The following is a 46556-nucleotide window of genomic DNA, read 5'->3' on the forward strand; positions in this document are numbered from 1 at the left end:
CAATGATGCGCTTTCGCGTCTTTGTAGAGTTGTTGTCATACTTTTATGATTGCTTGGTGTTATTTTTCAAACTCAAGTCAGGTAGATATACTACCCACTTTTATAGCTTAAAGCCTGTATTGAGATTTGTAAATTATTTAAATATAATTTTTGCTTATAGAGCATATTTAATTTTCTTTTGTTTTAGCTTTGATTGGGGACACTTAACAAAGCACTGCATGGCTTTGGTTCAACCTGCGCACTTGAGCATAAATCACATTGAGCTAGAAGTCTGTAGTTTTTTTTGACACATCAGCCAGGAGGCCATTTCATTTGTCTCCCGCCTAGGATATGTAAGTGCAAATGATATACAGTTTGACCGCCATCTGGTCCAGTGTTAATGACTACGCGATAGCCATTTTCTAAACCTGCTTGTTGTGCTACGCGTTTTGCTGTTAGCAGAAGATGTCCCATAAGTGCGTGGTCTTTGGACTCAGCATCGGCTAATTTTGCAATCGGTTCTTTGGGAATCACGAGGATGTGTACAGGGGCTTGGGGGTTGACATCTTTAAAAGCAAGTACCAGTTCGTCTTCGTAAACAATATCGGCAGGGATTTCGCGCCGAATAATTTTGCTGAAAATAGTCTCTGTGATTTCACTCATGCTGATTTATATGTGATTCTGCTAGAGATTCTAAAGGGTTATTGTTCGGGAATAAAGATGTTAGCGCGGGTTTGGAGTGCATCAATTGTCGGTATTGATGCTTTAAAAGTGGGTGTAGAAATCGATGTATCTGGTGGTTTACCAGGAATTGTGGTTGTCGGACTTCCTGATGCAGCAGTACAAGAATCGCGGGAAAGGGTGAAAACAGCACTCAAGAATGCTGGATATGCTTTCCCGATGCGCAAAATTGTGATTAATTTAACGCCTGCTGATGTGCGGAAAGAAGGTCCAAGCTTTGATTTACCAATTAGTGTTGGTATATTAGCGGCATCTGAGCAAATCAGCGCTCAACTTTTAGGAGACTATCTTTTTTTGGGTGAAGTCTCGCTTGATGGTTCGCTGCGTTCAATTGCAGGAGTTTTACCGATCGCAGCTGCTGCCCAGAAACTTGGTATTGTCGGTTTAGTAGTACCTGTTGATAATGCCGAAGAAGCTGCACTTATTCAAGATGTATCAGTTTACGGTTTTAAGCATTTGTCTGAGGTGGCTGATTTTCTCAATAACCCGCAGCGCTATCAGCCAGTCAAGAGTGATATACAACACTTAGGAAAGACCCGCTCATACAGTGGAGACTTGAAAGATGTAAAAGGTCAAGCACACGCACGCAGGGCGCTAGAAATTGCCGCTGCGGGAGGACATAACTTAATTTTCGTAGGACCACCAGGAAGTGGCAAAACAATGCTTGCGCGTCGCCTACCAGGAATTCTACCACCGTTGAGTTTTGCTGAAGCTTTGGAAGCAACGCAGATTTACTCGGTTGCTGGGTTGTTGAAAAATCGCGGTTCTTTAGTGCGCGATCGCCCGTTTCGCAGTCCTCATCATTCGGCTTCTGGTCCGTCGCTGGTTGGTGGAGGTAGTTTTCCGCGTCCTGGAGAAATTTCCCTGGCACACCACGGTGTATTATTTTTGGACGAACTGACAGAATTTAAACGCGATGTTTTAGAATTCTTACGCCAGCCACTAGAAGATGGCTATGTTACCGTATCGCGTACGCGGCAATCTGTTGTTTTTCCAGCGCAGTTTACCTTGGTTGCAAGTACGAATCCTTGTCCTTGCGGTTATTATGGAGATTCAATTCAACCGTGTACTTGTTCGCCACGCCAAAGAGAGCAATACTGGGCAAAACTATCGGGTCCATTGATGGATCGAATTGATTTACAAGTTGCGGTGAATCGTCTGAAGCCAGAAGAAATTACGCAACAGCCCAACGGAGAACCATCAAGTAGTGTGCGACACCGAGTCGAAGCCGCACGCGATCGCGCACTCAAGCGCTTCAATGATGCAAAAATTCGCTGTAATGCGGCTATGCAAAGTAGTGACTTAAGGACTTGGTGTCAATTAGATACTGCTGCAACGACTTTACTTGAAGGCGCAATTAGAAAATTAGGCTTATCTGCACGAGCAAGCGATCGCATCCTCAAAGTAGCGCGGACGGTTGCTGATTTAGCTGGCGATGAAGATTTGCAAGTTCATCATGTTGCTGAAGCGATTCAGTATCGTACCATCGACAGAATGCAGTAAATTTTTATTAAAAGTAATACTTGTTTTCATTTTAACAAAATTGCTATTTTAATTTAAATATTATTTATATTGTTTGATAAAACTAAACTTACTTAAATATCCCGCTCAAGCATTCATTACAACAGATAATTAATGCATTTCGGCTATCCATCTTGCGGGGGTAGTTATTGCACTGCATTGTTTTGTAGAATTTCCAAGGTTTCTCTCATTGCATAAAGCTCACACTTGAGATTGCAATCAAACATTTTATTGTGAGGCTCTAAATAGGAAAAAATCAAATGCAACCTTGGCTGATTATACTTTTACTAATTTCGGTCGCTTTTATTGTTTTTTCTACCACAAAGCTCAAGCTTCATCCATTTCTGGCTTTAATTTTTGCTGCTTTAGGTTTCGGCATTCTAGCAGGAATGCCATTAGATGAAGTTGTTGAATCAGTCTCTGATGGGTTTGGGAGAACACTGGGTTCAATCGGGATTGTGATTGTTGCTGGTATCATTCTGGGAACTTTCTTAGAAAAATCAGGTGGGGCGTTTACCTTAGCAGATAGCGTACTGAAGCTAACAAAAAGAAAGAATGTACCGCTAGCAATGGCAATTATTGGTTACATTGTGGCAATTCCAGTATTTTGTGATTCGGGATTTGTGATTTTATCACCGTTAAATAAGGCATTGACCAAAAAAGCAGGAATGTCTTTAGCCGTGAGTGCGATCGCCCTAAGTCTAGGATTGTATGCAACACACACGATGGTACCACCAACCCCAGGACCAATCGCCGCTGCTGGATTACTCGAAGCTGATTTAGGACTAGTCATTGTTTGGGGATTAGCCGTTTCGATACCTGCTTTATTAATCGGTTGGCTATTTGCCTTAAGATTTGGTAGCCGTACGTATATTGATCCAGAACCAGAATTTAGCGAAGCAGAAATTAATCAAATTATGCAGGAAGGTCCTTCGGCAATCCAGGCTTTCTTACCAATTGCGATTCCAATTGTGCTGATCTTAGCTAAATCGATAGCCGATTACCCAACGAACCCGTTAGGTGAAGGGTTCTTACAAACTTTTGTGAGTTTTGTTGGCACCCCTTTAATTGCTTTACTTATTGGCGTCCTCATTTCCTGGAGTTTGCCCAAAAAGTTTAATTGAGAACTGCTTTCGGATCGCGGTTGGGTAGGAAAAGCATTACTCGACTCCGCAGCAATTATCTTGATTACAGGTGCTGGTGGTGCGTTTGGGAGAGTTTTGCAAAATTCTGGGATTGCTGAAGTGATTGGTAAGAACTTAGCCGGAGGAAATTTAGGCATCTTTTTACCGTTTATCATTTCCTCTGGAATTAAAACTGCGCAAGGTTCTTCGACAGTTGCGATTGTGACAACAGCAACATTGCTAGCACCGTTAGTCGGAGTTCTCAATCTCGATGCACCGATTGATCGAGCACTAACTGTAGTTGCGATCGGGGCTGGGGCGATGGTTGTATCGCACGCTAATGACAGCTATTTTTGGGTGGTTTCGCAGTTTTCTCGGATGACGACTGAACAAGCATTCAAGCTGCAAACTTTGGGGACTTTGACTGAAGGCGTTGCCGCAGGAATTATTGTTTGGATTATTAGTCTTGTAACTTAATCCTAGAGTTTCATAGCAGAGGTCAGGATTAAAAGTAAGTTGGGGTGGAAGTTCTGAGCCTTTATTCTAACTGGCTTTTATAGCCCTAGTTAATAGAGTTAGGACATTATCGAAGCTTGTATTGACTTCTCTAAGGGGAGTTTAACCCTGATCCCTGACCTCTGACCCCTACTATCGCTAGCCATAGCGCAGTTGTTGGGGCTTTGGACTCATCAAGTTTATTGAGCTAGCCTTAAATTAGTCACTGCACATCGACGATCCATCCTCGCGGTGACGACGCATAGAAGTGGGTGCAATTCCTGCGGCTTTACGGTATTTGGCAACTGTTCTACGAGCGATGGAAAGATGATAGCGAAGCTTTAAAAGTTGGACAAGTTGTTCGTCAGTGTAAGGCTGATCGGCAGATTCTTCCGCGACAGCTTGTAGGAGGAGTTGTTGAATTTGTTGGGGTGTACGTCCGCCTACAGACACTGGAACGCACAACGATGCTAAGGGAATTGTGCGATCGCGCGTTCCACACACGCGCAAATACCTACCACGTACAATTCTACTGACGGTGGCGTTACTCAATCCCACCGATTGCGCGACAATTTGTTGCGGTGTGGGAATTAAATCTAACGCATCTTGGCTATGTAAAAAAGCTTTTTGGCGTTCGACTAGAAACTGTCCGACTTTGAGCAAATTTTCTTGCCATTGATCGAGCGCTGTGAGTAAACTTTGCGCTTTTTGTAGCAGATTTTCTAAACGTTGTTTGTTTTGTGCTTTTGCTTGCGGTTGCTGTAACAAATGAATTGCTTCTTGATTAAGACAAAATCGCTGACGCGGTTGCGCGATTAAAGAAACTTGCCAAGTTTGATGGACTGTCAGTTCTGCTTGTAAATCAGGTGTGATAATGGGTGTATTGCTGTAACCAAAGTTTCTTGCAGGGCGCGGTTCTAAAGTTTGAATTTGCGCGATCGCCACTTGCAAATCTTTGTAAGTTATTTTAGTAGACAGTTGCAATGAACTGTTCAGTTGTTGCCGTAGTCTTTCACAATTCTCAATCGCCGTCGAAGAATTACCAACACAATCGGCTAATTCTTCTAAGTAGTCGCAAATCAAGATTTTAGCAAGATCCTCTGTACAATCTTGAAGTTGTAATAGCAAACATTCGCGTAACGAACGCGCGCCAATTCCTGGTGGATCGAGACTTTGCAGGATTGGTACGCATCTTTCTAGTTCTTGAGGACTCCAAGAAGTCCCTTTTGTCCAAGTTTCGGGAGTTTGTTCTAAGTATCCTGCACTCGATAACCACTGGGTAAGATAAATTAGTGCTTCGCGTTGCTGAGTTGAAATTGACAACGCGGCGATCTGTCCGTATAAATGCTCTTGTATTGTTGAACTTGCGGCTTGGACATCGTACCACTGTGGTAAAACGTCGCTAATAAGCGAGTCGCGTTCTTCTGTCGGTGTTTCCAGTAAAAACGGGTTTTCCTTTGCTTCCGCTTGCAGATGTTTAATCACTTGGTTGCGATCGCAAGACAGCAAGCGCACGAGTTGCCGTAATGTAGGATAAAGAACAGTATCCGTTTGCAAGCGCGTTGTCAGTGACTGGGTAGAACCAATAACCATACGCTATAAATTCCACTGCTGGCGTTTCTGAATAAACGTTTGCTGATCCAAACCTAACGCTTTATGTGGTTCTTGCGGATCGAGGAGTAACGCGCGACGAATCAAATCTTGTTCGAGTTGCGCTACAGCTTGCGCTAAGTTGAGTTGAGGTTGCTCGTTTTGCGTAAAAATAAGATGTTCGGGTAAAATGGGTCGTCCGCCGGAAAGAACAGCGGCGCGTTCGAGAATGTTTTGTAACTCGCGGACGTTTCCTGGAAACGGATAACTTTGGAGTTTTTTCATTGCTGTTTCGGCAATCGCTAAACTCGGATACCCTTGCTTCAAGGCAATTCGACTTAAAAAATGTTGCGTGAGAAGATTGATATCTTCTATGCGATCGCGCAACGCAGGTAATTCTACTCGTACAACATTCAAGCGATAATACAAATCTTCACGAAATTGGTTACTACGTACCATTTCTTCTAAGTTACGATTCGTTGCTGCTAAAATGCGCACATCTACTGTACGTGTTTGGTTACTTCCTAAGCGTTCAAATGAGCGATCTTGTAAAACACGCAATAATTTACTTTGAATCACTGGCGTTAGTTCGCCAATTTCATCTAAAAATAGAGTTCCGCCATTCGCTTGCTCAAAACGACCGATGCGCAGGTGATCTGCACCCGTAAACGCGCCTTTTTCGTGTCCAAACAATTCGGCTTCTAATAAATGTTCTGGAAGCGCTGCGCAATTAACTTTGACTAATGGTCCTTTACTACGCGAACTCGTCGTGTGAAGCATCGACGCGACCAATTCTTTACCTGTACCCGATTCGCCTAAAAGGATTACCGTAGAATCACCTTGAGCGATTCGACCAATGAGTTTAAAGACATTTTGCATCAACGGCGATCGCCCTAGCATTTCGTCGGCGTTTTGACTGAGCGTTTCAGCACTGATGCGGTAAACTGATGCTTGATGATGCGAAAGTGCTTTTTTGGTAAGCTCGACTAAAGTATCTAAATCAAATGGTTTGGTTAAATAATCGTAGGCACCTAACTGCATAGCTTCAATCGCAGTCCGGCTTGTACCATACGCAGTCATTACAATTACAGGTAGCTCAAAGAGTATTTTGCCTAAGTTTTTTAATACGGTCATTCCCTGCGTGCGTGGCATTTTTAAGTCGAGAAACACTAAGTCAAGGCGATCGCCTAGCGCAATACTATCTTTAATAATTTTTAATCCTTGGCTACCGTCTTTTGCTTCAATAATGGTGTGACCTTCATCTTGCAGTATTTGTGCCATCGCCTGACGCAACGGTTTTTCATCATCAATAATGAAAATTTTTGCCATATTGTGAATTAGTAACAAGTGCTACTTGGTCTAATGGTAAATACACACTAAACTTTGTCCAGCCAGGGCGCGACTGTAAATCGATATATCCTCCGTGATGCGTCACAATTTCATGGCTGATTGCTAGTCCTAATCCAGTTCCATCAGCTTTAGTCGAGTAAAACGGGTCAAAAATTCGTTCTTGTTGTTCTGGCAGAATTCCGACACCGCGATCTTCTACCCATACAATTAAATATTTATCTTGTTGTTCTACTCCCACTTTGACTTCTCCAGACAGAAAACTCGCTTGAATCGCATTGAGAATTAAATTTAAGACAACTTGTTCAATGCCGCGACGTTGTAGTGAAATTTCTGGTAGTGGTTCGGGTGCGGGGAAATACGTTAAATCAATATTTTGTTGTTCCGCTTGGGGGCGCAGTAAGGAAACAGATTCAATCGCGATCGCTTCTAAGGAAACATTGACAAATTCTTCTTCTTGTTGGGTTTTATCGAAGTAAAGTAACCTTTTGACTAATGTTTCCAAGCGATCTACTTGCTCTAGTAAACTAGGAATTGGTAAATTGATAATATCTTGCTTGTGTAGCTGCCGCTTAACATATTGTAAATTGAGGCGCATACTGGCTAAAGGATTACGCACTTCATGCGCGACACCCGCAACAAGCTGTCCTAACGAAGCTAAGCGATCCATCCGTCGCAATCGCTGTTCTAACTCTTTACGACGCTGTTGCATTGTATTAATTGATGCTCCTACTTGTCCCATTTCAGCAGGAAGTGGCGGAATGAGATTGGCTTTACCTTGTTCAATTGCTTTAATACCTTGTTGTAATTGCAGTACCCCAGTGCGTAATTGTACTGTGATATAAACAGTCCACCCGACAACGCACAAGACCATCACGATCACCAGTGTCGTGAGGAGTTGCGATCGCGCATCCGTCGATCGTGGAATCCGCTTCATCGTCCACACTGCGCCATCAAACGGCAAAGGATCGGCACGTAGGACAACAATATCGAGTTGCGGATAAAGTACCATTTCCTGTGGTAAGTGCTGCCGACTTGCACTTGCAACTAATTCCAAAATTTTGCCTTTTTCCGCAGGGGGAATATCGCGTTTAGGAACAGGTCCGCCGTGCGTAGGATATGCATAACCTAAGAGTTGATTCTCACTATAGATGTAAAAACCGCCTTCGACTCGCGGAAAGTCACTCAACGCTGCATATGATAACTTCCAAAGATAGTTATCCCACTTCTTGCCGACAAGGATAGGGCTGCGACTGGGATTTCCTTCCCAAAAGTGTTGCATCAAGCGCGCATTCGCACGCGCTAACTCGCCTTGCGTTCGGGCTGCGATCGCACTTTCCCGACTATGAAATAACTCTGCTAATAGCCACAACGCCGCTCCACCCAAGCATAAAAATAGCGCGATGAGAATTGTTAATTGTTGCTGAAGTGTCCAACGTTGCGGGACAATATTCTTTGTCATTTACGTTGTGATGTATAGCACTTGGTTGGAATGACTACTACGCATATTTTCCTTAATTACTAATATGACTTATTATCTCTAAGCAAGATGATACAAACTTTGTGAAATAAGTAGGTTAATGGTGCAAGTTCAGCTATTAGTTTCCTCTACGCTAAAGAGAATTGTGGTTGCTTTTTTGTCCTACTTTGCCTAAATCATCTACCATCGGATGCGGTAGGTTAGGCTAACAGTTCTACCTCTAGCAGGTAGATTGAGCGTTTCATCAGTAAAGCCGTCGAGTTGTGAATTTACGGTTTGATACTGCTCGTTTAAGAGATTCTGAATGTCCAAAGTTAACTCACCCTGCCCCATATTGAGCGTGCTGGAAAAATTCACAACAGTGTAGCCGTCAATCGATAATGGGTCAGATCCAGCTTGAAATCCGGCGTGACGATTGTTAACCTGTGATAGCTGCAAGCGGTTGCGCCAGTTTGGCAGCGTTTGATTTTCGATATACGCACTCAACGTTACAGGAAAAATCTCGTAGCTACTCAGCGCCAAATAGTTTCCATCTTGGTCCGCGTCATTTTCGCCGAAACTGTAGCTCAGAGTGCCTCCAAGTTGCCAGTTGGTAGATGGCTGCCAGTCGATTGCGGCTTCAATGCCATAGTTGCGCTGTGGCGCGCGCACAAGCTCAACACCACCACTGGGTAACGTCGTGTAAGCGGCTCCTAGATTGGACTCGTTGTAGAATGCAGACAGCGACGCTTGGACTTGTTGCCAATTGCCTTGAAGCCCGATTTGATAATAATTCACTTTCTGCGGCTGAAACAGTGTCAATTCAGGATCGATGCTAAAGTCTCTGGGCGAATAGCTGAGAATACTAAAGCCATAATCAGCAATAAAGAAATCTTGAGAAAACTGGGTATAAAGCTGGAGCGTTGGTGTTAGTTTGTAAACAAGGCTCACATTGAACAATAGATCGTTAAATTGAAGGACACTGCCAGCGATCGCCGTACCGTTGTAACGGTTGAAGTCACTGTCGTATAACGGAATGTAGTCGTCGATTTGCAGCTGAAGCCAGTTGTGCCGAATTCCACCACTTAGCTGTATGCGATCGTTGATCTGCCAATCTACTGAGGCAAACACGCCGAGGCTTTCTAACTCGTATGGCGGTACATAAGTCGCTTCACTTGTCTTTTGGGCAACCTGTCCGTTACTGAGGTCGTAAATTTGTTCATTAAAAAACTCCAGCTGAAGCGCATTTTTGGCTTGATGCTCGTAGTCGGCTCCCCAGCGTAAACGGACGCGATTCAACAGCGGCGTTTCTACTTGCAGTTGTCCCCCAATCAACTCGCTGCCCGATCCCGTGCGGATAATGCCATCAAAAAAGCCGTTGCGATCATCTAACAAGCTGCGTTCAACATAGCGCGATTGACTGTAGTAGCTAGAAAGCGACACAACACTGCCTGCAACATTATCATTTGTATAGCCGACGCTGAGGTCGGTAGACGCTGTTCCAGGAGGATCGGTATTTCTTATCGTGACGCGGCGGCGAATTCCCTGCGCCTGCTGTCGTTCAGGCGTTTGTAAAAGATCTTCATCGGGGACAACATTGACACGATCAAACTGTTGGACAGTGCGGAATGTGAACTGCAAGCGCTCAGTTTTACTGAGATAAATATTGGCGCTGCCAAACGCATCGAGTTGCGTTGAGTCGTCGCTACCAAAGCTACCGTTGGGCAGCAAATTCCCTTGTGCATCAAAAATGCTGTTGTTGAAGCGAGTAGAGATATCAAAGCGGTAGTTCAGATTTTTTGCTGTGCCTGCAAAGTATTGTCGCAATGAATAGTCAAATCCCTCTGCTTCCAAAACAGTACGACCACTGATCGGTGCAGTCACGCCGATTTCGGTAATCGCGGTGAAATTGTTCTGTGACTGAGCTTGGGTAGTAGGGGCTGCTTGATTTGCTTGAGCCATATGCATTGCGACTGGAAGTGCCGTTGCTGTTACCAGTGCAGCCACAGGAGTTGCTATCAATAGCATGACAGCGATTTATGATTCAAGGTTTTTCAACCATCACATACAAATCAGTCAAGAGCGTCGCTAACAAATCTGTTACTTGTTTTAGTGCTTGCTCGTCAGAAACAGGCTTAAGCGTACAAGGATCTAAAGGTCTAATTTGCTGCCAGCGTTTGGCAATTGTTGCAACAGATTGTGGTGCTTCCCATAGTGGTAGCAAACAAGCCGCGATGTTACCGTCTACAGTAATTGTCTTTGCGCCTAAAATCGACAGGCATTGATTGATCGCTATGGGACGATTGTGCTGAGCAGATTCCCGAATCGCATCGCGAACCGCAGGCGTTTTTAATTGAGGATGCAGGTGAACGCGATCGCTACTGTGGAGCGCTGGCAAATTTTTATGAAAAGGCATCGGTGCAGCCAAACCCGTCTCTACATGAGTACACCAAAAGTCAAGCAGACGATGAATCGGATGAATTAGCTCAAAAAGCTCAAGCTGTTGCCGGTAGGAAAGCATCGGCAAGCTTAAGCCGATAAACGCGGGCATTTGCTCGATTGAACCAAAAAGCGGTGTGAGATCCCATTGCTGCCAATTCACCATTTCAATTAAGCTGAGTCCTGCGGCTGCAAGCATATCGAATAGATTCGGAATGGTATAGCCTTTGTCTCCTTGCAGCAAATAGTTCATCCGAATCACTTGATTCGTCACTTCACCATCGGTACCAGGGGTCCAAGTTTTTGCTTTGAGATCAACCCAGCTTGGCATCGCGTTCATTGTTTCTCGTACCAATGCTTCTTCGGTTTCACCTACATTTTCGTGAAACAATCCCATCAGTTCAAACATCTTTTGCGCGCGGTAAAAATGCTGTCGTTGAATTATGCTGTGCAGATTGGCACGAATAATGCCATCAGGCTTTAACACTACTTTCATCGTTTGCAGCCCTTCAACCGGATCGGGTAGTAAATACAGCACTTCATCACAGTTGATGTAGTCAAACTCTACTCCCAAGCGCGGTAGTTCTTCCGCCGACAGCACCTGAAACTCAAGTTGCACCCCGTTCAAGTGTGACACTCGCTTTTGTGCCATAGCGATGGAAGCAGGTGAGACATCAACGCCAATTACGCGTGCGCCTGGATTGGCGATCGCGAGAACGAGCGAAGTTAAACCACTACCGCAACCAACGTCAAGAATCACTTTATCCTGCGGATTCACGACGCGACGATGTTGTAAATAGTAGGGCGTAGCGATCGTCTGCTGATAAAGCTTACTCGGATCTGGCTGAATCGGCTGATCAATTGGAGTTGCTGGATAGGGAGCCGTTTCGTATTGGTGAAAAATAGCGTTGAGGCGATCAATTGAAAGACTCATAGGAATAAAAAGTCGATAGATGTGTTATCAAATTATTGAGCAGAGGAAAAAGGTTATTCGGCTTTTTATACGGATTCAGGAACTAAAACCAATTAGTCGAACTAGATATGTAACAGAGGTCAGAGTTAAACTTCTCTCAGAGAAATCACTATGAGCTTTGATCATGTCCTAACTCTATTGACTATGGCTATAAAAAGAATCTTCAAGGAGTGTGAAAACAAAACCGCTGAGTGCGGAGTTGATCAGTCTCACACACTCAGCACCGTTTAATTAGTACTGCCTGGTCAAATTTTAGTGGCTTTCACGAATAGTGCTATCTCATCGATGCTCTGTGTGAAAGCGACAAAACGAGAAGGAAAGACTTATGCTGCTAGTTCCAAGTTATAAGGTTGGAGGCAGTGGCGGTGGTTCAACACCTTTGGGTGGCGGTGGTTCAACACCTTTGGGTGGCGGTGGTTCAACACCTTTGGGTGGCGGTGGTTCAACACCTTTGGGTGGCGGTGGTTCAACACCTTTGGGTGGCGGTGGTTCAACACCTTTGGGTGGTATAGTTGGTTGTCCCTTAACGCCTTTAGCTCCTTTTTGCTGAGCATAGAGCACTTCCGAGTTTGCCAAACCAAGTTCCGGCGTGGAGGTACGCACTGTTGCCGCAGCAGTTTCAGCAAGGAGAGGTGCAAGCGCAAGCGCGAAGAGCGCACCTGCTCCCCAACGGAGAATCAAAGTATGAGTAAATCGACTCATGATGGGAGTCCTTCATTTGTCGTAAAGTACAAATCCCTTTAGAACAAGCAAACTATCAGTTATGTAGTTTGGCTCTTTCTAGGGTTATGTGCGCAATTTAATTGCGATACGCAATCTCTATGTGCAAAAAAGATGCCAAAAATGTTGACCATTTTGCATAACTATAGCAGGAGTCAGGGAAATCATGATGCGCTTTGATAATGTTCTAACTCTACTGACTAAGACTATAAAAGCAGTCCCTTGTAACTAAACTAGGTTAAAACATGAACAAGTTTTTGAGCGCCAATACGAGAAGCTACAGCCATGACTGTAGCTCATATGCATATAACTTGTTTAAAGTCAATAGCTTTAATCGTTTAGGGCTAGCTAGCACGATGATGCAGCCAAGTTATAAGTTGTGCTATTTGTTTTTTTAATTGGTTTATTTCAGTTTGCATCTTTGTAACTTTTTCAGTTAATAGTTGTACTTCATTCAGATTTGCATCTTCTAGAGGAACCTGGATCGCAGTAGGATTAATAATACCTTCTGTGCGGGGTAGTTTTGCCTTTTGCATGGCTGACTTAATTGCAGCAACTAATTCTCTTTGTTCAAACGGTTTTGAAATAAATTCAAAATACTCAAACGGCTCCTGAATTTTTTCTAAGACTTCTTCCTTGCGTCCAGACATCAAGACTAAAGGAATTTTTTGCCAATTATTATTTTGTTGAATTTGCTGAAAGACTTCCCATCCACTAAGCTTAGGCAGAAGAAAATCTAGCATAATTAAACTTAGTGATTCTTGCGATATTAGTTTTAGACCTTCTACACCATCTTTTGCTTCTAAAACGACAAAATTACCAGGCGGTAACATTTCCTTAACGCGTGCTCGAATTACGCGACTATCGTCAATAACGAGAATTTTATTACTTCTCACAGCGATGGCTCCCTCAAATAAGATAAAAATAATAAATAGTAAATTTTTAAGTAGTTTTCGTTACTAAGTGTTTAGAAAAAAATAGGAAAGAAAGCAGTTTTAGCTTAGTAGTAGGGAAAAAGTGACGCAATTTTATGACCTATTCCCATAACCTGCCGAGTGCGCATAACATTGGCAGTATTTTAAATATCGCCGAAGTTGCCAGTGTGGCATTTTTACCTATAGTTTGTAACAATAACGCTATAGGATAAACTTAACGCTGCTGCTGATCTCAGTCCAAGAGAAATTTTACTGATACTAAACTCAGGCAATTTTAAGTATGCTAATGATTTAAGTAAATCTACGGTAGTTGCGCTTGAGCTTCATTAAGAGCGTACAACTGGGATTACTAAAAAATCAGCCGTGCTGCGTAAGTCATGAATTGTTTACTGTGACTATTAGGCTGATTCAGATCTCTATTGAGTAGATAGCCTATAGTTTATAGAGAAGATTACTTAAGTATTAACAGGTTTTTATCTGCTGCTGCTGCAATTTTACTAAGTGTTTATGAATAAATCGCCTGCTTCCGAACTCAAGTTAGAACCAGTACCTGCATGGTTGCGTCGTCCGATTGGAAAAGCTAGCGAACTATCTACAGTTCAAAGAATTATTAAGCAGCGTCAAATTCATACTATCTGTGAAGAAGGTCGCTGTCCTAACCGTGGTGAGTGTTACGCGCAAAAAACAGCATCATTTTTACTAATGGGGCCTACTTGCACTAGGTCTTGTGCATTTTGTCAAGTTGATAAAGGTCACGCACCCATGCCATTAGATCCTGACGAACCGCGCAAGGTAGCAGAAGCTGTGCAGTTATTGGGGTTACGCTATGTGGTTTTGACTTCGGTAGCGCGGGACGATCTACCGGATCAAGGTGCGAGTTGGTTTGTGAAAACGATGGAAGCGATCCGCGAAGATAACCCAGAGATACAAATTGAGGTTCTCACAGCAGATTTTTGGGGTGGTACTTCTAAAGAAACAGGACAACGCGATCGCATCGCGACAGTCGTCCAAGCAAAACCAGCGTGTTATAACCACAATATTGAAACAGTACGCCGCTTACAAGGATCTGTACGCCGTGGGGCTAAATACGATCGCTCGCTACACGTTCTCCAAATTGTCAAAGAACTGAATGCAAGTATTCCAACAAAATCTGGGTTAATGCTAGGACACGGCGAAAGCGAAGCTGAAATTGTGGAAACAATGGCAGACTTGCGGGCAGTAGGGTGCGATCGCATTACGATTGGTCAATATATGCGCCCTTCGCTTGCACACCTTCCAGTGCAAAAATACTGGACACCCGAAGAATTTGAACATTTAGGCGCGATCGCCCGCGATATCGGCTTTGCGCACGTTCGTTCGGGTCCATTGGTGCGGAGTTCTTATCATGCTGGAGAGGGCTAGGAAAGTCGATTAGAGGTCAGGGTTTGGAGGTCAAAGGTCAGTAGCTGACACTAACTGACTTTAGCCGCTCGCTTGTTGCTCCTTTGAAAATATTTCTAGAGAAATGTACTCAAAGAAACCAATGTTTGGTATTTCTTAATAAGTTACAACATTAGGAGTTGGTTCTGATGACTTCTCAAGCTACAAAAGATGCCACGATTAAAACAGGTAATCCTCCCTATCCTTATCGGACGATCATTTCGCTCATCTTGCTAGCAGGTAACTTCTTAGTCGCTGCGATTTATTTCCGCATTATTAATCCTTAAGTTAAAGCATATGTGCGTTAGGCATGATTTGAGTGTTAGGGAGCTATGTCTGTCATAAGGTGCTGATGATAGCTGCATAGCGTCTTGTTGGGTGTTGGAGGTAAGGTAGCCACCAAGCCACTAACACTTAACTCCTAAGCTCAAATCGTCCTTAGATTGTTCCTTTAAACAGTCCTTTAGGACGAATCAGAAGTACTAAAATCATAATGAATAGCGCTACACCTTGTTTGTATTGCGAACCAAGAAAAGGTGTACTCACTTCCTGTGATATCCCAATAATTAAAGCAGCAGCGATCGCGCCGTAAGGATTGCCAATTCCGCCAAGAATGACTGAAGCAAACATTGGCAAAATCAGAAACCAACCCATATTAGGACGGACTGCGGTAACTAAGCCATACATACTACCGCCTAAAGCAGTTAAACTCCCTGCGATCGTCCAAGTCCAAATGATTACTTGGTCAACATTAATCCCAGAAACGCGAGCAAGATCGATATCGTCTGCAACCGCACGCATTGCTTTACCAACTTTTGTATTCTGTAATAGATAGTGCAAACTCAGAATTGCTAGTACGGCTAAAGCGAGAACAATGATTTGATTTTGGGGGATTTTTAGCCCGAAAATGTTTCTCGCTGGAGAAATGGGCAGATTGTAAGCTTGATTGCTACCACCCCAAACAAAAACAATCGCATAGCGGATGAAAAGCGCAAGTCCAATCGAAAGGATAATCAATGTTGTAGAAGTCGCGCGGTTGGCACGCATTCGCGACCACAGTAATTTTTCTGATAGTAGCATCGCAACTACTGTACCAAGCGCCCCAAGAACCATCGATAGCCAGATATTAATATTTCCTACAGTATTAGCAACGAGCGTCAGATAAGCGCCTAACGTCATAAAGTCGCCATGCGCAAAGTTTGCTAGACGCAATATTCCATATGTTAGTGTTAACCCCACCGCAGCTAAAGCAATGATGCTACCGACTGCAATTCCATTAACGATGAGTTGAGCTTGTTGTACGTCCATCTAAGTTAATCTGCGTGTTGAGATGTGTGAATTGCACTCAAAAGGCAACAATTATCTATGGTTGTACCATGACGCTTCAGACAAGAGAAAACTACTGGTGTAAAACTAGCATTCAGCGAGTAGTAACTTGATGAAAATTAATTATCTTTGCGGTTTCTCGTTTCGTTGTTACTGACTGCTGCTATTCTCTCAGACCGCAAATGAGGTCTAGCAGCGCGTGTTTTATATCACAACTGTCGTGTAGAAAACAGATTAACAATAAAGAATGCTTTTTACTGAACTCACTCAAGTGAATAGCGACATTACTATCTATTGGCGATCGCGCTCGTCTAGTCATTATCGAAAAATGACTGTGCGTCAGTTAAAAAAATATTTAGATGATTAACTTAGACAAATTTAGGGAATACATAATGATGACGGGTTGGCTTTGCTGAGAGTTGAGTTTAATCTATTTTGTCTCAATGCTGATGCATCCTCAATTATTAAGCATTTAACGGTCTGGATTTTCATGCAGCAGTCTAGTACACCAGAAGAGATCCGAGTGGATGCAACCCATCCAGAACAAAAGGTTGCTAATACAGAAGTGCTGCAATTCCAGCAAGTCATTGCTGATTTGTGGCTAGAACGTAGCTTGAATGAGTTGCAAAATCAAATTAATCAGTGCTTAGCCCGTGCGTACCATACTCAACAATCTTTACAAGAGTTAGAAGCCGAAGTCTTTCAAGCGCTGATCCAGCAGTTAAGCGTTTCACTCAAAACCGACAAAGTTGCGATCGCATTTTTGCAAGGTTGGTCACCACTTGCTATGAGCGATCCAACGCTAGATTGCGTGTTGCGACCTGAACTAAATTACGAAGTTCGCTATAGCGCATTATCTACAAGCGCCGCGTCAACAGAAAAATCCCCAGCTTGGCAACTGCAACAAATCATATCGCATCAAGAATTACAGGCGCTGCAAAACCAGAACCCAAAAGCGGCGTGGGCGTTACAAGACGATTGCAAAGTTGTTGGCTGGTTAATTATCGCCACTTGTGCATTACCAAAAAGTGCAACTGGAGAAAGATTAAAATTCCAACTGCAACCGCAGTTCATCGAGCGATCGCTTAACGTTACGATGCACGCAATCACCCAACTTCAGCACCTACAAGCACTTACGCTCAAATGTCAGCAGTTAGAAGTGCAAAATTGCGATCTATTGCGTACCAATAAGTTAAAAAGTGAATTTCTAGCGAATACGAGTCATGAAATTCGGACTCCTTTAAGTTCTATCCTGGGCTTTACACATTTGTTAAAAGCGCAAGGCTACAATCCAGAAAACCACAGACATCAAGAATATCTCAATATTATTCTCACCAGTGGGCAACACCTATTAGCACTGCTTAACGATATCTTAGATTTATCGAAAATTGAGGCAAATCAGCTCGAAATTAACAAAGAAACCGTTAATATTCCTGAAGTTTGCCGAAGTGCGATTAGTTTAGTCAAAGAAAAAGCCAGCGATAAACACTTGCAACTTCAACTTGATATTGATGCTAATGCGACTGCCTTAGTCGCCGATTCGCTGCGCTTGAAGCAGATGCTGTTCAACTTGCTTTCCAATGCGCTCAAGTTTACCAATAAAGGTGCAGTCGGCTTACAAGTCAAACAAAAAGGCGTATTTGTCCACTTTACAGTATGGGATACGGGTACAGGAATTGCTAAAGAAAAGCAGCCACAATTATTTCAGCCGTATGTGCAAATTTCTAACGTTGTTGCAGGGCGTCAAGAGGGAACAGGTCTAGGGTTAGCGTTAACACAAAAACTTGCCCAACTCCACGGAGGTTGGGTAGAAGTACAATCCAAAGTCAATCGCGGTTCGCAATTTACGATTGTTCTTCCACTAACAACAGCAGCGACAAGTAAAACTAAGGTACTATCACAACGCTCTAGTGTAACTACAGATATCCGCCTCAGCCTCAATTCGCAAGCCGCTGCGCCCAAAACTGTAATGGTGATGTTGGTAGAAGATAATTTTCACAATGCGAAGTTGATGACGACATACTTACGCAAATTAGGCTATCAAGTCACTTGGGTAAATAGCGCGGCGCAGATGTGGGAGGAATTACCAAAAGCCAAACCAGCAGTGATTTTAATGGATGTTCACCTTCCTGATGTTGATGGACTTACCTTAGTACAACAACTACAAGCCAACGCTGAGTATCGTCATATACCTGTTATCGTGCAAACTGCGATGGCAATGAAAGGCGATCGCGAAACTTGTCTAGCAGCTGGTGCGATCGACTATATTTCTAAACCAATTGATTTACAAGCGTTGGCAAATATGGTGTCGAAGTACAGTGATTTAGATCACTGAAATACCAAGAAGAAAGCAGAACGCTGGTGTGGGGGGCTTCTCAATTTGAACTAAATCCATGCCACGTTATTTTAATAGTCTTCGTACTCGCCTTAATTGTCTTGTCCTCCTGGCTGTTTTACCAGGGTTAGGACTGATGCTTTATGCTTATATGAAAGAATTGCAAGCGCGCAAAGCTTATATCCGCGAACAAGCAGTGTTGCTTACACAAGTTGTCAGCGCGCACCATCAACAATTGATAGCGGAAACACGGCAATTGCTAGCTGTTTTGGCGCAGCTACCTCAAATTCAGGATAGTTATCCTACACCTTGCAACGCACTCTTGAAAAATTTACAACAGCAATACCTGCGATTTGCCACGTTGGGAGTCGTTCAGCGTAATGGTAATGTCGTGTGTAGTTCATCACCTAACCAAAGCGTTAACCTTGCGGATTGCGTGTGGATCGCCAACGCGCTTCAAAAGCGCGAATTAACGGTGAGTGATTACCAGATGGGGCGGATGAACGGTAAGCCAGTTATCGTATTCGCCTATCCGCTATTCAATGCTCAAAATCAAGCAAATTCAGTTGTGTTTGCGTCGCTCGATTTAACATGGCTCAATCAACTCCTTGCACAAATCAATTTACCTCCCAATACTTCGCTACTTGTTGTTGATGCTAAAGGTGTTGTTCTCGCGCACCATCCCCACTCACAATGGGTAGGAAAAAGACCCGATTTACCGATCGTGCAGAAAATATTAGCACAGGGCAACGGTGTAGCAGAGGTTAATGATGTCGATGGGATTTCGCGTTTATATGCTTTCACTTTACTGAGTAGCAGCTTACCGCAAGCAAATGTGTACATGGGAATTGGACTTTCGGAAGAAGCATCTTTTGCAGTTGCTGAGCGTAATTTGCAACGCAATTTATTTGGTTTAGCGATGATTGCGATGGGTGCGATCGCGGTTTTGTGGATTGGTAGTGATTTATTTATTTGGCACTGGGTGCGACGGTTTATGCAGGGGATTAACCGCTTAGCGGCGGAAGATTTCACCGCGCGGATCGGCTTAAAAGATTCGCCGCAAGAAATGCAGCAACTTGTTGATAACTTTGACCGCATGGCTGCATCCTTGGCAAGTCAAATTGCACGGTGCAATGCTACTGAAATCGAGTTAAAGAAAGCAAACGAACGCTTTCAACTGGCGACAGCCGCAGTCAATGCGATTATCTACGACTGGGATATTCGTGCCAGGACAATTACTCGCACGCAAGGGCTATTCGATGTGCTTGGCTATACGACAACCGAAGCCGATCCTAGTGATGATTGGTGGCTTGAACGCATTCACCCTGATGAGCAAAAGTACGTGCGTAACTACATCGTCACAATGCTGAAAAGTTCTACTTCAAACAATTTCGCGTTGGAATATCGCATTCGCAATCGCGACGATCGCTACGTCTATATTTGGGATAAAGGCTTGATTATTCGCGATGCTGATGGCGGTGCAGTGCGGGTTGTTGGTAGTGTTTTAGATATTAGCGAACGCAAGCAAGCTGAAGCCGCAGTAAATCAGATGAATGCGACTTTAGAGCAACAAGTACAAGAACGCACCGCCCAACTCGCCGCGACAAACCAAGAACTCGAATCATTTTGCTATTCTGTTTCGCACGACTTACGCGCACCTTTACGATATATTGCAGGCTTCGCCGAGGCGCTTGCAGAACAACTCAAACGCAATAACGCGATTGTCGATCCTAAGGTTCATCGTTACATCGAAGTTATTCAAAGTAGTAGCGATCGCATGACGATGCTGATTGATGGATTATTGACGCTTTCGCGTGTTGGGAGAAAACAATTAATTTATCAACCTGTGGATCTTTATCCTTTGGTGGAAAGCGCCATTTCGCTAGCGACGAGTCAAGCTGAAGCTATTGACAGCCGTAAGATCAAGTTTCAAATTGGTAGCTTACCTAAAGTTATGGGCGATCCAACGTTATTACAACAAGTTTTTACAAATTTGATTGATAATGCTGTTAAATTCAGCCAACATTCACATTCTACAATTATCCAAATTAATTCTCTACCAGATCGTACTTTATTTATTAAAGACAATGGAATCGGATTTCAAATGGACTATGCAGACCAATTATTCGGTGCTTTTCAACGTCTTCATTCACAAAGAGAGTTTAAGGGAACAGGTATTGGTTTAGCAATTGTCCAACGCATTATTCATCGACACAAAGGTACAATTTGGGTTGAGAGTAAACCTAATCAAGGAACGACTTTTTATTTCAAACTTGGGCAAGTGGTTGAGGATTAAAATTACTGTGAAAAGTGAACTATCTTGCATTTTTCTTGTAATTGAACCTTTAAAACTAGCTTTGGAAGGTTTTTGGAGGACGGCGAACAAGCACTACAATATTTATTAGGCAAGGAAGGTAGTCCGCCTCATTTCCCCTTACCAGACCTTGTATTGTTAGACCTAAAATTACCTAAAATTAATGGAGTTCAAGTTTTACAGGCGATTTGATCGCGTCCTCGGACTCGCGATCTCATGGTAGTTATTTTGGCTTCTTCTCCAGATGACAAAGATTTAAATGCTTGTTACGCTCTAGGAGTTATTCAATGTGTCACTAAACCTCTTGATTTTCAAAGATTTATCACGATAGTTCGCCGAGTCGGTTTTTACTGGGTGTTACTCAAAAAGCCGCCCTTGCTACCACCTGAATCTTAAAGCCATGATAAATATTTTAAATTGCGCTCAATCTCAGCCTGTGCAAAAGCAAAATAGTGACTTGATTTTAAAGCTGCTGATTGTAGAGGATGTGTTAGCAGATGTAGAGTTAATGGTACTCGCTCTAGAAACGGCAGAAATCAAATTTACTTACAATGCAGTTGATAACTTAAAGAATTGCGAACAACTGCTACATTCAAAATCTTATGATGCGGTGCTAGCAGATTATCGTTTACCACAATTTACTGCTTATCAAGTATTAGAGTTATTGCAACAATCAGCACAAGAAATTCCGTTAATTTTGGTGACTGGTAGTTTGGGAGAAGAAGCAGCCGTTGATTGTATCAAGGCAGGAATGACAGATTATGTCTTGAAAGAACGATTGTTTCGCTTACCGATAGTTTTAAGGCGATCGCTTGAAGAATTTGCTTTACGTCGTCAACAAAAAGCCGCCATTGTTCGCATTCAAAAACAAGCACAACAGCAAGCAATTATCAACCGTATTGTGCAAGCAATGCGCGAAACTTTGATACTCGATGATGTCCTCAAATCTAGTGTTGATGCGCTACACGAAGCTTTAAAACCTAGCCGATGCTTCATTTCACAGCCGGATACTCAAAAAGAAATGTGGGTAAATCATGTCAGTACGGCAACAATAAATCGCGAAGATTGTATTGGTGTTAAATGTTTCGTTTACCCGTACTACAAAGAAGCATTTCAGCAAGGAAAAATTATCATTATTAATCGTAACGATCCTAGTGTACCGCTGGCATTACACGAATTATTCAATCAATGGAATTTAAATTCTGTTTTAATTGCACCTTTAGTGTATCAACAAACACTTCTCGGTGGAATTATTTTACAACAGTGCGATCGCGATCGCATTTGGAATGAAGACGAAATTTCTCTACTCCAAGCAATCAGCGGACAATGTGCGATCGCAATTCATCAAGCGGGTATATTTCATCAACTACAGCAACAAACGCAACGGGAAAAAACACTCAATCAAATTTCGCGATCATTAAATTCTAGCCTCGATCCTAAATATATATTACAAGAAATCGTGCGCCTTACAGGCGAATGTTTCGCTGTTGATCATGTCATGATTTATGCTTTAGAACACGACCAAATTAAAATTATGCGCGAATGGCATTCTTCCGAAGAAATTGCTTCTTCGATTGGTTGCACAACGCCTTTATCCGAGTGGATGACAAGTTTCGAATTCTCGCCGTATCAAGTTTTTTATGCGCCGCACTTGGAAAAAATATGTCTGCCATCAAAAGCAGTAGAAATCGTCAAAACTGTTCCGCATCTAACAGTATTAAGCGTACCTATTTTTATTAGAGATAAGTTTTTTGGTGGCTTGGTGTTACATACAATTACGCGCGTTCAAGTATTTAGCGATGAGGAGATTAATTTAGTTCAAAGAATTGCAGATAAAGCAGCGATCGCCTTGTATAATGCCCAAAGCTATGAACTTCTCGAAGAGTTGGTAAAAAAACGAACTCAAGAGCTAGAAGCAGAAAAATTACTTTCTGATGCTGCCAATCGAGCCAAAAGTGAATTTTTAAGCAATATGAGTCATGAGTTACGCACGCCACTTACAGGAATTTTAGGTTTTTCTAATATTTTAATTGAAGAAATTTTTGGCGAGTTAAATGCTAAACAGAAACAATATATTCAAGGTATCCAAACTTGTGGTAAGCATCTACTCGAACTAATTAATGACCTTCTCGATTTAACCAAGATTGAAGCAGGTAAAGAAGAATTAATTTTAGAAGATATACAAGTTATAACAGTTTGTCAAGAATGTTTAGCTTTATTTGATAAAAACCAATCATCAAAACTACAACTCAAGTTTGCGATCGCATCAGATGTCACAACTTGCGTAGCCGATCACCGACGCCTCAAACAAATTTTAGTAAACTTATTATCCAATGCTTTTAAATTCACAGAAATAGGTTCAGTGACGCTCAAAATTGAACAGACGGAAGCAACAATTTTGTTTTCTGTGATTGATACAGGAATTGGAATTTCTGCGGCGGATCAAGCAATTTTGTTTCAGCCGTTTCAACAGCTAGATAGCGGGCTTGATCGTAAATATGAAGGTACAGGTTTAGGTTTAGCACTCTCACGTAAGTTAGCACGGCTGCATGGTGGAGATATTATTGTGAAGTCGCAGCTTGGAAGCGGTAGTTGCTTTACCTTAATTTTGCCACGCTCCCTATAGACAAACAAATTAAGGTGAAATCGCCGCCTAGGGAGCAATGGAGATCATGACTACAACAAATCACCGTGGTTCGAGTATTTCTAGAGCGCTCTTGAGATCGCATCAACGCATACCAAAGCCGCTGCGCTATTTAGGGCTGCTCGAAGCCTACTTGATTGTCTGGGCGATACTCGATCAAGTCGCATTGCTGTTTGCCACCGCACCTGAAACTTTTGTGTGGTATCCACCTGTAGGGCTAGACGTAACGCTACTTTTCGTATTTGGGTTGCGCTATGTTCCTGCATTATTTCTCAATACATTCGTACACGAATATCTCATCACTAACTCTGATTTAGGCTTAACTTCACTGCTCATTTTTGGCTTGATCTCGACGGTTGGTTACGGTGGAGTGTCTGCATTATTGCTACGCAAAATTAAAATCAATCCGCGCTTACGCACATTACGTGATGTGATGTGGTTTGTTGTCGTGATGACACTATTCACGCCTTTACTCGTCGCCGCCTTACAAACATTCATCATTGTTTTACAAGGAATGATTCCTTTATCAACTTGGTTAGTATATACATTACACTCGTGGGCGGGAGCCGCAACGGGAATTGCGATGCTTGCACCTTTTTTGTTAGTTTTGCTCCGCCAACTACCTTGGGTTTGGGCTTACAAAGAGCAAGAAGTACCAGTATCCGAGCCACCATTAATTCCTTTAGTAGCAAAACAACGCCCAGAACTTATTTTAGAAATTACCGCTTTATGCGTTGCCATTTGGGCAGCGTATGGAGCGCAGCGTGGAGAAAGTTTAAATTACAGCTATTTTGTTTTTTTACCATTGATTTGGATTGCAATTCAGCATGGTTTTGAAAGAGCAACAGCAGCAGTATTGTTTATCAATATTGGCGTGGCAATTTTTGTGCAAGCAAAGCTGGGGGGTTCTAATGTCTTTGCATTGCAGTTTGGCATGATGGCAATTTCACTAACCGGTATTTTATTAGGTGGCTTTGCAACACAAAGGAAGCAAGCAGAAACAGAACTCAATTATTTGGCGCAACGATTGAAAATTTTGCACGAACTTGATCGCGCAATTTTGATGACGCGATCGCTCAGTGAAATTGCCGCAGCAGTCGTCACACAAGTTGCTCAAATGATACCTTGCACGTGGATTAGTCTTGTGATTTTTGACTTGGAAAAAAGCGAGTTTATCCTTTTAGCTATCCATACTGGGCGAGAAACTCAAGCGCCAGGAATCCGCTTACCGCTGACAGCTTTTGGAGACATTGAACCGTTACAGCGCGGTGAGGTGATTGTCATTCAAGAAACTCGCACGACACAAATGCCTGCCGGTGCAGAACTTTTGCTCGGAAATCAGGTACGCGCGTATATTAATATTCCTTTGATTGCGCAAGGAGAATTAATCGGTTCGCTCAATATTGCCAAAGACACTTTAGGCGCTTTTCCTCGTCAATTGAGAACAGTCGCCGAACAAGTTGCGCGTACAGTCGCGATTGCTATCCAACAAGCCCGACTTTTCGAGCAAATTGAACGCCAAGCACTGCACGAGCGATCGCTCAATCAAATCAGTCGTATCCTCAATTCAAGCCTCGATCCGCAAGCGGTTTTGTGTCAAATTGTGCAACTAACAGGAGAATGTTTTGCAGTCGATCGCGTTGTAATTTTCGCTTTTAATAACAGACAAATTCAAGTACTCAATGAGTGGCGATCGCACGCAGAAGTTGTCTCTATGCAAGATTTTACCGCACCAATTGCCGATTGGCCTGACTTACTCGACCCTGATTCCGATTTTTTTTGCCATCATTTTTTTCATGCGCCAGATTATGCTCAAGTTCCCATGACGCCAACACGTCTACGGCAAATCGAATATGCGCAAACGCTTTCTGTACTAAGTGTGCCAATTTTTGTCCGCGATCAGTTATTTGGGGGTTTATCGCTACAGACAACGACAACGTACCGTACTTTTACCGCCGAAGAAATTAGCTTATTACAGCGAATTTCTGAACAAGCAGCGATCGCACTTTACAATGCCCGTAGCTATGAATCTTTAGAAGAAATTGTGCAGCAGCGTACCCAAGAACTAGAACAGGAAAAACAACTATCAGAAGCCGCTAACCGCGCTAAGACTGAATTTTTAAGTAACATAAGTCACGAATTGCGTACACCGCTGACAGGAATTCTCGGTTTTTCTAGCATTTTGCTCGAACAAGTTTTTGGGACATTAAATGCTAAACAAACACAGTATCTAGAATTAATTTTATCGGCGGGCAAGCATTTACTCGATCTTATTAATGATTTATTAGATTTAACTAAAATTGAAGCCGCAAAAGAAGAATTATTAATTGAACCAGTTGTCGTGGTAGAAATAGCAAATGCTTGTATATCGCTGTTGCAAGAACGTGCTCAAGTAAAAGGATTACACCTCGAATTACAAATTGCACCAAATGTTACTGAATGTATGGCAGATAAGCGTCGGTTAAAGCAAATTTTAGTCAATCTTTTAGCAAATGCAATCAAATTTACTGAATCAGGTTCAGTCACTTTAGACATTACACAAACATCAACCAAAATTCAATTTTCTGTGATTGATACAGGTATTGGAATTTCTCAAAAAGATTTAGCCAAATTATTTCAACCTTTTCAGCAGTTAGATAGTGGCTTAGATCGTAAGTATGAAGGTACAGGCTTAGGTTTAGCTTTATCACGTAAACTTGCACAACTTCATGGCGGCGATCTTACCGTAGAGTCAGAATTAGGGCGCGGTAGTCGCTTTACACTGCATTTACCCTTGAGAGTGGGTAATTGGTAATTGTTGTGTCTAGCCACGTGTCACTCTTGATTGCAGTTATCTCATAAAACTTATATTACTCTTATCTTTTCTAGCCACTAGTCATTAGCTACTCTCTCTACAATAGATCTAAGAATACATTAAGAGTGATGAACACAAATGTTGGAGAAACTAGCGCAACTACAAGCGTTATTTAGAGATATGGAACAGGCTTTGATTGCCTATTCTGGGGGAGTTGATAGTACACTAGTGGCAAAGATTGCTTTTGATGTTTTAGGCGATCGCGCTTTGGCAATGACAGCAGTGTCGCCATCGCTACTACCCGAAGAATTAGAAGATGCCAAAATTCAAGCCGCCCAAATTGGGATTGCGCATCAAGTGATTCAAACGCATGAGATGGATAATCCTAACTACACTGCTAACCCAGTAAACCGTTGCTATTTCTGCAAAAGCGAATTACACGACACGCTCAAACCCTTAGCACAGCAAATGGGTTATCCCTATATCGTTGATGGTGTGAATGCGGATGACTTGCGCGATTATCGCCCAGGAATTCAAGCTGCAAAAGAACGTGGGGTGCGATCGCCATTAGCTGAAGTTGGCGTGACGAAAGCTGAAGTTCGCCAAATGTCACAACAGTTAGGCTTACCCTGGTGGGATAAACCCGCGCAGCCTTGTCTCAGTTCGCGTTTTCCTTACGGTGAAGAAATTACGGTGGCTAAGTTGCAGCGCGTTGGAAGGGCGGAGATATATTTGCGCAAATTAGGTTTCCAAAATCTCCGCGTGCGTTCTGAGGGCGATACCGCACGTATTGAGTTACCACTAGAGCAAATTAAGGAATTTGTCTTAACAACCGATTTACAGACGCTTGTTGCGGCGTTTCAGGAGTTTGGCTTTGTGTATGTCACAGTAGATTTAGAGGGCTATCGTAGCGGTAAGCTAAATCAAGTTTTGCCGCAAGTGATGAGTTCTGTATAAGTTTGAATTACTCAAAACACAGAGGAATTGTGGGTTTTCAACTAGAAAATGTTGTTCCTTGGGGACGCTCTTTATCAGAATATATCAAGATGTTTGATTTGACTTCTGATGATTTTGAATTAAGCATTCTTGATTGTGCTGGCGGTCCTGCAAGTTTTAATGCAGAAATGACAAAAAGGGGTTACAGTGTCGTTTCTTGTGACCCAATTTATCAGTTTACTGATGCAGAAATTGCCCAACGTATCCAAGACACTTATCCCATAATTCTTAAGGGTGTTCAGGAAACTCGCGATCATTTGGTGTGGCGAGATATCGCATCGCCCGAACAATTAGGAAAAATTAGAATGGCGGCGATGCATGAGTTTCTTGATGACTTTCCTTCAGGAGTTGCCACAGGGCGATATATCACTGCTGAATTGCCAAATCTACCTTTTGATTTGGGTGAATTTGATTTAGCTTTATGCGCGCATTTACTATTTACTTATTCTGAGCAACTTTCATTAGATTTTCATTTCCAATCAGTTTTAGAACTGTGCCGAGTGGCGAAAGAAGTTCGTATTTTTCCCCTACTTGTGAACTTTTCAAATGATATATCTCCTTGGTTAGAACCGGTGATGAATCATCTCCAAAATCGAGGTTATACAACAGAAATCAAGCAAGTTGCCTACGAGTTTCAAAAAGGTGGAAATCAGTTATTACGCATTTATAGTGAGTAAAAAATATGTCAATGTCATGGCAAGAAATACGTAAGAAAACTTATTAATTATCAGCGATCGCCTATTATTAGTTGAAGCGCTCGTGCTGATATTTTTTACATTGCCAGAAAAACTAAAGGCATTGCCGTAGCAAGGCAAGATGTCGCTGAATTACTATTACTTATGCAAGTTTGTAGCGTTGACCGAAGTATTTTAGAAACCGCTATATTTTTCCTAATAGCAGATTTTGAGGATGCAATTCAGATCGCGCGTCCGCTATCAGAGAATCTAGATACGATTGTTAATCGCGATATTCAAGACTTTGTTGCTAGTATTTTACCAATTTTGTCAGCAGGAACACTCCTAGCGCGCTTGTCTTCGCTACAGTAACGAGTGGAGCATATGAGAGATTTTGTTGCATGAGTCAAATTGTCTGGATTGCGCGACATGGAAACCGCATTGACTTTGTTAACCCCGAATGGTTCAATACCGCCGAAAGACGCTTCGATCCGCCGCTTTCGGATGATGGAGTGGTACAAGCTTATCAACTAGGACAACGTTTGAAAGCGGAAAACATCGCGCATATTTTTGCTTCTCCGTTTTTGCGCACAGTGCAAACAGCAAACCAAATCGCTGAAGCTTTAGATTTACCAATCAAACTAGAGGCGGGCTTGAGTGAGTGGTTAAATCCGGCTTGGTTTCCAGAAATGCCTGAAAAACTGTCAATTGAGGCATTAACTAAACTTTATCAGCGAATTGATTCTAGCTATACTTCGCGCCTTGTCCCGCAATATCCTGAAACACACGCCGAAATGTTAATCCGTGCAGGTAAAACGGCAACGCTGCTAGCCGATGAGTTCTTCTCAGAAGATATTTTATTAGTAGGACATGGTGCATCCGTCTTGGGTGGTGCTGTGGGTCTTGTTGGTGCAAGTGCGAAAGATCAAGTAAAAGCATCTTTGTGCTGCTTAGTCAAAGTTGCGCGTCAAGAAGCAGACTGGTTACTTGAATTAACAGGAGATACGTCTCACTTGAGTGCAGTTGAAGAAGTTATTCGGTTTAACTAGGGGTCTAGTGACTAGTGAAGTCAGGCATCTTGCCTGCACGACGGTAAGGGGTAAGATAAATTTTTTTGGGCTACTCTAGAATCCCTTGCGGTTTATTAGGAGTCAGTGGAGGGTATTTATGACGTTGCTATTAGCAGGTGATATTGGTGGAACTAAAACGATTTTGCGCTTGGTGAGTCAGCCAGAAATAGGCGAAATTCAAACGCTATATGAAGAACGCTACAGTAGCCGCAATTATCCAGATTTAGTACCAATTGTCCGGCAGTTTCTCGCCACCGCAGCCGAGAAAACAGGTAAACACACAACGCCACAAAAAGCGTGTTTTGCGATCGCAGGTCCGGTTGTCAATAATACGGTAAAACTGACAAATCTGGCGTGGTTTCTTGATTCGCAACGTTTAGAACAAGAATTAAAAATCGCACCTATTTCACTCATTAATGATTTTGCCGCAGTTAGCTACGGCGTTTTGGGGTTAAAGGAAGAAGATTTATATACGCTGCAAGCGGGTAAACCGCAACCATTAGCCCCAGTTGCAGTTATCGGCGCGGGAACTGGATTAGGACAAGGATTTTTGATTAAAAAAGGACAAGAGTTTGATGTGTTTGCGTCAGAAGGCGGACACGCCGATTTTGCACCGCGTTCTGAGTTAGAATTTTTGCTGCTAAAGTATCTGCTTGATAAACACGATATTCAAAGAGTTTCAGTTGAAAGGGTTGTTTCAGGTTTAGGAATTATTGCAATTTATCAGTTTTTGCGCGATCGCTCGTATGCAACGGAATCGCCTGAAATTGCGCAAATCGTAAGGACTTGGGAAAAACAAGCAGGAAGTGAAAGAAGCGTTGATCCCGCAGCAGCGATTTCAACGGCTGCACTAGAAGGGCGCGATCGCCTCAGCGAACAAACGTTACGAATGTTTGTCGAGGCCTATGGCGCAGAAGCAGGGAATCTTGCTTTGAAGCTTTTACCGTACAATGGACTTTATATTGCAGGTGGAATTGCGCCTAAAATTTTACCACTCATTCAAGAAGGTAATTTTCTTCGTGCTTTTTCTAGTAAAGGGCGAATGCGCTCGATTTTAGAAGATGTACCAGTCAATATTGTTCTAAATCCGCAAGTAGGATTAATTGGTGCGGCTTTGTATGCAGCTAAACTGTAAACAAAGTTACTGAAAAATTAAGTTTAATCGCTGCTGGGCTGCTTGTAGTGCCTCAGCAGGTGAACTTTTACGTAATAACACGGCTTCTAAAGCTCGACCAATGTTTTCTGATACGCGGCTGTAACCTGGAAAAATCGGACGCGATCGCCCATATTGTGCTTGATCTAAAAATACTTGCACCGCTGGTAGTTCTTTAGCAAACGCTTTGTATTGAGCGTTTTCTCGCGCTTTGACGTTGACGGGTAAGTAACCTGTACCGATCGCCCATTGCGTTTGAAATTGTTCGCTTAAGACAAACTCGGTAAATTTTAGTGCAGCTTGTTCGCGTTGTGGTGTAGATTTGAATACGAATAAGTTTTCACCACCAATTCCGGTAGCACGGCGCTTGTCTGCTGGAATCGGAAACACGCCAAAATCAACGCCAGTACTTTTTAGTTGTCCTAAAGTCCAAGGTCCTGTAAGTTGCATGGCGACTTTACCCGCCAGAAAATCATCAATTTCAAAACCACGTTCGGGTAACGACAACACGGCGGAACCATCTGCAATGAGATTTTGCCAGAATTGTAACGCAGCGATCGCGCCAGAATTGTTAGCTAAATCAACGGCTGCGGCTTGTTGCGTATCTGTGACTAACTCGCCACCCGCACTCCACATAAACGGTAGCCACAAAAATACGGCAAATTCGCCTTTACCTAATGGTAAAAATATCCCGTGTTGATCAATGCGCTTGTCACCATCGGTATCGCGTGTTAACTGACGCGCAACTCGGCGCAATTCTTCCCAAGTTTCGGGTACTTTTGTAATTCCCGCAGCTTGAAATAAACTTGGACGATAAAATACTCCTGAATTATTTGTACCAAAAGGAACTGACCAAATGTGTCCTTGATACTCCATCGATTCAAATAACGCTGGATCAAGTTGATTTTTGACAGGTAATGCTGTTAACCAGTTTTCGAGGGGGCAAATTGCATCAAGTTCTACAAGTTGACCGGTTAGTGTTGCGTTGAACCATAATAAATCTGGTGGTGCATTGCCGACAACTGCTGCCAAAATTTTGGGTAGTTGCTGTTCGGCTTGTCCTATGTAAAGTGATTCTACTTGAATGTCTTGATGCTCTTGATTAAATTGATCGACTAATTTTTGTAATACATCTCGATTCGATGGCGGATTGACACCATGCCAGAATGTTATTTTAGTTACGTTGGATTGTTGATTGTTTGGTAGCGTTTGACATCCTGATATTGATATTGCTGACACAATAAGTATAATTACTACTATCTGATGTACCTTTTTAAATACGTTTTTGGCTGGTTGCATCATTTTGTTGAGGGTTAAAAGTTAACAGGGTAACTGTAGAGAGATTTAATTGTTTTTGAAACAAACCAAAAAGGTTTCAAAAGAATTTGAAATATAAAAATATACTATTGTTTAAAGTTAAAATTGCTTCATGTTGAAAAGGTTTCGGTCTTTTGTTCTTCTTTTTTTATTCGGAATTATTATATCTACTGGGTGTATTGCAAGGCAAGATAATAGTGATATTGTGACTGTAACACTTAGTGGATGGAGTAATTTGCAGGAAAAACAACTTCTACAACAAGTGTTAAATGAGTTTGAAGCGACGCATCCAAAAATTAAGGTTAAATACGATGCGATCGCTGACCAGTATATGGATGTATTGAAAACTCGTTTAATTGGCGATACCGCAGCAGATGTTTTTTATCTTGATGCTTTTGAAGCACCAGGAATGATTGAACCTGGGGTTTTAGAACCACTAGATGATTATGTCACGCCGGAATTTGATATCGCAGATTTTCAACCTTCACTGCTTGCGGCTTTTCAAGAAAATGGCAAAACTTATGGTTTTCCTAAAGACTTTTCCACGCTTGTTTTGTTTTACAATAAACAAGCCTTTGCTGAAGCTGATTTGCCGCAACCACCGCAAACTTGGGAACAATTAAGAGAATACGCTAAAAAACTTACTGTTGACCGCAATAATGATGGCAGAATTGACCGTTACGGGTTGGGAATTATTCCAGAACTTGCGCGACTGTACTTTGTCATTAAAGCTTTTGGTGGTGAGTTAATTAATACACTAGAACAAGCTACGTTTGCTTCACCAGAAAGTCTGCGAGGTTTACAATTAATCATCGACCAATATCGTCAAGAGCGATCGTCGGCTCAACCTTCTGATGCTGGAACAACGTCAGGTGGGGAAATCTTTGGTCAAGGTAAAGCGGCAATGGTGATTGAAGGACCGTGGTTAATTCCTTATTTAGATGATACGTTTCCAGCGCTTGAATATGCAACAGCCGAAGTCCCAACGATTGCCGGAAAAAAAGGCACAATGGCGTATACTGTTGCTTATGTAATGAATAAGAAATCACAGCATAAACCGGAAGCATGGCAGTTGATTTCTTACTTAACCGGAAAAGAAGGAATGACACTATGGACGCGCACAGGAGTTGCGTTACCAACGCGTAAATCTGTCACACAAAAGCTTGGTTACGATCAAAAACCTCTGTACGCACCGTTTATCGCAGGTGCAGAATATGCTACGGTATGGCAGGCTGGTAAAAATTTACCAACGATTATGAATAATTTTAATAATCAATTTATTAGTGCAATGTTAGGCGAACAACCACTCAAAATTGCCATGCAAAAAGCTCAAGCTACAGCCAATCGAGAAATTGAATTAATGCAGTAATTTAATGAAAATATTTAATCACAGTTATTAATGAAAAAATGAATTCAAACCACAATTCTTCATGACTATAATTTATGACTAACTCTATTTCCATTACCTATTACTAATTACCCGCATCCATAACAGTAATTATATTTCAATTCACTAATCTAAAATCTAAAATTTCCAATAGGTATTTTTAGCAATTGCTCAACGATAAGCTAGGATCTATATCTATCCTCGTGTGCGTTGATCGCTTATGAATCGTTCTCATCAATTAGCAGAAGATAAATTGCCTGTCGCTAGGGAGGAACATTCCCACAGCCACGATACTTCTAACGTGGGCGATCGTTTTGGGGATTCGTCAACGCATCCTCACGTCCACAGTGAGGAGTCACTTAGAAGCATTGTCAATCGCTTATCGCGTATTGAAGGGCATATTCGCGGTGTGAAAACTATGGTACAGGAAAGCCGCCCGTGTCCAGAGGTGCTTGTCCAAATTGCTGCGGTACGCGGTGCCTTAGATCGAGTTGCCCGCATGATTTTAGACGCGCATCTGACTGAGTGTATCACAAGAGCCGCTCAAGAAGGAAACATCGAAGTAGAAATGGCAGAGTTAAAAGCGGCTTTAGATCGATTTTTACCTTAAAAATAACTGCGAAAGCAGCTGTCAGTTAGCAAGGAGTAATGTTACAGTTTCTGGAAATCAGGCGTGACTTCTAGAAACCATTATGTTAGAACGATGGAAAAATCAAGTCCCCTTAGCTGTGAGTGTAGGATTATGCGCTGTGCTGGTTGGGGTAGCAGTGTTAGCCGCAAAGTCTAACGATTGGTTGCAGTCACCACAAGACAACTCACTGCACGCGATCGATTATCCAAAATCGTCGGTTCTGCCATTAATACCGCTATCGCCCACAGCACGAATGGTACAACTCAGTGCGATCGCCCAGTTACCCCCCTCGCAAGATCGCGATCGCGCGCGCTATGTGTTAGCAAATGACTATCTGCATCAGCAAGCCGAACAAGCGCTACAACTTCTCGAGGGTTTAGACCAAAGTTACCCTGTACTAGCCGCACCAATTCTCTCCAAACGCGCCCAGGCTTACGAAATTTTGGGTGATACCACGAACGCACAAGCAACGTATCAAGAATTACTGAAACGATATCCTTCGCATCCGGTTGCCGTTGAAGCATTGTATGCATTAGGAAAAACAACACCGCAGTATTGGCTGCGGGCGATCGCGCAGTTTCCTTCGCATCCTCGCACGCTAGAAATCGCCCGTTTGTTACTACAACAAAATCCGAATCAACCACAGTTAATGCTACTGCTTGCAAGACATGGTTATGAACAGCCAGGCGTTGTTGCAGTATTAAATCGACTTGTTAGTGACTATTCAGAACAATTACAGCCGCAAGATTGGCAAGCGATCGCGATCGCCTACTGGGAAAACCAAGTTTACTCTAAAGCTGCGACAGCTTATCGACAAGCACCACGTACAGCGTTAAATGTCTATCGCATTGGTCGAAGTCTGCAATTGAGTAACAAACGACCTGAAGCGGTCGCTGCTTATCAACAACTTATCCGCGAGTTTCCAACTGCATCTGAAAGCGGTACAGCGTTGCTAAACTTGGCACAAATTACCCAAAATGATTACCAAAAACTATCATACCTCGATCAGGTTGTCAAGCAATTTCCTCAACGCGCCGGCGAAGCCTTAGCGCAAAAAGCAGCAATTCTCGACAACTTGGGGAATAAAACATCTGCTGCGCAAACGCGACAATTGCTATTAGACAAGTACGGTGATTCTGATGCTGCGGTTGAGTACCGCTGGAGAATGGCACTTCAAAAGGCTGCAAATCAAGACTACCGAGCCGCATGGCAATGGGCACATCCGATTCCTACAAGTAACCCGAACAATATTTTGGCTCCTCGCGCTGGATTTTGGGTTGGTAAATGGGCGCAGCAATTAGAACGACAACAAGAAGCGAAAGCGGCATTTGAATATGTCTTAATTCAATTTCCGCAATCATATTATGCTTGGCGATCGGCAACGATGCTAGGGTTAGATGTTGGTAACTTTAACACTGTCCGCCAACTCAATTTTGAGATTACCCCCCCACAACGCGCAGTTTTACCCGCAGGCTCAGATACATTAAAAGAACTCTATCAATTAGGGCAAGATACTGATGCTTGGGCACTGTGGCGCGCAGAATTTCAAAATTATCATCAACCGACTGTAGCCGAACAGTTTACTGATGGATTGCTAAGAACTGCTATAGGACAGCATTTGAAAGGAATTAACTTAGTTTCAACTATAGAAGATCGCGAATCTCCTCAAGATCAAACTGAGTATCAAGCACTGCGCCAAGAGTTAACGTATTGGCAAGCGCGTTATCCGTTTCCCTTCTTTGAGGAAATTACAACTTGGTCGCAAAAGCGTCAACTCAATCCTTTTTTGGTGACAGCACTCATTCGCCAAGAGTCACGCTTTGAACCAAAAATTCGTTCGGTTGCAGGTGCTGTGGGGTTAATGCAAGTGATGCCGAGTACAGGAGAATGGATTGCGCAGAAGATTGACTTGAAGGAGTACAACAAAGAGAACCCTCAAGATAATATGCGCTTGGGTACGTGGTACTTGGATCACACGCACGAACAGTACGATAATAATTCGATGCTGGCGATCGCCAGTTACAACGCAGGTCCAGGAAATGTCTCTAGATGGTTGAGAACTCTAAACACCAGAGATCCTGATGAATTTGTCGAAGCAATTCCTTTTGAAGAAACTAGAGGTTATGTCAGACAGGTATTCGGTAACTACTGGAATTACCTACGACTGTACAACCCAGAAGTGGCTCAGCTAGTCGCAAGATACACAACGCGTCAAACGGCTTTTTTACCGCAGCCACCACAGTAAATTGTACTTATCTATACAATTATTTGCATTCGTCAGCATTGCCTTGAAGCAAAGTAGATACTGAGTAAAGTTTCTGTCTGAAGTTTTACAATACATTAAATAATTTTACTTAGCCACTACGTCGATTTTTGTAGGTAGCAATTTTTACGGTGCTAACCCTGGTTATTGTGTCATCGTTCCCCAAGGCAAAACGAGTCAAACATTTAGTATCTTTACTTACAGGCAATCAACGACTTCCAGGGGCAATATTTTTGCAAGTTACGGCAATACCTTTTTGGAAGCCGAGTTGACAGTAACACCGTAATTGAGGAGTCAGAGGTTAGACTTTTTAGGGCATAATATTGCAGGCTTTTAGCTGCGAACTCTTGTCTACCAGATAAAATAGATTGCAGATCTTGCAATAAAGCTAACTCATGACGCCGCCCTCAGATTTAGATAGTGCAACTATGCCCGCTTCAACGACTGACTTGGAACAAGAAACCAAGACTGAAGGCAACCAGGATTGGGAAAATAACTACTTAAATGAGTTACCTGGCGAAGTAGAAATGTCGCTGTTCGATCACTTGGAAGAGTTGCGACAGCGAATTTTTTATTCCTTAATTGCGGTATTGATAAGTGTTGTTGGCTGTTTTATCGCAGTTAAACCGATTGTTCAGTTACTCGAAGTTCCTGCTCAAGGAGTCAAGTTTCTACAGCTAGCGCCAGGAGAGTACTTTTTTGTTTCGCTCAAAGTCGCAGGCTATAGTGGTCTGCTCTTAGCTAGCCCGTTTATCCTTTACCAAATTATTCAGTTTGTCTTACCAGGGCTAACACGCCGCGAACGCCGCTTAGTCGCACCAATTGTTTTAGGTTCAACTGTATTATTTGCGGCTGGATTGGTGTTTGCTTATCTTGCCTTGATTCCAGCTGCGTTAAAGTTTTTCATTAATTATGGTGCTGATGTCGTCGAACAACTGTGGTCGATTGATCGCTACTTTGAGTTTGTGCTACTGCTGTTGTTTAGCACAGGTTTAGCTTTTCAGATTCCCGTCATTCAACTGCTGCTTGGGGCTTTGGGAATTGTTTCTTCTAAGCAAATGCTGGCGGGTTGGCGCTATGTCATTCTTGGTGGAGTTGTCTTGGGTGCAGTCTTAACACCTTCAACTGATCCTTTGACACAAAGCCTTTTGGCGGGTGCTGTATTAGGACTTTACTTTGGTGGAATTGCTGCGGTTAAATTGATAGGTAAATGACAAAAATTACGTACAGCAATTTTCAGAAAGTAGAAATTCGCGTCGGTAAGGTCGTCAAAGTTGAAGATTTTCCCAAAGCAAGAAAACCGGCATATAAACTGTGGATTGATTTTGGCGCGTTAGGAATTAAAAAATCGAGTGCGCAAATTACGAAGTATCGCCACGAAGAGTTGACAGGTAGGCAAATTCTCGCTGTTACCAACTTTCCCCCGCGCCAAGTTGCGGATTTTATGTCTGAGGTACTTGTCTTAGGTGTCGTACTCGACAATAAAGAAGTCGTACTTGTTAAACCTGATCGCGATGTCCCTCTTGGCAAAAGAATTCTATAACTCTTTGCTCACTTCTTCTAGATCAGCCATTCCGAAGCACGTTCGCCGAAGTCTAAATCGAGTGGAATACTTACGGCTTTACCGAGTCGGGGACGTTCGCGGGTTTGGGCAATAAATTGCTGTACTTGCTGCGTTCCACCCAAGGCGTGAAGATAATTGGCGATCGCATCTAAATGCTCTTGGTATTCGGTTTCGGTAAGCGGAAAAGACGCTTGCTCTAAGTACTTCCACATCACCTGAAGAAAAACTTTGCCTTGGACGCGCCGTAGCTGAACATCGTAAGATCGCCCCCACTTATTTAACAATATCTGACGTAACTCCTTTCCTGTCATTTCGTTGCAATTGCCTTTTACATTTCGTTATAAAGTAAAGCTGCGTAACTCAGGTATGATAACAATATAAAGAAATGTAATGGTCCTCTGAAAAAGGCTGGAAACACTCTTAAAAGAGGGATTTGAAAGTTGTTGCGAGTCGTGGTAGACCGACTCCAACAGAGGATAAGTGAGGTTCTGGGAGCAAATCTCAGCGTTGTTAACAAAGATACAAGCAAAGAGCAGAAATTATGGCTCAAATGTCTAAATCCATGGACGTACCCGATATGGGGCGTCGTCAATTCATGAACTTGCTCACCTTTGGTACGATTACCGGAACTGCTCTGGGAGCATTGTATCCGGTAGTGAAATTCTTTATTCCGCCGAGTAGTGGTGGTGCTGGTGGTGGCGTAAAAGCCAAAGACGCATTGGGCAATGATATCAGCGTCAGTAACTTTTTAGAAACGCACAATCCAGGCGATCGCGTCCTCGCGCAAGGACTCAAAGGCGATCCGACTTATATTATCGTCGAAAGCAAAGAAGCCATTGGCGATTATGGTCTAAACGCGGTATGCACCCACCTCGGTTGTGTTGTGCCTTGGAATGCCGCTGAAAACAAGTTTAAGTGTCCGTGTCATGGTTCGCAGTACGACGAAACGGGCAAAGTTGTCCGAGGTCCCGCACCACTGTCGTTAGCCCTCGTACACGTCAGCACAGAAGACGATAAAATTTCCATCACTCCCTGGACGGAAACTGATTTCCGGACTGGGGAACCACCTTGGTGGACTTAAGATAATCAAGTGGCTAGCCCTTAGTCTTTTGCCCTTACATTTGACCTTCGTCACAAATAAGTGTTTGGTTACTGATGAAAAAAGCTTTGTTATCAACAAAAGCGATTGTTAATACGGTAATTATAGCGATCGCTACTGTTAGTTTCTTTCTCGCGAGCGACTTGGTGTTACCCCAGGCTGCTGCTGCTTATCCTTTTTGGGCGCAACAAACTTATCCGGAAACTCCTCGCGAACCTACAGGGAGAATTGTGTGCGCTAACTGTCACCTCGCTGCTAAACCCACCGAACTCGAAATTCCGCAATCGGTGCTTCCCGACACGGTATTTGAAGCAGTTATAAAAATTCCTTATGATACCAATGTACAGCAGGTACTCAGCGATGGTTCCTTAGGTGGATTAAATGTAGGTGCTGTATTAATGTTGCCGGAAGGCTTTAAGATTGCCCCTCCTGAACGACTGTCAGAGGAGATGAAAGAAAAAGTCGGCGATCTTTACTTCCAGCCCTATAGTGAAGATAAAGAAAACATCGTACTTGTTGGACCTTTACCAGGCGAACAGTATCAAGAAATCGTTTTTCCTGTACTGTCCCCCGATCCGAGAACAGACAAAAATATCCACTTTGGTAAATATCCGGTTCATGTAGGTGGTAATCGCGGACGAGGTCAGGTTTACCCTACGGGTGAGAAAAGCAATAACTCGGTTTATAATGCCTCTACCGCCGGTACAATTACCAAAATTGACCAAACTACCGATGAAAACGGGACAACTCAGTACCAAGTCACCATCAATACTAATGCAGGTGAAACGGTTGTTGAGACAATTCCCCTAGGACCAAAACTAATTGTCTCAGAAGGGCAAACAGTTGCTGCTGGTGATGCTTTGACCGATAACCCCAACGTTGGTGGATTTGGTCAAGACGACGGTGAAATCGTGCTTCAAAGTTCGGCTAGAATTCAATGGTTGATGGCGTTCTTAGCCGCAATTATGTTGTGTCAAGTTCTGTTAGTACTCAAGAAGAAGCAAGTCGAGAAAGTACAAGCAGCGGAAATGAATTTCTAAACTCAAATCCTTTGAATTCTTTGGGACAGGTTTATCGCCTGTCCTTTTTATTTACGAACTTGTTAAAAGTTATTGTACGATTTGTAAACCTGTTAGTAATTGCCAACTAAAGAATGCTACAAGACAAAGATTTATACCAGTATGAATATATCGCGCCCAGTTACTCCCATGCTGTATGACAGGAGCCAAAGCTGCAGAAATTGCAATTAACGCTGTCATTGCTAAACCAACAAATAAATGAGCATTGACTGAAATTTCACCCGCGCTCAAATAGGTAATAACAACACCTCCGATGGCACCAGTTACCATCACCGCCAGCGCGATCGCTACCCTAACTATTGCCCAACGCGCACTGTGGTTGCGTAAGAACTTCCCAATGGCACCATAAACAGGACAATGATCGTTTGAAAGACAACCTGATGTGCTGCTAATACTTCTGTGCCTAATGTTCCCGTCCAGAAAGTAATCACCAGAAAAATCCGATTTCTCAACCAGAAAATAATCCGAGTTAATTCCCAGAGAATGCGCAGTCTCACGCGGTGAAGTTCTTGAAAAATGCGATATTTCCTCAAATTTTGATTTTTAAAGACATACAGCGCTATGACTCTCGCGACTCCCAATCCAGCAAGCCCCAGTTGAGGAAAACCAAATTTACCAAATCCTAAGACATAATTCCCGATAATATTAAAAGTCGTTCCAGTCACCACAATCATCATCACTGGACGCGCCTACGAAAGCGCGGAAACTGTAGCACGTAACGCCGCAAATCCTACTGCGGGAAATAAACCCCGCAGCATAATGTCTAAAGAGGTATTGACAAGTTGCATAGTTTTTGATGTTTGTCCGCTATGGCTGAGCCAGGTATAAAGATGTGCAGTAAAGATCATCAACGGTAGTGCAACCAACAGCGCTAACCACAGCCCTTGATGCGCTACTTGCTCGATGCGGAATTTTTGCCCTGCCCCAAAGGCTTCTGCAATGAGTGGACTTACGCCCATCATAACGCCACTCGCCGTGGTCATAATCGAGAGAAAGATAATTGCTGCGAGTCCCACTGCTGCCAAAACTTCGGCTCCCATTCTGCCCATCATGATCGTATCAGCAAAGCCTGTCGCAGATTGGACAACTTGGGCACTAGCAAGGGGAATCGCTAACTTCAGGAACTCTCGCACTTCAGTATGTATATGCTTTGGCATCTGCATGACAGTCATTGTGAAATTCTCTAGAGGACTTGCTACACTGTTACTTTAGAAAAACAAGCAACGTGAAATCTTTCTATTTTTTGCTGTTTTGTCAAAATCTTGCGGGTAATTTCTTGTTGTTATTAAATCGCCGCAGACCGCGCTTCATCGACTTTCAATGTTGTTCCAGTGATAAATTTGGCATCATCGGAAATGAGAAAAGCGACTATTTTTGCCAGTTCGGCATAAGTAGCTAGACGACTCCACATCAGATCGTGAGGAACATTCCAGTCTGCGAGTTCTTCGAGGTTATCTGCTACAAAGAATGGAGCCACTGAGTTCATGCGAATGCGATCGCTACGATACCGCTTAGCATATAGTTTTGTGAATCCTTCCATTGTTGCTCGAAGCGTACCACTAAACGGAGTTCCCAAATCTGGTTCTTGAGAATCACACGCAGAAATATTGACGATCGCCCCGCCTCCTTGTTGACGCATCGGTTCTGTAACGAGTCGTGCTAACCGCACCACGCTGAGAAACAGCATCTCAAAGTTCTCTAACCACATCTCGTCGGAAATTTCTAATAAATCAGTTCGAGGCGGATCGCCAAAGCTATTAACTACAGCATCAATGCGCCCAAATTTATTTGACGTAGTTTGTACCAAATGTTCTAAATCCTGTGCGTTGGACATCGATCCTTGCATGGCAATTCCGCCAAGTTCCTGCGCCAAATCATGAATACTTGGCGATCGCGCCAACAGTGAAACTGTATATCCCTGTGCTGCCAACTCACGCGCACATCCTGCCCCAATACCGCGACTTGCGGCTGTTACGATCGCAACCTTTTGACTCATTGTTTGACCTCTATTAATTTATTCTTTTAAGTTAAACTTTGCTGTAATAGAACAGAAAACTTGATATTGGCAAAACATCTGTGCTGAAAAAGAACAAATGCTGAGTGTTTTTAACCAACTATCAGAATTAATCGCCTTCGTGGAAAGTGTCGAGTGTCATAGTTTCAGTGCAGCCGCGCGATCGCTAAATACAACTTTTTCTGCAATTAGTAAACGAGTTGCAAGATGAGAAGATTGCCTAGGAATACGGCTATTACAACGCACAACGCGAGCAATAAATTTAATTTTAGAAAAGGAACCGCTGATTACGAGTACGTGTCGTGCTTACTACGAGAACTCAATGAAGCAAACTGAATCGCTACATAACTTTGGTAGAGGAAAAACAAAGACGACAGCGGAAAAGACTCTCGCTCAAAAAATACGTTTTGGTTAAAGGAAATTCAATTTCATGACTCTTACCTCTAGCCAAGATAGTCTAGAAGTTATCTTGATAAATTTGTTGCGTAATTAGTTCTAAACATTGGTATTAGTATTGTAGTATTACATATCAATTCAATACATAGTGCTTCTTAAGTTTTTGGCAATACAACTTTGGTAAGTAGCAGAAATTGTGCCGCACTCGCCACTAAGTTATAATCAACGAAGCTCAAGAAGATTGTGCAACTAATACCGTTAGACCGTGAGGCATACACTCTACCTCAACTTGTTTTGCGCCAATGATTTCCCCATCAACTACAACTTTCTGCGGCGGATTTGTAGTTACTTTTAAGCGGCGAGTTCGACCGTGAATGACATGCTGTTGATTTACCTCAGTTTTCGTAATTGCGCTTCCTAATAGTCGAAGCATGGTTGTCACTGCATGAAGTTTGTTTTCTGCGGTGGCGATCGTGACATCAATCTGTCGATCATCTACGAGGACTTGCCCTGTGCCTTGGGCGAGGATAGATGTAGGTGGAGCAGCATTCGCAATTGTAATCGCACCTGCTTCAGATTTGTAGGTAGTTCCCTCAGCCTCAATTTCTGTCTCGAACGGTTATTGTTTGTCCATTGATTACCAACCTACCATTAGATAAGCAAGCGTACCCCATTGATCTTTTAACTCGCGATTCGCGGCTTCCACGACATTCGCTTCTTAGCCGATGCCTGCTAACAAAGTCATTGAAAAACCATTACAGTAGGCAGCATCGACCGTTTGAGCGTGTTCGGCAAGAATAATTTGGCAAGCATTGCGCACAGATAACAATCCAGAAATACCCAACGCAACGGCAAAGGCATTTGCTGTACCTCTGGGAATAATACCTAACGGAATTGCCGTGCCAATTAAAGCACCCGCAACAGCAAAAACAGTTCCATGCCCATCAGATGCAATAACTAAATCGGCATGATTTGCGATCGCCGCACGCGCCAGTTGCATGAGATTTATTTCTCGCGTTGTTTGGTGAATTCTTAAACTAAAATGCGGCTCTAGTAATTCCCGAATTAATAAATCTTGCTCGGCATCGCGCTGACCTGAAACTGGATTGAAAATGAGGTGGGCAACGCGCGTTTTGGCTAATCGAGTTGCGATCGCTTCGGCAGTTGCTAGATTTGTCGCTACTGCAACATTATGAATATTACAAAGATGCAACAAGGCATCTAAACTTGGTTCGAAGCCAATCAGCGGATCGACTAAAAAAAATGACAGCCAAAACATTGCCACTCGCAACTTCAGCCGCGATCTGAACAACTCCACCGCGAGAACCTGTTAATTTCTGCTCCACAGGTAATTCGGTTGCCGCTTGAATTTGTGCGCTTGTCTTTACGCTTGCAATCAGGTGGTAGCGCGACAAAATAGAGGCATGAGCTAATGCAAACTGTACAATGTCTTCTTTGCGACTGTCATGAGTAATGAGTGCGATCGTATTAGCCATAATCAAAAGCGGTAACATACAGTATTACCAATCATGAAACACTTTCTTTAATTACAGCCTGTTGCAATCAGTATAATTTCTGGTGAAGATGCAAAAGAAGTAGAAGCTCAATTCTATGACTATAGCTTGCTTGTAACTCTAACCTCTGCTATGGCATTACAAAGAAATTGACGTACCTGTTTACTATCAAATTTGCTACAAGGTGCTGTGCGATGTGCGGATTGAAAATATGTGAAAATGAATAATGCAATTATGAGGAATTTCTTTTCAATTGGGCAACAGATTGTAGGGAAAAACGAGACCTGCGGATTGACAACATCAAAGCTTAGAGACCTCATTTGAGCAACTACGTCGCGAGTACCAGCAATATTGAGGTTGGGTAAGAAATCCTGGTTTCAAAAAACAAAATCGCTGCTCTCAACCTCAAGAAATTGTAACCTCAACAACTGACACAGCAATTCTCAAATGCCGCAGTAGATCAGCCGCACAATTCATAGATTAAGTGGGACAACATTTAGGCTTATCCTTTTGGTGGTTGGAGTCTTAATGCTTTTGGGGATGCTGGCACCGCTGAGTACAATAGTCTAGTGGCTTAACCAAACCGCTGAGGTTTAGGCTTGGAAGAAATGCTTGAAGTTCTAGGGCGTCAAGCTGCTATTTGATCCCACATCAGCTATCAATTGCTATATTGTGTTTTTGCCTAGTGTTGGGAACTTTTCCCCTGAAGAAATTACGCCTGGTGAAAAGTATTTTATTCATCAGCTTGCAGAACGCCATCCTCAGTGTGTTGTTGTACGAAATGTGTTTCCTTACTCAGTCATTAACTGATTTCTCGGCAGTCAAGAGTTCTTAACTCCATTGTGGGAAGCCTCAAAACAAAGCGATGGAATACTGCGTAATGTTTTAGTTCAAGTTCGCAATTTATGGCGGTTTGCAATTTCCGGTGACGAGCGTTATGGTTCAGTTTACAACTTAAGTATTGCTCATTACGATTGTCGAGCGCATGAATGTTGCACATCTGATCGCTCAATCTGATAGACCAAATTAACTTAATTTTGATCAGTACAAGTGGTGTAACTCAAGTTGCTTTGGGGGCGACGACGGCACACCTAAATGAATGGATCAACGCCCGCTTAACGGTATTGTCGATCAGCGGTACATTTGAAGGCAGCGCCGGATTTAACGCCGCAGATCGTGTTTATCATTTGCAAGGCGATCGCAACTGGGTTGCCGATACGCTGGAGGTGGACGTAGGTTCTCCAGTGAATCAAGCCCGACGGCAAGGGCGCTATACTGTTTGCATTATCGGTTCTTACGAACACACTGGAGCCGAGGTGATTTCGGTAACGCCATTTTACCCAATGGCATACCTCACGTTAAGCAGACTATTGAGCAAGTCGATCAACTGCCGATCTGGTCTATCGACCAACCTCTAACTTCGCAATGCCCAGTTCAGAAAATCGCTGAAAAATGAACAGCGAGTATTTATGCTTGAATGAAAAGCAGGATTTTCGAGCAATTAAATTGCAACCAAGCCTGTTTGGCGCAGAATGAAAAAGAGAATTGAGTTAACAATGCTAAGAGCGATCGCTCCCAAAATTGCACTGCCAATTCCCCATCGCAAGCGAAATCCCTCAACCAACCAAGCTGCTAGACCAAATACAATAATACTACCGATTAAGGGAATCAATCCTAAACTTAAAAGAGCATTCGCCGTTCTAAACCAGCCAGGAAACAAACCCCAAATACCATTAAATGCACCAATAATCGCTCCAGCAATTAAGGCAACCCAAGGATTATCCACCTCAACACCCAAAGGTAGTTTTGAGATAATCAATAAACTAATCGCAATGACGACGACAGAAATTAAAAATCCAAGCATTTATCCACTCCTGGGATACAACTGTGAACGTTTTTCTATGTACAAAGCATACAACCTGCAACGGAATGTTGATTCGTGATGATAAAAATGGTAAAAGGTGAAGAGTAACTAGTAACTAACCACAAAGAAAGGAAAGGTTATTTAACAGTAGATGATATCAAGACTAAGTAGCGCGCGGCAATGATGATAAGATAATCATCCAGATACCATTAAATAAAATTAAATAAAAGGGTAATTCCAACAAAAATTCCGAGTATCCAATCTGCGTTGAAAGGCCATTCAGACCAAATAAGGATACCTAATATAATTCCTAAAATTCCACTGAATAATACCCAACCCCAGTTGCGAGCAGGACGCAAATCAAAGGCAATAAAAACTTGCAACGCACCTTGAACAAAGATCGTAATTCCGAGTATGAGTGTTAGGGTGATCGCTCCTGAAAGGATATTGGTTAAAACAACAAGCCCAGCCACAAAATAGAAGATGCTCAACAGCAGTTTCCAGACAAACTGACCTGCTCCTCGCGATCCAAAAGCATATATAAACTGAGCAATTCCAGCGAAAATAACAATCCAGCCAAATGCGATTGTCGAAGCAATGGTTGCATAAACAGGTCGAGCAATAGCGGCTAGCCCGATAATGACTAATAAGATCCCAACTACTATACCGATTCCTGAGCCAGCATTACGTTCTCTATCACTCACTTCAGGATCTGTAGTTCTCATTCAAATCTCCTTCTGTTTAATTTAAGCCTCTTTAGCCAGTAGATTTTTACTCATCTTTGCTAGCGTTTGGGTAAAAACATCTTTGGATTTTCGAGCGTAGTGTAGGTGTTAATGCATTCCCCCTTACCGATTGCAATTAGACACTCTACCTTTAACTTACCATTTTGGTATTATCGAGTTCGGGAACTTCTGACCCTTACGACAACTTGCAAGTAGAACTCTCAACTTCCTCCGCAAAACTCAGTAAATCAACGTGTTTGGGGTTTGCCATTACCTCTTTTGCCGCTAGCAAGCCGGCGATCATCCAAGTTTGATAAATTCTTGCTTCTTTATCAATTAAGCGCCCCTGCTTACCATCGTAGTCTTCAGGAAATCCATCCTCGATTAACCGAGTTTCAGCAAGCGCGATCGCGCGATAAGCTAATTCTTGCCGTTCTGTTTTTTTGTGCAGCGGTAGCAAATAGCCAAAGTAAAACAAGCCAGTCGAGCCACACCATCAACCTTGTTACCTTGAAGCTAGCCTCCGCCATGTCGGATATGAAAGTCTTTGGCGAACTGCCCCCAATCTTAGGGGACTTCCGAGCCGGCTCGCTTCAAAGTCCCCCTGGGATTATGCAGGGCTGATACATTGACAGAAGGAAAAAAGCCTTTGGAG

Annotated in this window: 44 protein-coding genes and 1 pseudogene; 24 read left to right on the forward strand and 21 right to left on the reverse strand. The window is 42.8% G+C overall.

Features of this window, described 5'->3' with window-relative positions:
- Positions 1-291 precede the first annotated feature (291 nt).
- Positions 292-633, reverse strand: coding sequence for a histidine triad nucleotide-binding protein (locus NIES1031_RS21345; protein WP_218596918.1), 342 nt, complete (start codon positions 631-633; stop codon positions 292-294).
- Between the two features lie 66 nt (positions 634-699).
- Between NIES1031_RS21345 and NIES1031_RS21350 the strand changes: the two genes are divergently transcribed.
- Both NIES1031_RS21350 and NIES1031_RS25845 read left to right on the forward strand, forming a co-directional pair.
- Positions 700-2223, forward strand: coding sequence for a YifB family Mg chelatase-like AAA ATPase (locus NIES1031_RS21350; RefSeq protein WP_073551466.1), 1524 nt, complete (start codon positions 700-702; stop codon positions 2221-2223).
- Between the two features lie 278 nt (positions 2224-2501).
- A pseudogene (locus NIES1031_RS25845) lies at positions 2502-3842 on the forward strand (GntP family permease).
- A gap of 237 nt (positions 3843-4079) precedes the next feature.
- Here NIES1031_RS25845 and NIES1031_RS21360 read toward each other — a convergent pair.
- From NIES1031_RS21360 to NIES1031_RS21390, 7 genes are all read right to left on the reverse strand, one after another.
- Positions 4080-5453, reverse strand: coding sequence for an RNA polymerase factor sigma-54 (locus tag NIES1031_RS21360; protein WP_073551467.1), 1374 nt, complete (start codon positions 5451-5453; stop codon positions 4080-4082).
- 3 nt (positions 5454-5456) lie between these two features.
- Complete coding sequence (locus NIES1031_RS21365; protein WP_073551468.1) at positions 5457-6779, reverse strand: sigma-54-dependent transcriptional regulator; 1323 nt, start codon at positions 6777-6779, stop codon at positions 5457-5459.
- Entirely contained in the window at positions 6757-8259 is a 1503-nt protein-coding gene (locus tag NIES1031_RS21370; protein ID WP_073551469.1) for a two-component system sensor histidine kinase NtrB, read from the reverse strand. Before NIES1031_RS21370 ends, NIES1031_RS21365 begins: the two co-directional genes overlap by 23 nt.
- Positions 8260-8457: 198 nt before the next feature.
- Positions 8458-10284: a TonB-dependent receptor gene (locus tag NIES1031_RS21375; protein ID WP_073551470.1), complete on the reverse strand. Its 1827-nt coding sequence runs from the start codon at positions 10282-10284 to the stop codon at positions 8458-8460.
- Between the two features lie 16 nt (positions 10285-10300).
- On the reverse strand, positions 10301-11629 hold the full coding sequence (locus NIES1031_RS21380) for a class I SAM-dependent methyltransferase (RefSeq protein WP_073551471.1): 1329 nt from the start codon (positions 11627-11629) through the stop codon (positions 10301-10303).
- A 381-nt stretch (positions 11630-12010) separates the two neighbouring features.
- Entirely contained in the window at positions 12011-12370 is a 360-nt protein-coding gene (locus NIES1031_RS24025; RefSeq protein ID WP_073551472.1) for a hypothetical protein, read from the reverse strand.
- A gap of 362 nt (positions 12371-12732) precedes the next feature.
- Positions 12733-13284: a response regulator transcription factor gene (locus tag NIES1031_RS21390; protein WP_073551473.1), complete on the reverse strand. Its 552-nt coding sequence runs from the start codon at positions 13282-13284 to the stop codon at positions 12733-12735.
- A 546-nt stretch (positions 13285-13830) separates the two neighbouring features.
- Here NIES1031_RS21390 and lipA point away from each other — a divergent pair.
- On the forward strand, positions 13831-14724 hold the full coding sequence (lipA, locus tag NIES1031_RS21395; protein ID WP_073551474.1) for a lipoyl synthase: 894 nt from the start codon (positions 13831-13833) through the stop codon (positions 14722-14724).
- A gap of 167 nt (positions 14725-14891) precedes the next feature.
- Positions 14892-15029, forward strand: a complete 138-nt coding sequence (gene psaX / locus NIES1031_RS21400; protein WP_015190452.1) for a photosystem I protein PsaX — start codon at positions 14892-14894, stop codon at positions 15027-15029.
- 151 nt (positions 15030-15180) lie between these two features.
- Here psaX and NIES1031_RS21405 read toward each other — a convergent pair whose 3' ends face one another.
- The gene (locus NIES1031_RS21405; RefSeq protein WP_073551475.1) at positions 15181-16050 is read right to left on the reverse strand and encodes a branched-chain amino acid ABC transporter permease; all 870 of its coding nucleotides are present in this window, start codon (positions 16048-16050) and stop codon (positions 15181-15183) included.
- 508 nt (positions 16051-16558) lie between these two features.
- Here NIES1031_RS21405 and hrmK point away from each other — a divergent pair.
- The 10 genes from hrmK to NIES1031_RS21465 all read left to right on the forward strand — a co-directional run bounded on the left by hrmK (position 16559) and on the right by NIES1031_RS21465 (position 30030).
- On the forward strand, positions 16559-18403 hold the full coding sequence (hrmK, locus tag NIES1031_RS21410) for a hybrid histidine kinase/response regulator HrmK (protein ID WP_084544431.1): 1845 nt from the start codon (positions 16559-16561) through the stop codon (positions 18401-18403).
- 58 nt (positions 18404-18461) lie between these two features.
- A complete protein-coding gene (locus NIES1031_RS21415) occupies positions 18462-20699 on the forward strand; it encodes a sensor histidine kinase (protein ID WP_073551476.1) in 2238 nt (745 codons plus the stop codon).
- Between the two features lie 234 nt (positions 20700-20933).
- Positions 20934-21113: a response regulator gene (locus NIES1031_RS24575; protein WP_073551477.1), complete on the forward strand. Its 180-nt coding sequence runs from the start codon at positions 20934-20936 to the stop codon at positions 21111-21113.
- A gap of 40 nt (positions 21114-21153) precedes the next feature.
- Entirely contained in the window at positions 21154-23343 is a 2190-nt protein-coding gene (locus tag NIES1031_RS21430) for a GAF domain-containing sensor histidine kinase (protein ID WP_236738940.1), read from the forward strand.
- A 46-nt stretch (positions 23344-23389) separates the two neighbouring features.
- The gene (locus NIES1031_RS23510; RefSeq protein WP_178378214.1) at positions 23390-26155 is read left to right on the forward strand and encodes an ATP-binding protein; all 2766 of its coding nucleotides are present in this window, start codon (positions 23390-23392) and stop codon (positions 26153-26155) included.
- A 138-nt stretch (positions 26156-26293) separates the two neighbouring features.
- A complete protein-coding gene (gene larE / locus NIES1031_RS21445) occupies positions 26294-27112 on the forward strand; it encodes an ATP-dependent sacrificial sulfur transferase LarE (RefSeq protein ID WP_073551479.1) in 819 nt (272 codons plus the stop codon).
- Positions 27113-27141: 29 nt separating this feature from the next.
- Positions 27142-27828, forward strand: coding sequence for an SAM-dependent methyltransferase (locus NIES1031_RS21450; RefSeq protein ID WP_073551480.1), 687 nt, complete (start codon positions 27142-27144; stop codon positions 27826-27828).
- A 162-nt stretch (positions 27829-27990) separates the two neighbouring features.
- Positions 27991-28197 (forward strand): hypothetical protein, encoded by a 207-nt coding sequence (locus NIES1031_RS21455; protein WP_073551481.1) that lies wholly within the window; start codon positions 27991-27993, stop codon positions 28195-28197.
- A 29-nt stretch (positions 28198-28226) separates the two neighbouring features.
- Complete coding sequence (locus NIES1031_RS21460; protein ID WP_073551482.1) at positions 28227-28874, forward strand: histidine phosphatase family protein; 648 nt, start codon at positions 28227-28229, stop codon at positions 28872-28874.
- A 118-nt stretch (positions 28875-28992) separates the two neighbouring features.
- Positions 28993-30030, forward strand: coding sequence for a glucokinase (locus NIES1031_RS21465; protein ID WP_073551483.1), 1038 nt, complete (start codon positions 28993-28995; stop codon positions 30028-30030).
- A 6-nt stretch (positions 30031-30036) separates the two neighbouring features.
- Here the strand turns inward: NIES1031_RS21465 and NIES1031_RS21470 are convergent, their stop codons facing one another.
- Entirely contained in the window at positions 30037-31287 is a 1251-nt protein-coding gene (locus NIES1031_RS21470; RefSeq protein ID WP_236738941.1) for an ABC transporter substrate-binding protein, read from the reverse strand.
- A 283-nt stretch (positions 31288-31570) separates the two neighbouring features.
- Between NIES1031_RS21470 and NIES1031_RS21475 the strand changes: the two genes are divergently transcribed.
- The 5 genes from NIES1031_RS21475 (at position 31571) to NIES1031_RS21495 (ending at position 37189) form a co-directional block, all read left to right on the forward strand.
- A complete protein-coding gene (locus NIES1031_RS21475) occupies positions 31571-32734 on the forward strand; it encodes an ABC transporter substrate-binding protein (RefSeq protein WP_236738942.1) in 1164 nt (387 codons plus the stop codon).
- A gap of 238 nt (positions 32735-32972) precedes the next feature.
- On the forward strand, positions 32973-33362 hold the full coding sequence (locus tag NIES1031_RS21480; protein WP_073551486.1) for a metal-sensing transcriptional repressor: 390 nt from the start codon (positions 32973-32975) through the stop codon (positions 33360-33362).
- Between the two features lie 82 nt (positions 33363-33444).
- Positions 33445-35628, forward strand: a complete 2184-nt coding sequence (locus NIES1031_RS21485; RefSeq protein WP_073551487.1) for a transglycosylase SLT domain-containing protein — start codon at positions 33445-33447, stop codon at positions 35626-35628.
- Positions 35629-36041: 413 nt separating this feature from the next.
- Entirely contained in the window at positions 36042-36860 is an 819-nt protein-coding gene (tatC, locus tag NIES1031_RS21490) for a twin-arginine translocase subunit TatC (protein ID WP_073551488.1), read from the forward strand.
- Positions 36857-37189 (forward strand): tRNA-binding protein, encoded by a 333-nt coding sequence (locus NIES1031_RS21495; protein ID WP_073551489.1) that lies wholly within the window; start codon positions 36857-36859, stop codon positions 37187-37189. The genes tatC and NIES1031_RS21495 overlap by 4 nt, the downstream gene beginning before the upstream one ends.
- A 17-nt stretch (positions 37190-37206) precedes the next feature.
- On the opposite strand, the gene NIES1031_RS21500 is transcribed toward NIES1031_RS21495, so the two are convergent.
- On the reverse strand, positions 37207-37521 hold the full coding sequence (locus tag NIES1031_RS21500) for a DUF3067 family protein (RefSeq protein ID WP_073551490.1): 315 nt from the start codon (positions 37519-37521) through the stop codon (positions 37207-37209).
- 230 nt (positions 37522-37751) lie between these two features.
- Between NIES1031_RS21500 and petC the strand changes: the two genes are divergently transcribed.
- Positions 37752-38291, forward strand: a complete 540-nt coding sequence (gene petC, locus NIES1031_RS21505; RefSeq protein WP_073551491.1) for a cytochrome b6-f complex iron-sulfur subunit — start codon at positions 37752-37754, stop codon at positions 38289-38291.
- Positions 38292-38365: 74 nt separating this feature from the next.
- Positions 38366-39349, forward strand: coding sequence for a cytochrome f (gene petA / locus NIES1031_RS21510; RefSeq protein WP_073551492.1), 984 nt, complete (start codon positions 38366-38368; stop codon positions 39347-39349).
- A 69-nt stretch (positions 39350-39418) separates the two neighbouring features.
- Here the strand turns inward: petA and NIES1031_RS26465 are convergent, their stop codons facing one another.
- From NIES1031_RS26465 to NIES1031_RS21530, 4 genes are all read right to left on the reverse strand, one after another.
- A complete protein-coding gene (locus NIES1031_RS26465) occupies positions 39419-39796 on the reverse strand; it encodes a DUF4079 domain-containing protein (RefSeq protein WP_407919514.1) in 378 nt (125 codons plus the stop codon).
- Positions 39685-40065, reverse strand: coding sequence for an MATE family efflux transporter (locus tag NIES1031_RS25225; protein ID WP_073551493.1), 381 nt, complete (start codon positions 40063-40065; stop codon positions 39685-39687). Before NIES1031_RS25225 ends, NIES1031_RS26465 begins: the two co-directional genes overlap by 112 nt.
- A gap of 12 nt (positions 40066-40077) precedes the next feature.
- Complete coding sequence (locus NIES1031_RS25230) at positions 40078-40560, reverse strand: MATE family efflux transporter (RefSeq protein WP_073551494.1); 483 nt, start codon at positions 40558-40560, stop codon at positions 40078-40080.
- 113 nt (positions 40561-40673) lie between these two features.
- Entirely contained in the window at positions 40674-41384 is a 711-nt protein-coding gene (locus tag NIES1031_RS21530; RefSeq protein WP_073551495.1) for an SDR family oxidoreductase, read from the reverse strand.
- Positions 41385-41481: 97 nt separating this feature from the next.
- On the opposite strand from NIES1031_RS21530, the gene NIES1031_RS21535 reads away from it, so the two are divergent.
- Positions 41482-41613 carry a helix-turn-helix domain-containing protein gene (locus NIES1031_RS21535; RefSeq protein WP_084544434.1) on the forward strand — a complete coding sequence of 44 codons (132 nt, stop codon included), beginning with the start codon at positions 41482-41484 and terminating at the stop codon, positions 41611-41613.
- A gap of 417 nt (positions 41614-42030) precedes the next feature.
- On the opposite strand, the gene NIES1031_RS25850 is transcribed toward NIES1031_RS21535, so the two are convergent.
- The 3 genes from NIES1031_RS25850 to NIES1031_RS25245 form a co-directional block, all read right to left on the reverse strand.
- Positions 42031-42402: a hypothetical protein gene (locus NIES1031_RS25850; protein ID WP_330219981.1), complete on the reverse strand. Its 372-nt coding sequence runs from the start codon at positions 42400-42402 to the stop codon at positions 42031-42033.
- A gap of 114 nt (positions 42403-42516) precedes the next feature.
- Positions 42517-43077: a diacylglycerol kinase family protein gene (locus NIES1031_RS25240; protein WP_236738944.1), complete on the reverse strand. Its 561-nt coding sequence runs from the start codon at positions 43075-43077 to the stop codon at positions 42517-42519.
- A complete protein-coding gene (locus tag NIES1031_RS25245) occupies positions 42998-43312 on the reverse strand; it encodes a methylglyoxal synthase (RefSeq protein ID WP_218596917.1) in 315 nt (104 codons plus the stop codon). The genes NIES1031_RS25240 and NIES1031_RS25245 overlap by 80 nt, the downstream gene beginning before the upstream one ends.
- Before the next feature lie 840 nt (positions 43313-44152).
- Between NIES1031_RS25245 and NIES1031_RS24585 the strand changes: the two genes are divergently transcribed.
- Together NIES1031_RS24585 and NIES1031_RS23520 are read left to right on the forward strand one after the other, a co-directional pair.
- Positions 44153-44329 (forward strand): hypothetical protein, encoded by a 177-nt coding sequence (locus NIES1031_RS24585; RefSeq protein WP_178378216.1) that lies wholly within the window; start codon positions 44153-44155, stop codon positions 44327-44329.
- Between the two features lie 20 nt (positions 44330-44349).
- On the forward strand, positions 44350-44730 hold the full coding sequence (locus NIES1031_RS23520; RefSeq protein WP_084544435.1) for a hypothetical protein: 381 nt from the start codon (positions 44350-44352) through the stop codon (positions 44728-44730).
- An 83-nt stretch (positions 44731-44813) separates the two neighbouring features.
- Here NIES1031_RS23520 and NIES1031_RS21550 read toward each other — a convergent pair whose 3' ends face one another.
- From NIES1031_RS21550 to NIES1031_RS21560, 3 genes are all read right to left on the reverse strand, one after another.
- Complete coding sequence (locus tag NIES1031_RS21550) at positions 44814-45176, reverse strand: phage holin family protein (protein WP_073551496.1); 363 nt, start codon at positions 45174-45176, stop codon at positions 44814-44816.
- 209 nt (positions 45177-45385) lie between these two features.
- Positions 45386-45901, reverse strand: a complete 516-nt coding sequence (locus tag NIES1031_RS21555) for an HdeD family acid-resistance protein (protein ID WP_073551497.1) — start codon at positions 45899-45901, stop codon at positions 45386-45388.
- 196 nt (positions 45902-46097) lie between these two features.
- Positions 46098-46379 (reverse strand): glycoside hydrolase 100 family protein, encoded by a 282-nt coding sequence (locus NIES1031_RS21560; RefSeq protein WP_073551498.1) that lies wholly within the window; start codon positions 46377-46379, stop codon positions 46098-46100.
- Positions 46380-46556 lie beyond the last annotated feature (177 nt).

This window comes from Chroogloeocystis siderophila 5.2 s.c.1 (genome assembly GCF_001904655.1).
In the GTDB taxonomy this organism is placed as follows: Bacteria; Cyanobacteriota; Cyanobacteriia; order Cyanobacteriales; family Chroococcidiopsidaceae; genus Chroogloeocystis; species Chroogloeocystis siderophila.

Coding starts and splice junctions, on each gene's coding strand:
- NIES1031_RS21480 (WP_073551486.1), top strand. CDS start 32,973: ATGAATCGTTCTCATCAATTAGCAGAAGATAAATTGCCTGTCGCTAGG.
- lipA (WP_073551474.1), top strand. CDS start 13,831: ATGAATAAATCGCCTGCTTCCGAACTCAAGTTAGAACCAGTACCTGCA.
- NIES1031_RS21380 (WP_073551471.1), bottom strand. CDS start 11,629: ATGAGTCTTTCAATTGATCGCCTCAACGCTATTTTTCACCAATACGAA.
- NIES1031_RS21465 (WP_073551483.1), top strand. CDS start 28,993: ATGACGTTGCTATTAGCAGGTGATATTGGTGGAACTAAAACGATTTTG.
- psaX (WP_015190452.1), top strand. CDS start 14,892: ATGACTTCTCAAGCTACAAAAGATGCCACGATTAAAACAGGTAATCCT.
- larE (WP_073551479.1), top strand. CDS start 26,294: ATGTTGGAGAAACTAGCGCAACTACAAGCGTTATTTAGAGATATGGAA.
- petC (WP_073551491.1), top strand. CDS start 37,752: ATGGCTCAAATGTCTAAATCCATGGACGTACCCGATATGGGGCGTCGT.
- hrmK (WP_084544431.1), top strand. CDS start 16,559: ATGCAGCAGTCTAGTACACCAGAAGAGATCCGAGTGGATGCAACCCAT.
- NIES1031_RS21405 (WP_073551475.1), bottom strand. CDS start 16,050: ATGGACGTACAACAAGCTCAACTCATCGTTAATGGAATTGCAGTCGGT.
- NIES1031_RS21375 (WP_073551470.1), bottom strand. CDS start 10,284: ATGCTATTGATAGCAACTCCTGTGGCTGCACTGGTAACAGCAACGGCA.
- NIES1031_RS21370 (WP_073551469.1), bottom strand. CDS start 8,259: ATGACAAAGAATATTGTCCCGCAACGTTGGACACTTCAGCAACAATTA.
- NIES1031_RS25225 (WP_073551493.1), bottom strand. CDS start 40,065: ATGATGATTGTGGTGACTGGAACGACTTTTAATATTATCGGGAATTAT.
- NIES1031_RS25245 (WP_218596917.1), bottom strand. CDS start 43,312: ATGTTACCGCTTTTGATTATGGCTAATACGATCGCACTCATTACTCAT.
- NIES1031_RS25240 (WP_236738944.1), bottom strand. CDS start 43,077: ATGTTTTGGCTGTCATTTTTTTTAGTCGATCCGCTGATTGGCTTCGAA.
- NIES1031_RS25230 (WP_073551494.1), bottom strand. CDS start 40,560: ATGACTGTCATGCAGATGCCAAAGCATATACATACTGAAGTGCGAGAG.
- NIES1031_RS24575 (WP_073551477.1), top strand. CDS start 20,934: ATGGTAGTTATTTTGGCTTCTTCTCCAGATGACAAAGATTTAAATGCT.
- NIES1031_RS21500 (WP_073551490.1), bottom strand. CDS start 37,521: ATGACAGGAAAGGAGTTACGTCAGATATTGTTAAATAAGTGGGGGCGA.
- NIES1031_RS21485 (WP_073551487.1), top strand. CDS start 33,445: ATGTTAGAACGATGGAAAAATCAAGTCCCCTTAGCTGTGAGTGTAGGA.
- NIES1031_RS24025 (WP_073551472.1), bottom strand. CDS start 12,370: ATGAGTCGATTTACTCATACTTTGATTCTCCGTTGGGGAGCAGGTGCG.
- tatC (WP_073551488.1), top strand. CDS start 36,042: ATGACGCCGCCCTCAGATTTAGATAGTGCAACTATGCCCGCTTCAACG.
- NIES1031_RS21460 (WP_073551482.1), top strand. CDS start 28,227: ATGAGTCAAATTGTCTGGATTGCGCGACATGGAAACCGCATTGACTTT.
- NIES1031_RS21495 (WP_073551489.1), top strand. CDS start 36,857: ATGACAAAAATTACGTACAGCAATTTTCAGAAAGTAGAAATTCGCGTC.
- NIES1031_RS21550 (WP_073551496.1), bottom strand. CDS start 45,176: ATGCTTGGATTTTTAATTTCTGTCGTCGTCATTGCGATTAGTTTATTG.
- petA (WP_073551492.1), top strand. CDS start 38,366: ATGAAAAAAGCTTTGTTATCAACAAAAGCGATTGTTAATACGGTAATT.
- NIES1031_RS21365 (WP_073551468.1), bottom strand. CDS start 6,779: ATGGCAAAAATTTTCATTATTGATGATGAAAAACCGTTGCGTCAGGCG.
- NIES1031_RS21350 (WP_073551466.1), top strand. CDS start 700: ATGTTAGCGCGGGTTTGGAGTGCATCAATTGTCGGTATTGATGCTTTA.
- NIES1031_RS21530 (WP_073551495.1), bottom strand. CDS start 41,384: ATGAGTCAAAAGGTTGCGATCGTAACAGCCGCAAGTCGCGGTATTGGG.
- NIES1031_RS21455 (WP_073551481.1), top strand. CDS start 27,991: ATGCAAGTTTGTAGCGTTGACCGAAGTATTTTAGAAACCGCTATATTT.
- NIES1031_RS21415 (WP_073551476.1), top strand. CDS start 18,462: ATGCCACGTTATTTTAATAGTCTTCGTACTCGCCTTAATTGTCTTGTC.
- NIES1031_RS21555 (WP_073551497.1), bottom strand. CDS start 45,901: ATGAGAACTACAGATCCTGAAGTGAGTGATAGAGAACGTAATGCTGGC.
- NIES1031_RS21360 (WP_073551467.1), bottom strand. CDS start 5,453: ATGGTTATTGGTTCTACCCAGTCACTGACAACGCGCTTGCAAACGGAT.
- NIES1031_RS21535 (WP_084544434.1), top strand. CDS start 41,482: ATGCTGAGTGTTTTTAACCAACTATCAGAATTAATCGCCTTCGTGGAA.
- NIES1031_RS23510 (WP_178378214.1), top strand. CDS start 23,390: ATGACTACAACAAATCACCGTGGTTCGAGTATTTCTAGAGCGCTCTTG.